Here is a 57,671-nt window from a genome sequence, read left to right as displayed (position 1 = left end):
GGCTCACTATACACAGCTTTAACAAGCAGTCACACGTGACCATCAACGTACGCGAGGCAAACTCCATGATCGTAGTAACTGGCGGTGCTGGCTTTATCGGCAGCAATCTGGTCAAGCAGCTGAACGCTCAAGGACGGACCGATATCGTGGTCATCGATGACCTGACCGACGGCACCAAGTTCGTCAACCTGGTCGATCTGACCATTGCCGATTACATGGATAAGGATGAGTTCCAGGCGCGGATCGTCTCCGGTGACGAGTTTGAAGAGTGGGACGACGGTATTGAGGTGATCTTCCACGAAGGTGCCTGCTCCGCGACCACAGAGTGGAACGGCAAGTTCATCATGGAGGTCAACTACGAGTACTCCAAGGATCTGTTCCACTACTGCATCGAGCGGGAAATCCCGTTCATCTACGCCTCATCCGCTGCGACCTACGGTGGCCGCAACGACAACTTCATCGAAGATCCCAAGTTCGAGCAGCCACTCAACGTCTATGGCTACTCCAAGCAGCTGTTCGACCAGTACGTGCGCCGCTGGATGCCGGAGATCAACTCCCAGGTCGTGGGTCTGAAGTACTTCAACGTCTACGGTCCGCGCGAGCAGCACAAGGGCTCCATGGCTTCCGTCGCCTTCCACCTCAATACCCAGGTGAAGAAGGGCGAGAATCCCAAGCTGTTCGAAGGCTGTGACGGTTTCCCGAACGGTGGTCAGATGCGTGACTTCATCTATGTGGATGACGTCTGCAAGGTGAACCTCTGGTTCTGGCAGAACCCGCAGCACTCCGGCATCTTCAACTGCGGTACCGGTCGTGCCGAGCCGTTCCAGAACGTGGCCGAAGCCGTTATCCAGCATCATCAGAAAGGGGCTATCGAGTACATTCCCTTCCCGGATCACCTCAAGGGTCGCTATCAGAGCTTCACCCAGGCAGACATGACCAGGCTGCGCGGTGTCGGTTATGACGCCGAGTTCAAGACAGTAGCCGAGGGCGTGGCTGACTACATGGCCTGGCTCAACCGCTAACGGGTGAGCACAAGGCGGCAGTGTTGCGCGCAAAACCGGAAGCAGGCACTCGCCAGCTTCCGGTTTCTGGCGTCTGTTACGGCTTGCCGTTCCTCTCTTATCTACCGGGTAACCGCGCGATGAACATATTGATGGCACTCTCCCAGCTCGAAGTGACGGGAGCTGAGGTCTATGCCACCACGGTCGGTAACGAATTGACCCGGCGTGGTCACAACGTCTTTTACGTTTCAGACACGCTGACCAAGCCCACTCTGGGTGCGGTGTTCAAGCTGCGTTTCAACAAGCGCAGCATACTGCGCCGCTTCTGGCATGTGTTTTATCTCATCTACCTCATCAAGAAGCATCACATCCAGTTGGTGCATGCGCACTCCCGAGCCTCCGGCTGGAGCAGCTATGTGGCCTGCAAGCTGACCGGTACGCCGATGATCACCACGGTTCATGGCCGTCAGCCGGTGCACGCCTCCCGCAAGGCTTTCCATGCCCTCGGGTTCAGGGCCGTGGCCGTCTGCGAGGATATTGCCCACCAGATCATCGACAATCTGGGGGTGGATCCGGCCATAGTGCAGGTGCTGCGCAACGGCATCGAGACTGACAAGTTTCAGCCAGTGCCGGCCCCGCACAACGCCAGGCCGGTGATCGCCATCATTGGCCGGTTGAGCGGGCCCAAGGGCGAGCTCTGCTATCGCCTGCTGGACGAGGTGCTGGATCTGGATGCCTGTCAGGTTCGGGTGGTGAGCGGCAGCCAGCTGCCCGAGCGTTTCCACCGCTTCCAGAAGCAGGTCGATTTCGTCGGTTATGTGGATGATGTGCCTGCGCTGATGGCGCAATGCGATTTGGTGATCGGTGCAGGCCGGGTGGCGATGGAGGCGTTGCTGTGCGGGCGTCCCGCGTTTGCCATCGGCGAGGCCAAGGCCATCGGACTGGTGACCGAGCACAATCTGGATGAAGCGCTGGCCAGCAACTTCGGCGATATCGGCCCCCAGGACCTGGCGATCGATTTTGCCGCACTGAAGGCGCAGATTGCCCCGGCCCTGGCCAGTGGCACCGTCTCTGATGCTGTCCGTCAGCGCATTCAGGTCGAGTATGGCTTGGCGGGAGTCGTCTCCGGCCTAGAATCCATCTATCAGGATGCCGTGGTTGAGACCCTGCGCCGCGAGATGCCTGTCATCATGTACCACCGCTTCATCGAGCATGACAGCGAGAAGGGGGTGCACGGCACCTGGATGCCGATTGCCATGTTCGAGAAGCATCTTCGTTTAATGCAATTGCTGGGTTATGAAACTCTGACCTTCCGCGATCTGGCGGACAAGGGCTTCATTCACCGCCTGCAGTACGGCAAGAAGTACCTGATGATTACCGCCGATGACGGCTATCAGGACAACCTGACCCGCATGCTGCCACTGCTGGAAAAATACGGTTACAAAGCAGTGGTATACGTGGTCACGGGAGAAGGTTATAACCGCTGGGATGTGGAGCATGCGAGCAACCCGGACACCCGGGTTGACCTGATGAATGGCGAGCAGCTCAAGGCGCTGACAGCCTCCGGCCATGTGGAGATCGGCGGTCATACTCTGACCCATCCCAGGCTTAGCAAACTTGCACCCGATCAGCAAGCTCATGAAATGAGAGAAAATAAACGGCAACTTGAGGCCTTACTTGGTCACTCTTTGCTGTCGTTCGCCTACCCTTATGGGGATATGGATGAGAGCGCCAAGTTGCAGGCGCAGGCCGCAGGCTACCGTTTTGCCGTGGCGACCAACAGCGGGCCCAGAGCCATGCACCAGGACCCTTTCCGGATCCGCCGCATCGCCATTTTCCCTCGTACCGATGTTTTTGGCCTGTGGCGCAAAATCCGGGGTAACTATGTCTTCAGGAAATAATGATTGATGCCCATCAGAAGCCTTGATCTGCTCGATAGAACCACCACTGCTCTGTTTGCGCTGACCATCCTATTCTCTTTTTGTGGCTTGTTTCTGGCCCCTGCCGGCCAGAGCATTCAATCCAATCTACTGGCCGTGACCGGCATATTCGGTTTGTTGAATTACTTTGTCGGCAAACAACGGGATGTCGGGCTCAAAGACCGTCGCATTCTCTGGGGGCTGCTGGTCTATGCCGCCATGATCTTCATGAACCGGTTGATCCACGGTGATCAATACGGGGTCATGCGCGGGCTGTTTTATGTTGTCGTCTTTGCTCTGATGATACCGCGCAAGCCGATCCTGTTGATGCTGGGTTATCTGGCCATCGTTCTGGGCGGGATGGGATTGGGCATCCTCGGCATCTGGCAGCATCAGCACGGCATTGCCAGAGTGGAAGGCTTTACCAACGCGATTCTCTTTTCGCAGGCGGCGCTGACGTTGTCAATTCTCAACTGGTTTGTCTTTCAGCAGGGGCAGCTGCCTTACTGGTTGAAGGGCAGTGCTCTGGTTGGCCTGATTGCGGCCATGTTTGCGCTTTATCTCTCCCAGAGCCGGGGAGTCTGGCTCGCCTTCGGGGTCATTCTTGCCTATGTCATCTGTTACAAGGCCTATTTCAAGCCGTGGAAATACGTTGCGGTAGCCATATTGTGTACGGCCACAACGGGAGCCATTTATCATACCAATCAGCTGGTTCAGGTTCGGGTAGCGGAGGCGGTTTCGGATATCAACTCGGCAGAAAAGGGCTCGTACGATTCATCGTGGGGTCTGCGTGTTATTGCCTGGCAGAGTGCCTGGCTGGGTTTTTTGGATTCACCTGTGGCGGGAGTAGGCACGGATGGCTTCGACGCATTGAAACAAACCCAGGTCAATAATCATCAGATATCTCCCCTGATATTTAATCCGGCGCTGGTCCACTCGCATAATCAATATATGCAGAACCTGGTGGTTCGAGGCGGTATCGGATTTGTTGCACTGGTTATATTTCTTGGCCTGCCGCTCTATTTTGCCGCGAAAAATATAAACAGGACTTCTGCAGGGGTACTGGTTCCCCTCGCGTTTGCGATTAATTCGCTAAGCGATGTTCCGTTTGAACATCAAGGGGTGCTCTATTTGTATACGCTCAGCCTGGTTTTCATCTGGTTTGCCCACGAGTTTGAAAAGGATACCTGTACGTCATGATTCCGGTTTTTGTCATCAGTTTGGCTCGCAGCGTTGAGCGGCGGGCGATGGTTGTACAGCAGATGGCGCATCTGGGCATCAATTTCGAGTTCGTAGATGCGACCGATGGGAAAGCATTGAGCAGCGCGGAACTTGCCAAGGTTGACTTGGAGCTGGCCAAAGAAGTGTGTGGCCATGAGCTGAGTTTTGGCGAGATTGGCTGTGCCATGAGCCATATCCGGGTTTATGAGCTCATCGTCGCCGAGGGAATTGATCGCTGCGTGGTGTTGGAAGATGACATTTACCTGCACATGCACAGCAAGGCGATCATCGAGACGATAGTGCGCTCCTGCCATTCTGAGATCGTCTTCCTGCATCATGGCAAAGCCAAGCGCTGGCCAATTCTCTCCTCTTTGCCGGGTGGTTATCGGCTTGCCAGATATCTGACACCGAGTCGCACCTCCAGGAGAGGGATCCTGTCGACCGCAGGGTATGTTCTGACCTTGGCTGGGGCGAAGAAATTATTGCAGTGTGCTTATCCGCTGCGTATGCCTTCCGATTATCTGACCGGTCGCCTGCAGCTTAATGGCCTGGCTGCCTCCGGTGTTGAGCCCTGTTGCCTGGATGTGGATCTCTTTACCACCACGATTGATGATCGGGCTTACGGCCACTATCTGGAATAGGCGGGTTGTCCTGGCCGGGATTGGGATCAGTAAACACCCCTGCTGTTCTGGTCGGCGAAGTGGGGCCATACATGCTGGATAATCTATGAATTTCAAAAAGTTGCTTACCCATTCCATTGCCAAGTGGGTCATTGGCAGCCAGCCTGCTGCCCTCCCGAGCCCCGTCGGAACAGAAGTGGCAAGCGTGCTGCTGGTCGGTTATGACGCCATCGGCGATTTCATTCTGTCATTGCCGGCCATTGCGCAGCTCAGGCGCCTGTATCCAGCCGCCCGATTTGACCTCGTGTGCAGCCAGCGCAATGCGCTGCTGGCGGCATCTGTGCCCGGTATTGATCAATGCCATGTGCTCACCCTGAACGACACCCTGTTGCCAGCGGGCATGTGGTGCAAACTGCGCGAGCTCAGGCAACGGCACTATGACGTGGTCATCAACCTGTTCGATGAGCCTGACGATATCGCCATGGCCAAGCTGTTGTTGCTGGCCAATGGTCGATTGCAGTCATTGCCCCTGCGCTTCAAGAGCGAACAGCAGCAGAAGTTGCTGCCGCTGTTCAACGAAAAGGCCATCATAGTGCCGTCACGCCCGATCCGGGATCATTTCGTCTATCGCATGCTCAGCGTGGCGGGGGATCAAGCGGACGTGCCGGTCACCATACCATCGCCCTGCAATGAACGGCTGGATACCAGTGGCTATGGGCGTTATCTGCTGGTCAATCTGACCGGCAGTCAGGTGGGCAATTCGATGGCGAATGAGCAAATCAACGGCATTCTGGCTCAATTGCCTGTGTATGCTGGGGTTTCCTATCTGGTCTTCTCCAGGTGCCCTTTGGCATGCCAGCGGCAGGATATGACAGCCCTGTTTCCCGACACCATTCTCGATGCGGCAAAGATTATCAAGGATGCGCAGGGTGTCATCTCGACCGATACCTCCATCATCCATATCTCGTCTTCGTTCGGGGTGCCCACCCTGGTGTTGATGAACAACGAGTCCTGGCGCGATGCCTTTATTCCACTCTCTGGCCGCAATATCATCCTGAGATCGACCACGGACAACCTTTCCGCCCTTTCGCCTGTCGAGATCAGCCGTCAGGTCGATGCCTTGATGGCGCTCTAGTTGCGTCAGACTGTTATCATACCTTCCCAATTCAACGGCCATCCTGGTGGATTCATGTCATTAATCAACGACCTGCAACTCAAACGTGACATTCTTCGCCGCAAGATGGGACGGTTCCTGTTTGATCGAAAACGGCCCGAACCTACCAGGGAGAGCGAGGGAAAAGTCGTCCTGCTGCGCTGGGATGCCAAACTGGGCGATGCGATCGTCTCGTCCTGGGTGGCCCGCGAACTAAAGTGGGTCAACCCGGAGCGTGAGGTGTGGATCGTGACAACGGCAGCCATGGCTCCCCTGTTTCGCGATCATTTCGGCATGGATAGGGTCATCGAGGTGCCCAAGCGCCCCGGTTATTGTCAACTCAGGCGGCTGGCACAGTCACTGGGGGAGGTCGGTTGCCTGGTTCATTTTGGCAAGATGTTGAAGATGAAGGATATCTTTTTCATCAGCCAGGTCAGGGCAGATTGGGTCGCCGGCATGGACGATGCCCTGCAGGCCATCAATCTCAAGCTGGGAGCCGCGTCCAGCGGCATGCACTTCTCCGACAAGTTTGCCCTGCTGTTGAATCGACTCGGGGTGGCAGACCCGGATCGGCGCTACATCATCCCCGCTTTGGGTCAGGAAGCGTCGGTTGCGAGCTGGTGGCCAGATGATGTCGTGCTCTGCTTCAACCCTTATGGCAGTGGCAGTTCCCGCCGTCTGAAGCCTGAGCTGATCCGGCAGATGTTGGAGAGGATGCTGGACGCCTGCCCATTTGCCATCTGTCTGCTTTATCCACCGGGCATGGAGGCGGAAGTCGCGGGGATCCGGGCTGGACTCTCCCGACCCGAGCGCATGGTATTGTCACCCGATGCACCCTCGCTGGCGGGCCTGTTTGCCCAGTTGCGTCAGAGTCAGGGCCTCATCTCGGTGGACACGGCGACCATACATATCGCGGCCGGGCTGGAGCAACCCATTCTGGGTCTCTACAACCCGGATATAGGGGGTGGCAACGAGAATTTCATGGAGTGGCATCCCAACTCCCCGTCAGCGACCGTCCTGTTCTCGGAGAATCTCCGCGAACAGGACATCAACTCTCTCAACCTGACCGAGTTCGACCGGCTATTCAGGCAGTGGCTGCTTGCCAATCAGGCAGCGCTGTCAGTCGGGCAATCACCAGCTCGGGTGTGATGGCGCGCAACAGGGTGTCATCGATGAAGTCTTTCTCCGCATTTTGCGGCAGCTGGAAGGTCGGCCCCTTGGCATCGAAGATATCGATGGCCTGATAGCGGGGGTGGTTGACCGGATTGGCGATGATCTTGTCGCCGCCGGGGGCCACTATGGTCAGCAGGGGCAGGTCTATGGCCTGGGCCATGTGGCGGGGGCCGGTATCGTTGCCGACAAACAGCTGGCAATGGGCAAACAGCCCCACCAGTTCTCGTACCGAGCGGGTCTTGATCTGATCAAACACGCTGGCCTGCAAGGCGGCAGGCAGCAGCGGCTTGAGACCGCGGTTGTACTCCTCTTCTCCCGGCCCGCAGTAGATAAGGATCTGGGCGTTGTGCTGTTCGATGAGCCACTGGGCAACCTGGGCGAAGCAGTCGATGGGCCAGCGCTTGTAGTGCCCCAGCGAGTTGACGCCCATGGCGATCAAGGGCCGTGCGAGATCGACGCCGGCCGCCTGCAAGGTTTCCCGTCCCTGCTGTTTCTCCTCTTCGCTCAGCCAGAGATGGTAATTGCGATCTTCTTTGGCCAGTTTGAGCGGCTTGAGCAGCGAGAAGCGGTCGTCGATCAGGGTACTGTTGCCCTGGAATTCGGTGTCTTTGCGAAAGCGCACTATGCGGTTGTGGCCGAGCCGCCAGGGGAAGGAGTCAAATCCTATCCGCAACCTGGCGCCGGAGAAGAGGCAGGTCAGCAGGCCTATCATCTGGCCCTGGCTGTTGACCACCACGTCATAGTGTTCGCGGCGGATAGCCAGCAGCAGGTCTTTCATGTAGCGCCAGTCGTTGCGCCTGGCTTTCTCTATGATGAGGAGTCGATCGATATTGGGATTGCCCTGCGCCATACCCGCGCAATAATCCATGACCAGATAGTGAACTTCCCCGGTTGGATCGTTCTGCTTGAGGTTGTTGCACAGCGCGGTGGAGATCAGCACATCCCCTATCTGTTTGGTTTGTACTACAAGGTATTTCATAAGGCAGGCCTCAATAGAGGTCGTTGTTGAGCATCAGCGTGACAGCATACCGCACAAGCGAGTCAGATGCTGTCGGTCAGGAATGAAAATCCGATCTGGCTCAAGCCAAGGGTAGTGTGGTGCAGGCCTGGAGTAGAAGCCCGTCGTTGACGGGCTTCTTGCATCCATCACTCTATGTTCTGGATCTGCTCGCGCATCTGCTCGATGAGCACCTTCAGCTCGACGGCAGACTGGGTCACCTCGGCGTTGATGGACTTGGAGCCCAGCGTGTTCGACTCGCGGTTGAACTCCTGCATCATGAAGTCGAGACGGCGGCCACAGGCGCCACCCTTCTTCATGATCTTGACGGTTTCGCTGATGTGCATCTCCAGGCGATCCAGCTCCTCGGCCACATCGATCTTCTGGGCCAGCAGCACGATTTCCTGCTCGATACGGGCCGGATCCAGTTCCACCTTGGCTTCGGTCAGGCGATCGGTGAGCTTCTGGCGCTGCCACTCGATGATCTGCGGCAGGTGTATGCGCACCTTCTTCACTTCCACCTGGATGCCGTCCAGACGCTGCTGGATCAAGTTCTTGAGATTGGCCCCTTCGCTGGCGCGGGAGGCGATGAAGTCTTCCATGGTCTGGTCAAACCCGCCGAGCAGCTCGGTGGCAACCGCGTCCATGTCCTGCTCGGCGGCGGCCATGACACCCGGCCAGCGCAGCACGTCGACCGGGTTGAGCTGGCCTTGGCCCGCTTCTTTCATTACCCAGTTGGCGCTGTCGATGATGAGCCTGGCCAGCTCTTCATTGATGTGCAGCTGGCTGGCGGCAGCCTGAGCGGCTTCGAAACGCAGGTTGCACTCCACCTTGCCGCGTTGCAGCTTGGCACGGAAACGCTCACGCAGCACCGGCTCCAGGCTGCGCAGTTGCTCCGGCAGACGGATATAGGTTTCCAGATAGCGCTGGTTGACCGAACGAATTTCCCAAACGGCTGTGCCCCAGTCGCCCTTGAATTCCTTGCGGGCGTAGGCGGTCATGCTGTGAATCATTGATTGTTCCGGGCTTGATGAAGTGTGCGGCCAGTATACTCAGCCAGACTTGTCCCGTCAGCCATAGCCGTGGCTTTAGAACCCGTTCCGGCTTTTGTGGGACAGTGTTGAGCCGGGCCCGGTGCTGCCCCGGCTCATGAACGAGGGTGATGGACGCAGGTTTCTGCGTGCTTCCTCACCGCTGAGATGACGGCTCACGACCGATGATGAACGGCTTCTTAGCGGCTGATATTTGGGGCTGGATCACTTATACTCCTTCGCCAATTTGAGCCAGCCCAGAGGTCCGTTCCATGTCACGTCCAAGCGATCGCAGTGCCGCGCAACTTCGCCCGGTTACCATTACCCGCAATTTCACCAAACATGCAGAAGGCTCAGTGCTGGTGGAGTTCGGTAACACTCGCGTGCTCTGCACCGCCAGCGTCGACACCAGCGTTCCGCGCTTCCTGAAAGGGAAGGGTCAGGGTTGGGTCACCGCCGAATATGGCATGCTGCCGCGCTCCACCCATTCGCGCATGAACCGTGAAGCCGCCGCCGGCAAGCAGAGTGGCCGCACCCTGGAGATCTCCCGTCTGATCGCCCGCTCCCTGCGTGCTGCCGTCGATCTGACCGCGCTGGGCGAGCACTCCATCACGGTGGACTGCGACGTGCTGCAAGCCGATGGTGGCACCCGCACCGCCGCCATTACCGGTGCCTGTGTGGCCCTGGTGGACGCGCTGAACTGGATGGTAGGCAAGGGCATGCTCAAGCAGAGCCCGCTCAAGCAGATGATTGCCGCCGTCTCCGTCGGCATGTATCAGGGCGAAGCCATCTGTGATCTGGAGTACATCGAAGACTCCGCCGCCGAGACTGACATGAACGTGGTGATGACCGAAGATGGTCGCATCATCGAGGTGCAGGGCACCGCGGAGGCGGAACCCTTCACCCATGAGGAGCTGCTGGCGATGCTGGGGCTCGCCAAGGGCGGCATTGAAGAGATCATTGGGCTGCAGAAGCAGTCGCTTTCATAATTTTAAAAACGCGGCATTGACCGCGTTTTTTTATACCCCACACAAGTAAACGACAAGCCAAGCAAGGAGCCAGAATGAAAGCCTACCAGCGTCAATTTATCGAGTTCGCCCTGGAGAAACAGGTCCTCAAATTCGGTGAATTTACCCTGAAATCCGGTCGTAAAAGCCCCTACTTCTTCAACGCCGGTCTGTTCAACAGCGGTCGCGATCTGGCCCGCCTCGGCCGCTTCTATGCCGCCGCCCTGATGGATGCCGGCATCGAGTTCGATGTGCTGTTTGGCCCGGCCTACAAGGGGATCCCCATCGCCTCCGCCACCGCCGTGCAGCTGGTGGAGCAACACGACGTGGATGTGCCCTGGTGCTTCAACCGCAAGGAGGCCAAGGATCACGGTGAAGGCGGCAATCTGGTGGGCAGCCCGCTCAAGGGGCGCATCATGCTGGTGGATGACGTCATCACCGCCGGTACCGCCATCCGTGAATCCATGGATCTGATCCAGGCCAACGGCGCCTCCCTGGCCGGGGTGCTGATCGCGCTGGACCGTCAGGAGAAGGGCAAGGGCGAGCTCTCTGCCATTCAGGAGGTGGAGCGTGACTACGGCGCCCACATTATCGCCATCATCCAGATGAGCGACCTGATCCAGTATCTGGAAGAGAAGCAGGCGGAGCGGCCGGAACTGGCCGAGCAGCTGGTTGCCATGCAGGCTTATCGCGCCCAGTACGGTATCTGATCGCCGGCTGCTCTTATAAGGCGTGACGTCAATACGGCGGCGCCCGTCGCCTGTCCGGGGGATCCGGCAGGGGGCGGGCGCCGTTTTTTCATGTTTAAAAAAGTGCGTGTCGTGGCTTGAGCTTACCCTTACAGTAAAGGTTAGGGTTTAGCGGTCGGCAGCCAGTTTGGCCGATTGGTTCCGAGGAGGAACAGCATGAGCACCCAACTTCAACCCCCCATTCATCTGCAACTGCCGCTCAGCGGCATGAGCTGCGCCAACTGCGCCAGCCGCATCAGCACAGCCCTCAACCAGCTCGATGGCGTGACGGCCACCGTCAACTTCGCGCTGGAGCAGGCGGCCATCGAGCTAGGTGACCCGGCCCGCTTGCCCGAGGTACTCGACAGCATCACGGGGCAGGGTTACGGCTACGGCCAAGAGACCCTCTCCTTCCAGATCAGCGGCATGACCTGTGCCGGTTGCTCCGCACGTCTCAACAAGATGCTGGCGGCGCTGCCGGGCGTGCTCTCGGCCGAGGTCAATTTCTCCATCGAGCAGGCCCGTATCGAGCTGGTGCCCGGCATGCAGACCCCGGCCTCGTTGCGCGAGCAGATAGAGGCGCTCGGCTTTGGTGCCCAGCTGGCACAGGGCTCGGCCAGTGCGCGCCGCCAACAGTTGCAGGCGCGTGAAGAGCAGGAGGCCGCCACCGCGCACAAGGCGCTGATCCAGGTTGTTATTTCGGCCCTGCTGACCCTGCCGCTGCTGGTGGGCATGATCGCCATGGCGGGGCTGCTGCCCTGGCATATGCCCGCCTGGCTGGAGCTGGTGCTGGCCACCCCGGTGCAGTTCTGGATTGGGGCCCGTTTCTATCGCGGCGCCTGGCTCGCCCTCAAGAACCGCGCGGCCAATATGGATGTGCTGGTGGCGACCGGCACCAGTGCCGCCTACTTCTACAGCCTCTACCTGCTGCTGACGCTGGGGATGGCCGCCAGCGGCAAGCTCTATTTCGAGGCGAGCGCCATCATCATCACGCTCATTTCGTTGGGCAAACTGCTGGAGGCCCGCGCCCGCCGCAGCACCCAGTCCGCCATTCGCGAACTGATGGCGCTGCGGCCGGAAACCGCTACCGTCTGGCGTGGCGAGAGCTGGCAGAGCCTGGCCATCGACGAGGTGCTGCGCGGTGACAGGCTGCGGGTGCTGGTGGGCGAGCGGGTGCCGGTGGATGGCAAGATAGTGAGCGGCGAGAGTGAGCTGGATGAATCCATTCTCACCGGCGAGAGCCTGCCGGTGCCGCGGGGTATCGGGGAGAGCGTGCTGGGCGGCGCCATCAACCGCTCCGGCGTGCTGGAGATCGAAGCCACCACAGTGGGGGAGGATTCCAGCCTCAGCAAGATCATCGCCCTGGTGGAGAGCGCCCAGATGGGCAAGGCCCCGCTGCAACAGCTGGTGGACAAGGTGTCCGCCGTGTTCGTGCCTGTGGTGATGGCCATAGCCCTGTTCACCCTGCTGGTGTGGTACGCCATCGGCAACGACTTCGGTCAGGCGCTGCTGGCCGCCGTGGCCGTGCTGGTGATCGCCTGTCCCTGCGCGCTGGGGCTGGCGACGCCGGCAGCCATAGTGACAGGCACCGGGGTGGCTGCTCGCCACGGCATTCTGATCAAGGATGTGGATACCCTGCAGAAGGCCCACGCCATCAAGGCGCTCATCTTCGACAAGACAGGCACGCTCACTCAGGGGCGGCCCGTGCTGGCGAGCTGGAGCGGCAATGACGAGCAACTGCGCCTGGCAGCCGCCTTGCAGCAGGCGAGCGAGCATCCGCTGGCACTGGCCATGCGTGAGGCGGCTGGCGCAGACGTGGTGCTGCCCCAGCCGGAGGAGGTCGAGGTGCGGGTCGGTGCCGGGATCAAAGGCCTGGTGGCGGGTCATGAGGTAGCCATCGGCAACGCCTCTTTGCTGGCTCAGCTCGGGATTGAGCAGCCGCAGCAGGATGAACAGCCTGCCGACGGTGCGACCCGGGTCTGGGTCGCCATCGACGGCGTAGCCGTCGGCATAGCCGCCCTGGCCGATACCCTGAGGCCGGAGAGCCCGGAAGCCATCGCCACCCTGCGCCAGCGCGGCATCGCCAGCTGGCTGGTGAGCGGTGATGCGCCGGCACCCGTGGCCCATATCGCCGCCAAGCTGGGGCTGGACGGGGCGTTCGACTCTGTGCTGCCGGCCGGCAAGGTAGACAAGGTGGAGGCGCTGCGCGCACAAACCAGCGGGCTGGTGGCCATGGTGGGGGACGGGGTGAACGACGCTCCTGCGCTGGCGGCGGCGGACGTGGGCATCGCCATGGGCTCAGGCTCGGACGTGGCGATGGAGACGGCCTCCATCACCCTCATGCGATCGGATCCGCGGCTGGTGGCCGATGCCATCGACATCTCGGCGGCCACCTGGCGCACCATACAGCAGAACCTGTTCTGGGCCTTCGTGTTCAACATCATCGGCATTCCGCTGGCGGCACTGGGCTATCTCAGCCCCGAGCTGGCAGGCGCGGCCATGGCCCTGAGCAGCATCACCGTATTGAGCAATTCCCTGTTACTGAAACGCTGGCAGCCCAAGGCGGGCACCCATGCCGGCGCTCACCTGGATTCGTAAGGAGTCATCAATGAACATCAGCAAGGTTGCCAAGGCCACGGGGCTGACCGCTAAGACCATACGTTACTACGAGAGCATCGGCCTCATCTCGGCGCCGGTACGCAGCGATAACGGCTATCGCAGCTACACGGAAGGGGCGCTGCGGGAGCTGCGCTTCGTCAAGCGGGCGCGGGAGACAGGCTTCAATCTGGAGGAGTGCCAGGAGCTGCTGGCGCTCTACCGGGACGAGCACAGGACCAGTGCCCAGGTGAAGAAGCTGGCACAGGAGAAGATCGTCGATCTGCGGGCCCGCATCGCCGGCTTGCAGGCCATGCTGGCCTCCCTCGAGGGGCTGGTCTGCTGCTGCCACGGGGATGAAAGCCCCGAGTGTCCCATCCTGGACGAGCTGGAGCGCGGCTGACCAACCGCTTAATAACGGACGTTTTATTGTTGGCCCGGAAGGGGTAGTGGTAGACTGTGCGGCTCTTGTACAGGGAGTACGCAGTTGACTCAGAGTGTGACACGTCAGGTGAAGCAGGCCATCATGGCCCAGCTCTATACTCACGCCTCATTCAGCCTGCCTTGCCTGGGTCTGCTGGCGCTCGGCTGGAGCCTGTTGTTCCACGATTACCTGCCCGCCGGCGAGGCGCTCGGCTGGCTGGCACTGGTCAGCCTGCTGCTGCTGTGTCGCGGCTGGCACCTGCGCTGGCGTCAGCCCAGGCTGGCGCAGATCCCCTTGCCGGTGCTGGAGCGCGAGCTCTTTATCGGGGTCACCATCACCTCCATCATCTGGGCGCTCGGCGTGCTGCTCTACATGGACAAGCTGCCCGACACCTATCGCGCCGCCATGATGATGCTCTCCAGCCTGATCCTCACCGGCAGTGCCATCATGCTGTTTGGCAGCCGCCGCTCCCTCTACGGCGCCGTCTTGCCGCTCGGGCTCGCCATGCTCTTCGAGCTGGGGGCCGGCAACGAGCAGGAGCGGATCGTCTCCTGCATGCTGGCTGGCTATCTGTTTGTCTTTTTGCCGACCCTGCTGCGCCGTCTGCGGCGGGATCAGGTCGCCTCCCTCTATCACCGTTTCTCCAACGCCGATCTGGTGGCCGAGCTGAAGGCGGTCTCAGAGCACCTCAAGCTCACCTCCCGGCTGGATGGCCTGACCGGCATCGCCAATCGCGCCCATCTGGATTACAGCCTGGAGCGGGCCTGGCGCCGCTGTCATCGTGCCAGGGCGCCCCTGTCACTGGTGCTGGTAGATGTGGATTACTTCAAGCAATTCAACGATCTATATGGCCATCAGCTGGGGGATGAGTGCCTGCAGCGGGTGGCGGGCCTGCTGGCCGAGGTGCAGCGCCGCGAGGATGATCTCGCCGCTCGCTACGGCGGGGAGGAGTTTGCCCTGCTGCTGCCCTGTACCAGCATGCAGGGAGCGTTGCAGATAGCCGAAAACGTGCGGGTGGCGCTCAAGGAGCTGGGCATTCCCCACCAGAAATCCCTGGTTTCCGGCCGGGTCAGTTGCAGCTTCGGGGTGGCGACCCTGGTGCCGGATCAGAGCGGCTCCATCGCCGAGCTTATCCAAAAAGCGGATGCGGCCCTCTATCAGGCCAAGCATAATGGGCGGGATCGTATCGAAGTAGCCTTGATGGGTAAGGTTGCCTGAGTTTCACATGACAGATTTAAAGAGGTTGTCTATGCAATGTCATCGTATCGAAGAGCTGCTGGAGTTGTTGCAGCCTGCCTGGATCAAGGAACAGGACCTCAGCCTGGTGCAGTTCGTGGCCAAGCTGGCGGCGGAAGCCGGCTATGAGGGTGCCTTGTCCGACCTGACCGACGACATGCTGATCTACCACCTCAAGATGCGGGAGTCCGACAAGCAGGCGATGATCCCCGGCCTGGCCAAGGATCATGTACCCGACTTCAAGGAAGCCCTGCTCAAGGCGCGCGGCATCAAGTAAAGATTGCTCCAGCTGGAGCCTTTGGTGGTGTTCAAAGGAATCTCTTAGAAAGGCGTTTCGTCAACTGGCGACACGCCTTTTTTGTTGCTTGAAATTGCGACATCACTCGAACATTAGATACATTTTACCCACACAATTAGCAGGTTGTTTAAGATATAATCCGCCCCATAACAAATAAGGGAGCTGTGTCTTGCAATGGCCGATCATGAAAAAATCGATATCAAGGATGTCACCGGCGATGTAACGGGGACGTACAACCCCAATACCTTCAAAGCCGGCGATGACAGGTTCAATCCCGGCAACCGCATCTACGTGAGGGCGCAACCCGGTTACTGGCAGCGGGTGCGCAAGGCCATGGGCTGGTTCTTCGTGGTGCTCTTCGTCGCCTTGCCCTGGTTGCGTTATGACGGTCGTCAGGCCGTGTTGTTCGATATCGGCCATCAGCAGTTCCACATCTTCGGTGCCACCATCTGGCCGCAGGACCTGACCCTGCTGGCCTGGATCTTCATGATCGCCGCTTTCGCGCTCTTCTTCGTGACCACCTTCCTCGGCCGGGTCTGGTGTGGCTATCTCTGCCCGCAGACCGTGTGGACCTTCATGTTCATCTGGTTCGAAGAGAAGCTGGAAGGGGCGGCCAACAAACGGCGCAAGCTGGATGCGGCTCCCTGGAGTGGCGAGAAGCTGGCCCGCAAGGGCGCCAAGCATCTGGCCTGGATCCTGCTGTCGCTGGGCACCGGTCTCACCTTCGTCGCCTACTTCCAGGATGTCTTCCAGCTGGTGCCTGACTTCTTCAGCCTGCAGACGAGCGGCTGGGTCATCTTCTGGGTGCTGTTCTTCGCCGCCTGTACCTACGGCAACGCCGGCTGGATGCGCGCCATCATGTGTATCCACATGTGCCCCTATGCCCGCTTCCAGTCCGCCATGTTCGACAAGGATACCTTCATCGTCGGCTATGACACCAAGCGTGGCGAGACCCGGGGAGCCCGTGCCCGCAAGGCCGATCCCAAGGCGCTGGGGCTGGGTGACTGCATCGACTGCGACCTCTGCGTGCAGGTCTGCCCGACCGGCATCGACATCCGCGACGGCCTGCAGTACGAGTGCATCAACTGCGGCGCCTGCGTCGATGCCTGTGACCAGACCATGGATCGCATGGGCTATCCGAAGGGGCTGATCAGCTACACCACCGAGCACAAGCTGGCCCACAACAGCACCCATGTGGCGCGGCCCAAGCTGCTCGGCTACGGCCTGGTGATGGTCATCATGCTGGGGGTGTTCGTCTACAACGCCATGTCCATCATGCCGATGGGGCTCGATATACTGCGGGATCGCAACCAGCTGTTCCGCGAGAACAGCGAGGGGCTCATCGAGAACACCTACACCCTCAAGATCCTCAACAAGACCCTGCATGCCCAGACCTATCAGCTGGATGTGGAGGGGCTGCCGGAGCACCAGTGGTTCGGTCCGCGCGAAGTGACCCTGAAGGCGGGCGAGATCTACACCCTGCCGGTGAGCGTGGCCGTCGACCCCTTCAACCTGAAGAAGCCGACTCTGGACATCCAGTTCGTGCTCAAGCGGGATGGAACGGCACCGGATGACAGCAAGGGCACACTGCGCCAGGCCAGCAAGTTTATCAGCCGGCTGTGATGCCGGAGAGAGCTGTGGAGGGCCGGTCAGTTCAGGCCCCCAGTGACCGCAGTGATAGCAGGAAAGCGTGGCGCAACCGGTTGGGTTGAACGCCATTGAACCGAGTGGTGATAGACTGGGGCGCAACGGCGCCCCTTTCTTATGGTGGATGACATGCGTTTCAACTATTCCGACCTCAATCCCGATCTCATCATGGACGCGCTGGATCTCAGCGGCCTGCGTATCGACTCCGGCCTCATCGAGCTCAACAGCTACGAGAACCGGGTCTACCAGTTTCAGGACGAGGATCGTCGCCGCTACGTGGTGAAGTTTTATCGTCCCGGTCGCTGGAGCCGGGCCCAGATCCTCGAGGAGCATGAGTTCGCTACGCGTCTCTGGGATGCGGAGATCCCGGTCGCCGCGCCGCTCGCCTTCGCTGGAGAAACCCTGCTGGAGCACGAAGGCTACCCCTTTGCCATCTGGCAGAGCGTGGGGGGCCGCCAGTTCGAGGTGGACAACCTGGATCAGCTGGAGTGGGTGGGGCGCTATCTTGGCCGCATCCACCAGATAGGCGCCAGCCGCCCCTTCCATCACAGGGTCCGGCTGGATGTGGAGAGCATGCTGCACGAGCCGCGTCAGCTGCTGGCGTCCGGCGAATGGCTGCCGAGCGGGCTGGCCAAATCCTTCTTCGGCGTGCTCGACGAGCTGATCAAGCACGTCTGTGACGCCATGACCCTGGATGTGGCACAGATCTCCCTGCACGGCGACTGCCACCCGGGCAACATCCTCTGGCGCGACGGTCCCATGTTCGTCGATCTCGATGACTGCCGTACCGGCCCCGCCATCCAGGATATCTGGATGCTGTTCAACGGCGAGCGTCACGAGCAGCTGATCCAGCTCGATACCCTGCTGGCGGGCTATGAGGAGTTCATGGAGTTCGACTCGCGTGAGCTGGCGCTGATCGAGCCGCTGCGGGCCATGCGCATAGTCCACTACATGGCCTGGCTGGCCCGACGCTGGGAAGATCCGGCCTTTCCACGCCACTTCCCCTGGTTCAATACCGACCACTACTGGCGCCAGCAGATCGCCATACTGCACGACCAGCTGGAAGCGCTCAAGGCACCGCCTCTGACGCTGACGCCGGGGTGGTGACGCAGCAGATCCCCATATCTGCCGCACGACCAGCTGGAAGCGCTCAAGGCACCGCCTCTGACGCTGACGCCGGGGTGGTGACGCAGCAGATCCCCATATCTGCCTGCACGACCCGCTGGAGGCGCTCAAGGCACCGCCTCTGACGCTGACGTCGGGGTGGTGATGCGGCAGATCACCATATCTGCTGCACGACCCGCTGGAGGCACTCAAGGCACCGCCTCTGACGTTGACGCCGGGGTGGTGACGCAGCAGATCCCCATATCTGCCGCACGACCAGCTGGAGGCGCTCAAGGCACCGCCTCTGACGTTGACGCCGGGGTGGTGAGCAAAGGGAGATACGGTTGGCCGTTGGCATATACCCAGCGATTGTCAGCCGATGGCGCTCCCTGCCGTTGAGCCTGCCGGTGTGGTCCTTTGCCATTGACGCCGACATGGCGACACAATAGGCTTGGCACTGCTTCGGTTCGCCGGGCGTGCCTCACAGTGATCCCTTAACAGGAAACGTCATGAAAAAAGTACTATTTTTCCTCGCTGCCATGCTGATGATCCCCATGGTTCACGCCGCCCCCGAGTTCAAGGAAGGCGTTAACTACGACGTGGTCAAACAGACGGGTAGCGCCCAACCTGAAGTGCTGGAGTTCTTCTCCTACTACTGCCCCCATTGCGCCAAATTCGAGCCGATTGCCGCGGATCTGAAGAAGAATCTGCCGGAAGGCGTGCCGATGAAGAAAAACCCGGTGGCCTTCCTGGGCCGCGAGATGGGTCCGGAGATGCAGCGTGCCTACGCCGTTGCCAGCCTGCTGAATGTTGAAGGCAAGCTGACCCCGGCCATCTTCGACAAGATCCACACCCAGCGTCAGTACCCGCAGAGCCGTACCGACGTGAAGCAGATCTTCGTGGACAACGGCGTGCCGGCCGAAGAATTCGACGGTGCCGTCGACAGCTTCGCCGTCTCCGGCATGGTCTCCCAGTTTGACCGCAACACCGAGAGCTACAACATCCGCGGTGTGCCGGCCTTCCTGGTCAACGGCAAGTACATGGTGAAGATCGAATCCATTACTTCCCAGGAGCAGTTCAACCAGCTGGTGAAATTCCTGCTGGCCAAGAAAGACTGATGATTGCCTGACCTCATGAAAAAAGCCCGCCGGTGCGAACCGGCGGGCTTTTTGTTTTTTTGGGCCTGAGTCTGGTCAGCATGGCACCGACCAGGAACCCGGCCTCAGATCTGGCAGTCCCGCTGGGAGGGCACGGGGCGCGGCAACCGGGAGTGGCGGCTGATCCCCTCCGCCAGCCAGACCAGCAGCAGGATGGCCAGGATCAGGGTGGACGCCTGATCGTAACGGAACAGGCTGAGCGACACATAGAGCTGCTGCCCCAGCCCGCCTGCACCCACCACCCCGAGTATGGTGGCGGCCCTCAGGTTCATCTCGCCGCGATAGAGGCTGTAGGCCAGCCACTGGCGTGACACCAGTGGAAACAGACCGTACCAGAAACTGGCAACGGGGCCTGAGCCGCTCAACTGCAGGGCGAGGCGAGGGCTCTGATCCGCGTTCTCCAGCGTCTCCACGAACAGCCTGGCCAGCACGCCCGTGGTGTGCAGGGTGAGCGCCAGTATGCCCGCCACCGGCCCCAGCCCGACCGCGATCACCAGCAGGCTGGCGAAAATGAGCTCGGGCACGGATCGCAGCAGGTTGAACAACAGCCGCAGCGGCCAGCAGTGGCGCGCGAGGCAGGCCAGCGGCAGCGCCAGCAGGGCGCTCAACAGGGTACTCAGCAGCGCCATCTGCACCGTATCGAGCAGGCCGGTGCCGACCGTCAGCAGGAAGGGGGGTGACCAGTCCGGTTGCAGAAACTCGCCGATGAACTGACCCAGTCCGCCGAGGGAGAAGCTCAGCATGCGCCAGTCGAGCTGGTGGAACGCCATGGCGCTGGCCAACCCCAGGCAGGCCAGCAGTTGCAGGCCGGGGGAGCGGGTGTGGCGCAGCCAGGCGCTGAGGCCATCCGCCAGGGCCACCAGCAGGATGAAGGCCAGCAGCAGGGTCACCACCTCGCCGCCGGCAAACATGCGTAACGAGAGTTCGAGCTGCTGGCCGAGCCCGCCGGCACCGACGAAGCCCATGATGACGGAGGCGCGCAGGGCACACTCCCAGCGATAGACGGTGTAGGAGAGCAGCTCCTGACGCACCGCAGGCAGCACGCCGTAGCAGAGCGCCTGCAGACGGCCGCTGCCGCCGAGCAGCAGGGCGCGGGCCGGTTGCAGGGCGCCGCTCTCCATGATCTCGTTGTAGACCTTGGCCAGCATGCCGCCGTAGCTGACGGCGATGGCCAGGATGGCGGCCAGCGGTCCGAGCCCGGACAGGCGCACGAACAGCAGCGCCCAGATGAGCTCGGGCAGACTGCGCAGCAGGATGGCGATGAGTCGGCTGAAGGCGCGTAAGGCACCGCGCAGCGGGCTGGGGATGGGGCCCAGCTCGGCCAGCGACAGGGCGCGGGAGCCGAGCAGGGCGAACGGAATGCCGAGCAGCAGGGCGCCAGCCAGCCCCAGGGTCGCCACGGCCAGACTCTCCAGGGTGGCGGTCAGGGTCAGGGCGAGAAAGTCCTGATCCACCCGGGGTGGCCAGCTGGTGGCGAGAAAATTGCCCATCTGCCGCCAGCTCTGGCCATCGAGCAGGCCGAGCCAGCCGTCGGCCTGCTGCCACAGGCTGTAGCCGACCAGGGCCAGCAGCCAGGGCAGGGGATGGCGCCAGCGGCTCATCAGCCGATGCACGGCAGGGCCTCCATGTCACCGGCGTAGAGGGCGGCCAGCATGGCCGGGGTGACGGCGGCGGCGGGGCAGTCGAACTGCAGTCGGCCCTCGCGCAGGCCTATGATGCGGGGGAAGCGATCGAGTGCCAGGTCGACCGCGTGCAGGCTGGCGATCAGGGTGCTGCCACGGGCGCGGGCTTGTGCCAGCAGGGCATCCAGGCTGCTTTGAGCGAGCACGGGATCGAGGGCGGAGACGGGTTCATCGGCCAGCATCAGATCCGGCTGCTGATAGAGCACCCGGGCTATGCCGACCCGCTGCAACTGGCCGCCGGAGAGTTCGCCACAGCGCTGCTGCCACTTGTCGGCGAGGCCGAGGCGGGCCAGTTCGGCCCGTGCACCTTGCGGATCGCAGGGACGCAGCAGCGAGAGCAGGGCGCGAGCGAGGGACCACTGGCCGAGCCTGCCGGCCAGCACGGCGGTCACCACAGGCTGGGAGGCGGGCAGCGGAGGCTGTTGCCAGACCATGCCGATCCGGCTGCGCAGCCGCTGGCGGGCCCGGGTGGAGAGGGCCCAGGGATCTTCCCCCCAGAGGGAGAGTGCCAGATCCCCGCGCAGCTCTGTGCCGATCAGCCGCAGCAGGCTGGTCTTGCCCGCGCCGCTCGGTCCTATGATGGCGACACACTCCCCCGCCTCGATCCGCAGGCGAAGCGGATGCAGGATGCGACTCTCGCCGAGCCGCAGCCCTGCCCCGTCCAGTGCAACGGCGATCACTTCAGCAGACCGGCCTGGGTCGCGGCCGCTTCTATGCCCTGGTAGTTCTCGGGCTTGGTTTCGATGAAACGGCTGGCCCGTTGCAGCTTGAGGATCTCGGCCTGGGCCGGGACGGCAGGATCCAGGCTGAGGAAGGCCTGCTTGATCTTCTCCTGCAGCGCCGGGTCCAGGTCGCCGCGCACCGTCCAGTTGTAGTCAAAGTAGGTCGGCGTGGTCCAGATCACCTTGACCTTGGCGGTATCGACCTTGCCCTCTTCCACCAGCTTGTCCCACACGGAGGCGTTGAGCGTACCGGCCGGCACCTTGCCGGAGGCGACCCAGGCGACGGTGGCGTCGTGAGCGCCGGAGAAGGCGACATGGGCGAAGTCACGCTCCGGGTTGATGCCCTGCTCGGCCAGGAAGTGGCGCGGCATCAGGTGGCCAGAGGTGGAGGAGGGGGAGCCGAAGGCGAAGTCCTTGCCTCTGGTGTCGGCCAGGGTCTTGATGCCGCTGTCGGCGTTGGCGATGAACTTGGAGGTGAACTGGGCATCTTCCTGGCGCTGGACCAGCGGTACCACCTTGTCGGCCCGGCGATGGGCCTGCACATAGGTGAAGCCCCCGAGCCAGGCCATGTCGAGCTTGCCGGCGGCCAGCGCCTCGACCACGGCGGCGTAATCGTTGACCGGCACGAACACCACCTCGCGCCCTGTCTTCTCGGCCAGGTATTCGCCCAGCGGGGCAAACTTGCGCTGCAACTCGGTGGGGGCTTCGTCCGGGATGGCGGAGACCCGCAACGGCTCGGCGGCGGTAGCGCTCAGGCTGGCCAGCAGGGTGGTGAGGGCAAATATCCATTTAGAGGTCATGGGCAGTTCCTTGTGGTCTGTCGTTCGGGCAAGAGAAAGGCCCGACACGAGTCGGACCTTTTCAGTGGGGTCATGGTAGGGGGCCACTGGCGCTCTGCGCAAGATGGGCCCCGCAAAAAGGCGCGTTACACCCCGACGTGGAAGGCCTGCTTGAGGTTGCGGATGAAGTCCGCATCCCGGCACAGGGTCTTGCCCGGGCTGTCGGAGATCTTGGCGACCGGGCCGCCGTTGCACTCCATCAGCTTGAAGACGATGTTCATCGGGCTGACGCCGGGCAGATCGCAGGTGAGCTTGGTGCCTATGCCGAAGCTGGTGTTGATGCGGCCCCGGAAGTGGCGGAACAGCTGCACCGCCTTGTCGAGGTTGAGCCCATCGGAGAAGACCAGCGTCTTGTCGGTGGGGTTGATGCCGAGCTGCTGGTAGTGGCTGATGGCCTTCTCGCCCCACACCACGGGATCGCCTGAGTCGTGGCGCAGCCCCTGATAACGGCTGGCCAGCTCGAAATCGAAGTCGCGCAGGAAGGCGTCCATGGTGATGCAGTCGGTCAGGGCTATGCCGAGGTGGTTGGTGAACTCGTCCAGCCAGCTGGTGAGGGCGGCGCGCTGGCTGTGCTCCAGCGGGAAGCCGAGCTGCTGGTGGGCCTGGAACCACTCGTGGGCCTGGGTGCCCACAGCCGACAACTGGTACTTCTGGGCCAGCAGGTAGTTGCTGGTGCCGCGAAACGCCGGCAGGCGCTCCTTGAGACGGCCCACCACGGCATCCTGCACCGTGTGGGAGAAGCGGCGGCGGGTGCCAAAATCGATGAGGTTGAACTCGCTCATCTCGTCGCTGCTCAGCTCATGCTCCAGCCTGTCGATCTTCTGATCGAGCCGATCCAGCGCCTGGCTGACGCCAAACTGGGGGTAGCGGAAGCGGTTGCGCATCTCGCTGATGATGGCTAGCACAGGGATTTCCCACAGGATCACATCCTGCCAGGGCCCTTCGACCCGCACATTGATGCGGCCATCCTGCTCGAACACCTTCAGCAGGGAGGCATCGAGCGGCTTGCGGCGCAGGTGATCCAGGTAGTCGGCGGTGAAGAAGGGGCGCTCGGCCAGAAAATTGAGCTCGGGTCTGGTCAGCCGCAGGGAACCGGCGAGGCGCAGCTGCTCCTCGATCTGGCCCATCATGGGCAGCAGATCCTCTTCGTTGCGGCTGTGGAACTCGGCCACCACCTCGGCATCCGGATAGCGATGGAACACCGCCTGCTGCATGTGCAGCTTGTAGGCGTCGGTGTCGAGCAGGCTGGTGAGGATCGGTGGCATATCAGGCTCCCCGCAGGCTGGGGAGCGCGATGACGTTCCCCTGCCGCATAGGTAAGGTGCAGGCGCCGGTGTCGGCTTGGCGGGTGAGGATAGGCGGCATATCAGGCGTCCAGCAGGCGTTGTACATCGATCAGGGTCTGGGCCAGTTCGGCACCCGCCTCGATCATCTGGGTGCAGGCGCAGGCAACCGTCTCGGGAGCTATGCCACGGCAGGCATCGAGATGGACGATCACCCGGAAACCGGCGTGGCGCAGTTGGAGCACGCTGGTCTTGACGCAGTAGTCGGTGGCCAGACCGCCGACCAGCACGGTAGTGACGCCACGGGCATGCAGAAACTCGATGAGCCCGGTGCTGCGCCGTTCGGCCAGATCGTGGAAGCAGGTACCGTAGGGATGCAGATCCGGCTCGACCCCCTTCCAGACGAAGAAGTCGTAATCTATGGGGGCGGGCAGGCCGTCGAGCAGCTCGAAGCCCTTGGTGCCCGGCACGCAGTGCACAGGCCAGGTGAGATCGGCGTTGGGCAAGTCCAGCGGCAGCAGCATGCCGGCGGGATCGCTGACGGCCCAGGCGGCGTTGGCGGGATGCGAGTCCTTGCTGCCGACCCGCAGGCTGGCGAGGGTGGCCTGAGCGTTGAGCGCAGCCACAATATCATCCCCGCCCACGACGGGCAGTTCGTTCGGGCAGAGGGGGGTAAATCCCTTCTGCGCATCAATATCCAGGCTGGCGACGGTTCCCATTGAGTGGCTCCTGCACATACTATTCGTGTGATATTATCTACCAAACATTAATCGAAGGCGAGCAGGGCGATCGGCATGTTGAGAATGAGTCTGGATATGGTGGTGCTGCGGTTGAACGAGGAGCGGCTCGAGCTGCTGCTTGAAACCCGCGATCGCCCCCCCTTTGCCCACTGCTGGCAACTGCCGGCGCTGCGCATCGACGAGACTCGGGATCGGGACTTGGACGCGGCTCGCCACCGTTTGCTGGGGGAGTGGGGGCTGGGCCACTGCTACAGCGAGCAGGTCTGCACCCTCGGCAATCTGGAGCGGGATCCCCGCGGCTGGTCCACGACGCTGGTCTATCTCTGTCTGGTCGAACCGGATGTCGAGGCCATTCACGGCTGCTGGCATCCGCTCTCGTCCCTGCCCGGCCTCAGCCTCGCCTTCGATCACACCCAGCTGATCGCCCGAGGGCTGGAGCGGCTGCGGATCAAGAGTCGTTACAGCACCTTGCCGCTGCAACTGCTGGGGCCCGAGTTCACTCTCTCCGAGGTGCAGCGCGCCTTCGAGATCATCCTGCAAACCCCCATGAACACGGCAGCGTTTCGCAAGCGGATCCATCGCGCCGACATTCTGGTGGATACGGGTCGCAAGCGCACCGGCAAGCAGCGCCCCGCCATCCTCTACCGGATGGAGAGCCCCTGCTGCGTCATGTTCGATCAGGTGATGCATGGAGCGGAAGCATGAGCAAAACGCCGCCCCGGGTGCTGGTGAGTGCCTGCCTGCTGGGTCAGCCAGTGCGTTACGATGGCCAGAGCAAGGGGATCGTCAGCGACTGGCTGACGGCGCTGGGGGTTGAAGGGCGGACGCTGGCCTTCTGCCCCGAAGTGGCGGGCGGCCTGCCGACCCCGCGTCCCCCTGCCGAACGACAGGGCGAGCGGGTGCTGACCGCGAGCGGGCTGGATGTGACGACCGAGTTTGATCGCGGCGCCGAGCTGGCGCTGGCACTCTGTCAGGCGCAGGGCATTCGCTTCGCCCTGCTCAAGGAGGGGAGTCCTTCTTGCGGCAGCGGCCGCATCTACAATGGTCGCTTCGAAGGCGCGTCAGTGACGGGCGAGGGCAAGACCACGGCCCTGCTGCGTCGCCACGGGATCAATGTCTTCTCGGAGGATCAGTTGGCCGAGCTGGCCTCTGCACTCTCTTTGGATCCCTCTTTGGCGGCATTTGGCAGCGGTTCCTGATCCCGCTGCCAGCCGTCCAGCACCTCGTCCTTCTCCTGCCAGCGCTGGTTCAGCCAGCCCTGAAAACCCCGCTTGAACTGTTTGTCATTGAAGTAGTCACCGACCAGCGCCTCATCCACCGGCAGCTCCTCTATGCGCACCCGAATGCGCTTCATCCGCCCCATCAGGAAGTCCTTGAACGGGGTCTCTGCGTTGTCCGGATAGCTGATGGTGACGTTGATCAGGCTGTCGAACTGCTCCCCCATGGCCGCCAGGGTGAAGGCCAGCCCGGCAGCCTTGGGTGGCATCAGGTGGCGGTAGCGGGAGCGGGCCGCATCCCGCTTGGGCTCGGTGAAGCGGGTTCCCTCCACGAAGTTGATGACTGTGGTGGGGATGTGGCGAAACTTCTCGCAGGCGTTGCGGGTGGTCTCTATATCCTTGCCGCGCAGATGCGGATTTCTTAACAGAAACTCTCTCGAATAACGGCGCATAAAGGGCATGTCCAGTCCCCAGCAGGCGAGCCCCAGCAGCGGTATGTAGATCAGCTCGTGCTTCATGAAGAACTTGGGCACCGGCAGCCGATCCCGAAACAGGTGACCCAGCACTACTATGTCGGTCCAGCTCATGTGGTTGCTGACGATGAGATACCAGCCATCCTTGCGCAGTCGGGTGTCATCCTCAATCTGCCAGTCAATGCGGGTGGTGAGGCGGATCACCAGGGCGTTGCAGGCCAACCAGAGGCGCATGAAACGGTTGTTGAGCCGGCTGCAGACGCGGCCAAAGGCCGGAATGGGCAGCAGCAGCTTGGCCAGCGACACCAGCAGGATCAGGCTGGCGCACAGGGCGGTGAACAAAATGGTCAGGCTGGTACTGATGAGCAGCACCAGGGGGCCGGGGAGCAGGGTTGGCATGGGCGTCGTTTACTGCGTCTTGTCCGCCAGCAGCTGGTTCAGGGTCTGGTCCTTCTCACGCCAGATCCCGTTCAGCCACTGTTGAAACTCTTGTTGGAACTCGGGGTCATTGAAGTAATCCCCCACCAGATTGCGTTCGATCGGCAGAAAGCGGACCCGAACCTTGATCTCCTTGACCCGACCGCACATGAAGTCCCAGTAACTGGGGATACCGCCCGGATAGGCGATGGTCACATCCACCAGCTTGTGCAGCTGATCGCCCATGGCCGCCAGGGTGAAGGCGATGCCGCCAGCCCTCGGGTGCAGCAGGTGGCGATAGGGCGCGGCCTGTTTGTCGTGCTTGCGGGCGGTGAAGCGGGTGCCCTCCACGAAGTTCATCACGCTTACCGGAATGTGGCGAAACTTGGCACAGGCCTGGCGCGTTGTTTCTATGTCTTTTCCCTTCAGATGTGGCCTTTTTTCCAGAAATTTACGGGAATAGCGCCGCATGAAGGGGAAGTCCAGCGCCCACCATGCCAGACCGAGAAAAGGTACCCAAATCAGTTCTTTCTTGAGGAAAAACTTCAGGAAGGGGATTTTCTGATTAAAAATCCGCTGCAGCACCAGTATGTCGACCCAGGATTGATGGTTGGCAATGACCATATACCACTCATTCCGGTTCCCTTTGTCCACTCCGACCACCTCGAAAGGCGTCCTGATGATGGTTTTCTGGATCAGATTGTTGAAACCTATCCAGCAACTGGCACAGCCGTCCAGCAGGGCATTGCAGAGGGTGCGCCAGCCCTTGAGTGGCAGCAGCAGCTTGATCAGACCAAGCAGCAGTATGGGGACAAACCAGAACAGGGTGTTGAGGAAATAGAGCAGGGTCGAGAGGCTGCCGCGCAGCCGCTCTATCAGCTTGTTGTGCATGAGTCGGGTCCGTCTTCTTGTCTGTGGGTGGCAACCAAGTGGTCAGATCTGTGGCCATAATATCAGCCGATGGCTCGCTAGACCATGCACAGGGCCATCGGCAGCCCGGGACTCATGCTTTCTGCATGGCGCCAGTCAGCCGCTGCGCAGTCGCGACAGCAGCCGGTCCATGGCGCGATAACCGAGGGCCTCGATCAGGTGCTCCTTCTCGATGGCGGGCCGTCCCGCCAGATCCGCTATGGTGCGCGATACCCGCAGTATGCGGTGCCAGGCCCGGATGCTGAGCCCAAGCCTCTGGATGGCATTCTCCAAAAACTCGGCATCTTGCGGTGATAATCGGCAAATGTCCTCTATCTCGCGACTATCCAGCAGATTGTTGAGCTTGCCATTGCGGCTCAGCATCCGCTCTCGCGCTGCCAGTACCCGATCGCGGATCTGCTGGCTCGACTCCCCCCGTTCCGCCTTGCCGGTGAGGCTGCCCTTGGGCAGCAGCGGCACCTCCACCGTCAGATCGAAGCGATCGAGAAAGGGGCCCGAGAGCTTGCCGAGATAGCGCAGTATCTGATCCGGGCTGGAGCGGGTCTGGCCGTCGCCATAATGGCCGCAGGGGCTGGGGTTCATGGCCCCCACCAGCTGGAAGCGGGCGGGGAAATCCACCTGACGGGCGGCCCGGCTGATGGTGATGTGGCCCGTCTCCAGCGGCTCGCGCAGGGAGTCGAGCACCTTGCGCTCGAACTCCGGCAGCTCGTCGAGAAACAGCACGCCGTTGTGGGCCAGTGTAATATCCTTCAATAAATGCGAAAATCTACCTAGTTTCCAATGGAAAATGAAAATGGCTAAACAACAACACCTTACGCCAGTCCGAGACATCGGGATTTCATCACGCAGTGTGACTGGTGTTGTACCTCAGTTGGGAAAGTATGAGTCCACCTTAGAGCGTGACCTCATGGAGATCCTTCGTTTCGATACGAGAGTCCACACTTTCACGCCTCAGCCACTTACCATTGAATACTTAGATGCAGAAAACAACGTGCGGCGGTACACACCTGATGGACTGATACAGTTCCAATCGGCCCAAGACTTTCACATCTTGCCGATTCTCTACGAAGTTAAGCATCGAGCTGATTTCAGAAAAGATTGGAAATCCCTGTTGCCGAAGTTCCGAGCGGCAAAAGCATATTGCCGTAGCCGGTTATGGCGCTTTGAAGTTTTTACTGAGCGCGAGATACGAACTCCCTACCTCACAAACGTGAAGTTTCTATGGCCATATCGCGAAAGAGTCCCATCACTTCAGATGAAGACTCTCGTGTTGCAGACCCTTCTTGATCTTGATGAGTCCGATCCAAATGTCCTGCTGTGTGCACTTTGTAATGATAAGACCAACAGAGGGCACATGATCCCTGTGATTTGGCACCTGGTCTCAACTGGAGCCATTGGATGTAATCTGAATACCCCTTTAACGATGCACTCCCTTATATGGGTAGAAGAGGATTTTTAAGATGAAGACCATTCGTCCTGGCCAGCTTGTTTATTGGCGGAATTCTCCAGCAATTGTCATTGAGCTGAAGGGGTTGTCAGATGCAATCATTCGAACTGTGGATGATGCAAAAACTGAAATCGCTCAGGTCTCTTCATTGACACTTTCACCGGTCTCTAGCGAAGCTTCAACCGCACACCATCTGTTGTCAGAAGACAAGGAGTGGGACAAAGCAGTGGAACGATATGAGTTGATCAGGCCTCTTCTTGATCAGCCCAATCGTGAGATGCAAGATGTCGAACTTGTTGCTGCATCGGCTAATAAAAGTGCTGCGACGGTGTATCGTTGGATAAAGCGCTTTGAAGAAACAGGATTAGTATCATCCTTATTAAGAACGCCGAGATCAGACAAAGGCGAGTCAAGGCTAAGTGATGAAGTCTCCGAGATAATAAATCAAAAAATTCAAAGCTGTTATTTGAAAAAAGAGCGTCGTTCAATATTGCAGTTGTATCGTGAAATTAAACATGAATGTATCTCTGTGGACATCGAACCACCGCATAAAAATACTGTGTATGCACGAGTAAGAAATATAGAGCAACGAGAGCTTCTCAGAAAAAGATATAGCCAAAAACTCGCTAGAGAAAAACTTGAACCACTCAGAGGAAGTTTTCCTGGGGCTGATTACCCTAATGCTGTTGTACAGATAGATCATACTAAGGTCGATGTCATCGTCGTTGATGAAGAACATCGTTTGCCAATAGGACGTCCCTACCTGACATTGGCGATAGATGTCACAACTAAAATGGTTACTGGCTTTGTTATGACGCTAGATCCTCCGAGTGCGCTCTCTGCTGGATTATGTATTGCTCATGCAGTAATGCGTAAAGAGCATTGGCTTGCAAAGAGAGATATCCCTGTTGAGTGGCCGATATATGGGAAAATGCAAAAAATACATTTGGATAATGCAAAAGAATTCCATGGGAACATGCTGAAAAGAGCGTGTGAACAGCATGGGATAATTTGCGAGTTCAGACCTAGAGGTCTCCCTAATTATGGCCCTCATGTCGAGAGAGCGTTTCGCACTTTTATGGGAGAGTGTCATGGTTTGCAGGGAACGACTTTCTCTAATGTTAAAAAGAAATTGGATTATGATTCCGAAGGAAAAGCATGCATGACTCTTGCAGAGCTAGACCTTTGGTTTACACTTTTTATTGTATATTGTTACCATCATCGGGAACATAAAGGTATTAACAATATACCCCCTATAAAACTGTATCATAAGTATGTGCATGGTACTGCGACTCAACCCGGTGTTGGGCTTCCTGCTGCTATTGAAGATGAGAATACTTTCAGACTCGACTTCACTCCTTATGTTGAGCGAACAATTCAACGTCATGGCGTCGTGATTGACAATATAAATTACTATGCACCTGTTTTACGCCGTTGGATAGGTAATACTGAGTTTGGTCACTCCAAGAATTCACGTAAATTCATTTTTGCGAGAGATCCGAGGGACATCAGCGTTATTTATTTTCTTGAGCCAGATAGTGGGACTTATTGTCCTATCCCATATTTTAATAGCACTAGGCCTGCTATCAGCCTTTGGGAGTTGAGGGCAGTTCAAAAACAATTTAAAGAAGATCCAAGAAATCAGGTCAATGAAGACATGATTTTCCTTGGAATTAAAAAGATGCGAGAAGTCGAAGATGCTGCAATAGAGAAAACTCGGCTAGCGAGTAATCAGCGCTCCGCAGAAAAAAGAAAGCGTCGTATGGCTGAACGTAGAAATGGATGGGTTGAAATACACGCTATAAGCACGGAGCATGTCGCTCAGCTACATCACTCGTTACCGATTGATGACGATGATATTCAACCATTTTTTGATATCCAAGTGGGGTAACTATTATGCAAGAAAACTACTCACATCTACACCCCAATACAATAGATTGTATCGAACTGGATGCAAACGCTCGAATTAATTGGTTAAAGAATCCACGTTGGATTGGTTATCCAAAAGCTCATGATGTTTTGAGTAAATTAGAAGATCTAGTTCACCACCCTCAAGAGCCTCGAATGCCTAATATGCTACTGATCGGTAGTAGTAATAATGGTAAAACAAAGTTGATACAGCACTTTGCTCGACGGCATCTCGCAAGAGAAAACAAAGGTGGGGAGCACATCATTGCACCTGTGATGTACGTCCAAGCACCTCCAACCCCCAGTGAGTCAGGCTTCTATGCAGAAATACTGAATGCTCTCTTTGAGAAAGTGCCAACGTCATCATCAGAAGCCAAAAGAGTCAGAGTTGTACAAGTCCTAAAAGGCATTCAGTTGAAGGTGCTTATTATTGATGAGCTTCATAATATTCTTGCTGGCACCTCTGTAAAGCAGCAACAGTTTTTGAATATGATCAAGTACCTTAGTAATGAGCTTCAAATTTCAATTGTTGGCTGTGGGACTGGAGATTTACTTCGTGCTGTGAGTATAGACCCTCAGATACAGAATCGATTTATACCTGAGGTGTTGCCAAAGTGGAGTATGAACAAAGAGTTTCGTCAGTTACTTATGTCTTTTGAGCAAGTTCTGCCTCTACGAAAAAAGTCTGGTCTTTATGAGCCAGTCTTAGCTAGTAAAATACTTGCAATGTGTGAGGGGACTATTGGCGAACTTTCTGTTTTATTAAATATGGCAACTGTATATGCTATAAAACAAAATCATGAGCAGATAACATTGGATGTCTTGAATGCCTGTGGTTATATTTCACCAAGTGATCGTACAATGATGGCAGCAAGAGTTTAATGAGGATGTAATGATCATACCATTGCATCCTCAGCCTATAACAGGTGAAATCCTATCCTCATGGATGGTTAGGCTGGCGTTTGCAAATAGATATCCATTACATACCTTTTACAACAAGGTACTTGGTTATCATGGTACGATTTGGAATCAGGATGTTGATAGGCATCCTGATGATTCCCTTATACACCTCTTATCAGAATATACGGGGCAGCCAATAACAGAATTGAGGTCCATGACCTTGGAGTCTTATACGGGATCGCTCTTCGAACATATCCCACATGTGGGGAACTCGCCGTGGTTAACACCACTAGGGTTATTTCATCGAACTAGAAAGCGGCCAGGAATGCAGTTTTGCCCTGAGTGTTTGAAGGGAAGTAGGATACCATCCTATCGACGGTGTTGGCGATTATCAATATATACAATATGCGACCTACATCATTGTGTGTTAGTGGATAGCTGCCCATTGTGTCATGAACCAATTGCATATCATCGCCATGGGATAGGACGGCATAAGGTTGTTCCTGAAGTTGAGTCACTTTTTTATTGCCACCTCTGCGGATTTGATCTTCGAAATACAAAACAAGCCTCTTTAAACTGGTTTGATAATAATTCTTTACAGGAGTTACTGCTTACTACTCGGTACTTTGAACAGGGCTATTGGAGCTGTGGCGAGCTAACGCCTCCGTGTAGTATATTATTCTTTCAGGGTATCAAAACCTTATTGACAGCAATACGTGGACGTTATGGCAGTAGGTTAAGAGAGATACTATATGATACATGTGGGGTTGAGGTAGTCGCTGCGGATGGTTCTGTTCATACCGAGTGGGAAGAGCTAAGCACTACAGATAGATCCAATTTGTTATTGGTAACTTTCTGGGTGTTAGGGAACTGGCCAGATAGATTTATTCAGCTGTGTAAAGATGCTAAATTTACTCGTTCGCGATTGGCTGAACGAGTGAATGAGTTACCTTACTGGCTTGCTCGTGTTGCAGAGGGTAGCTTAGATAATAGGATTTACATTCCTAATGATGATGAAGTTATTTCTGCTGGCTACTATCTTCAAACTCGTAATATTAAAGTATCTGCCACTAGCCTGAGAAATATTCTGGGCTTATGCCCATCGACAGCCTTAAAAGTATGGTCTTTACGGAAAGACGCATAGGACTATTACCTATAGCGATCTATACTAAGTTGTCTGGGTAACATGTATGCGCAGGAGTTAATTATGGCGAATACTGCATATCATCCCGCTACATTGCGACCTTCCGTGAAAGGCATGTTTGAGTCGTTAGGGCTGTCTCGCAACTTGGTTGAGGCTCATATGTGTATCATTTCAGGGATGTCTCCTGAAGTAGTGACTCGGCTTGCTGGCCTGCTAGGTTTAACTCCCCGAACTACCTGCCAGCTTGTTGGCATTCGTCCTGGCACTTTGGCCTATCGGATCAGGTCTACAGCTCACCTATCTCTTGAGCAGGGAGCCAGAGTCTACTGGGTGGTGCAAGTATTAGATGCAGCCATTCAGCTGTTCGACGGTGATGTTGATGGGGCCTTGACTTGGATGGAACAGCCAGCCAGAGGGCTTCGAGGTGAGAGACCTATCGATTTACTAACTACAGCCATGGGGGCTGAGGCTGTGACCTCCTTAGTAAATCAGATCCAACATGGAGTGGTCATTTGAGGTAGCAGTTAAACTGATGCATACGAAGCAATCTTCATGACTGTTCATTGTGATGTGGCGCTAGCCCATACTCAAAAGAATGGACAAGGTATATCTGTATAAATCCGCCGGTGTCCTCGGTCCATGTGCTCAATGAAACGGTTCTACCCTCCCTCATATAATTAATATCAAGGGAGGGTTAGTGAGTAAATATTATGCCACCTTTTTATGAAACCTTATATGGTCAGTTTATTTAGGCCATGTAGATTTACGGAGGAAGCGATTTCGAACCGTATCATCATTCATTCTCAACAAATGAAATTTCTTGCTGACAAATTCATATTGCGAACTAATTTCTGTTGTATTTGCTTTAAAATTGGTGACGCGATATTCTTTACGATGATTAGATATTGATTCGACTAGAACATCACCAGTCTTTGTAGTAAATAATGGGATGTTTGCCTTGTGTAATGTTTTTCTAACTTCATCATTGACATGGCCGTATTTGTTGTCATAGTCAGCAGAGCAGATCGAAATGGTAGGGCGGACAGTCTCAAAGAATTTTTTTGAGTTAATGTCATTGTTAGCACCATGGTGGGCGAGGATAAGAATGTCGACCTCACTCTTAAATTTACGGCTTCCTCTTAACATTGAGCCAATATTTGGGTGCTCAATGTCACCTAAGCTAGCCACATTGAACATCCCACCTCTATATAGCTTTACAATTGAATTATCATTGGAATTAGCATAATCCTCTCTTGGGTGGTAAATAATATCTTTATACCCAATTGCAGTAGAGCCTTTCAAACTGTTCACATAAGGAGGATCAATGCGTTGAGCAGTCATCCTCCTAGATGCTTTTATTCTTTTTGCTTTGTATTCATTAATTGCACCTAGACAGTTTCTGTAATTTTCTGAATCATGAACGTATCCAGGGTATTCAATTTTACTAGGATGAAGCGTTTCCAATATTTCTTGCAATTCCTTGAAGCTACAGTGGTCCATATCCCAGCTAGTAATATGGAGGGTGTCAATTCTTGTTTTCCCACATTCCTTAAGCTCATCGGCCAATGAGCTACGACTATTTTCTGTGAGCCTTCCTTCTATGAGTGTAAAATGGTCATCAGCAAAATATGAAAATGATGACCCCGCATTGCCAAGTTGGTAAGCACGAAATCGAGTTCGGATACTTTGTAATTCTATCTTTTCTGTATTCATTATTTGTACTCTTTTTCAAGCACGTCAGTGCTAGCTTTTGTTGTTTGAGACATCATTTCTATATTCCACTTAGCAGTCTCATAGCCATGCCGCTCAAGTAAGTTAAAGGTGGACAAGCTCAGTTGCCCTAGAGTGGTGCTGTATGTAGCTGCTCGTGTTACATCTTGACTAGATAGCCAGTCTTGCAGTAATAGTTTCTTAGCAATGATTTCTCGCCCTTTCTCGAATCGTGCAATGGACGACTGCGCATCAGTTCCGATACCGACATATGCCCCAGCAGTTGGCTTTTTTTGTAAGAAATTTATGAATGATCGAACCCTTAAAGCACGACTCTGATCCAATGCTATGTCAGCAATTCGCTTAAACCGGAAGGGATTCAGTGGATGTGGAATTGCTTGGCGTGCAAGGGGAGCACCGCCATCAGATACCAGTAGATAGGTTACATCTTCACTAAGAGATTTATCACTCTTCAGCGACTGCTGTCCTACATCAAACATCGGTTCAATACCAAGGTTGTCGTATAGGCCACCATCATAAAGATGGATTTTATTAAAAGGAGGGTGATAGGGCTCTGCTGTCTTGCAATTCCAGTATTTTCTCTTTGTCCAATTAAACTCTTGAGCATTTAGGGATAATGGCCCAATACCGCCAGGGAATGCAGCTGAAATTGCCATCGCTCTGGAGAGCGAAATATCATCTACACTGGCATATCCAAGTTCGTAGTCTCCCATTGTTCCGTTCTTGAAACGATAGCGGCGGCCTGTTTCACCTGTCGTACAATTTATAGACCAAGCAGGCGTTGAGCCTAAAGCATTAAGTTGCGAGTTGACTCCCCATAGACTGTGTATCGCTTGTGCGAGAACATTTGCACGGGAAAGAATGAAGCGCCAATTCAATGGGTTAAAAAGTAATCTATACAAAGCTGATCTTTGTAAAGATTTGGTTGTAAGTGTCTGCCGAACATGTGGGAATACTTCTCGCAGATACATTTCTGACCCTGGCCAACAACACGAACTATGCTGGAATACTATTCCAATAAATAGGCTGCCACCTGATACAGAAGATATATGGACAACTTGCTCGAGAAGTTTCTGTTCAGCTAGATACCGCAAAACACCAGCATGAAATGCTGCGGCTCGCACACCACCTCCCGAAAGCGCCAGTCCGATCGCCTTTGTATTCCTGACACTAACATCATTATTCATGTAATGCTTTTCCCTTAGCGAATTTCAAACACCTCTCTCCGATACGAGTTATCAGTGCTTCTTGTGTTATTGTGAAATATCTTAAAGTTCCTAGGAGCTCGCTCGCTGTGGGTATTAGAGGGTCGTGTTTCATCTATCCTCATAAGCTAGCCAGCGGCTTGCGGAAAACGACTTGTGCGATTGACATTCCCACGACCCTGCCGAGCACGCACTCTGCTCTATTGCACTTCATCACAAGTCGTCAGGGGTCTATCTCATACTCAGCAACAATGTCACGATGGGAAGAGTACGCATTGAACGACAGGCTGGCCTTGCGCTTGGCATTCTTGGCCCTTATCAAGTAGTGGTTGTGCAAAGCTGCCACCGACAAAGCCGACGACTGCAAGAATTACTACCACTACTCCGACTCTCTCCCTAGGGCCTTCATTGCGCTGAACCCAAGCAACAAAGCGATATAGCTGTCGAACTACGAGATACAGGGCAGGCATCAGAATAGCCGCAGCAAAAGACAGAATACCGATTGCAAAGTGTGACATGACATTTCTCCAAATGACCGACAGTTAAAATGTATCGAACCCGGCTTGAGTAAGTTCAAATGAAGTGCGATCGCCATTGGCTACAATCCATCTCTGCGCCATGGCGTAAACCATACCTGTGTTGAAGTCATTGTGTTGGAACCTACGGGCAGGCCAAAGGATATTAAAATTATTGATTCGAAGGGTGCTACCAGGGCCTAAGTCAAAATGATCAATGAAGATGGACACTATTTCGCGGGCGGACTGTTCGGGGGTTGGCTCCGTTGCCATGGAAGACTCCTTAGTTGAGAGGTGCAACTGTGATCCGGTAGCCGCTGGTATGAACTTGATAACAGAGCTGTTTGTATAACTTCGCCCCACTGCCATACCCACACGGAACAAATCACCTTTACATCATGATGATATTGCTAGCCTATCTCTAGTGTCTAGGTGTATTCGATCGAGTTCTTCTTTTGGCTCTATTTTTGCCACTGAATACAATCACGGTTAACGAAGTGGCAGTGGCAAGCTCAATCAAGTATTGCCTTCGCCACCAAGACAGGAGCGTGATGGAAGCGCCTCGTATCGCATCGAGTAGCTCGCCAAGAGGTAGGATGGTGGTTAGCTCAGGGGGTGTCTCTGTCGAATGCCGAGGCCCGGCAGTCTATCGAGAGAGCGAAGGGCAGTAAGTATCAGCTTCTCTTACTCTGTATGGTAAATGTCATAGGTCATCCAGCGAGACGCTGACCAGATCGAGTGAAGCCATGCGTTCATCGACTATTTGGTTAAGCGCGGCATCTTCAGCCAACTCTACATAGTAGGCAAAGAGGTCGGGTGGTACGCAGTAGAAGGCTAGTTTGTTGCATTTGAGAATGGCAACGGAAGAACCATTCCCCTCCTTGAGGGTGCGTACTGGATTGCGTTTCAGCTTAGTGATGCTGGCCGTAAGAGGCTGGTCGTTCATCGTCAAGGGTTACTCCTTTTAGCATACGGCTAATTGTAGCTTGGACCCGATGCATGTCGATGACGCGATGGTCAACAGAATGATGGGATACCGTCGACTGAAGCCGAGGTACAGTCAAACGATATGTTCGGATTGAGTAGACTATGACAGTCTACCCTCATGAAGCTGTTGTGTTCCCATGGCTGGGGGCGTTAGGGCAGGATCGACATCGGCGGAAAAGACCTGAGCCTGAACGTCGCCATTGAGTTTAGGGATAAGTGCCTGTATGTGAAACCATGTCAAATACGATAATAGACAGACCGAAAAATACCGGAAAAACAAGGAGTAACTATCATGTTAAATCCTGTGGTGGTTCAGCTTAGAGAAGCACTGGCCTTAGTACCCTATCTCGCCCAGATCAATAATCAGGACGATTATGAGCGAGCTCTTGAGCTAATGGACAAGTTGGTCGATGACTATGAAACCAATAAGCAATTGGTTGAGTTGCTTGCAATCAGCATCGAGCGCTGGGAAGTCGGGGCCAACGAGTTCACCAACTTCAACAAGTCTGTGGCAGATGTAGAGCCGGGCATCGCAGTGCTGAAGACCTTGATGAGCCAGTACCAACTGGGGGCGTCAGACCTGCCTGAGCTTGGATCCAAATCCAATGTTTGCAAGCTGCTCAATGCCGCCGAGGGTAAAAAACTGACCCGCAAACATATCGAGGCGCTAAGTAAGCGCTTTGGAGTATCACCGGCACTTTTCTTTTGACTGCCAGTAGAGTTAATCGGGCTATTGTCAAATCTGGTGTATGGCGGAGGTTAGGTAGCATTCCTGTCTGACTCATCCAGCACCTGTACCCCGTCCTTGAATTTCACGCCTTTCACTGTTTGATTCATACGAACCTCTCCTTCTTGTGCCTTCTTATCTTCCATCTGCTTACATCTCACTCGCACTACCGGTATCAAGGTCGTTCTGATTGTTCTTTAAACAATGTCAGATTATGTTATTATATTCTGACATTGAACGAGAACCCTGGCTGACCTGTGATGAAAACTCTTCCCCAAACAATTCTGGATCACAGTCGGCAACTGCCCGAAGGCGGCATACTGACTCCGAAGGAATTCCTGTATCTCGGGAGTCGGGCAGCAGTGGATCAGGCTTTTTCTCGCATGGCAAAAGCTGGGCTGCTCATACGCGTGGCGCGTGGATTGTATGTGACACCGGTTGCAACCAAGTCTGGGATGCGAGCACCTGCCATAGAGAAAACTGTCGACTCCTTGGCCCAGAAGACTCAGGAAATGATCACTGATAGTGGGGCACGGGCAGCGCGGATACTTGGGCTGACGACACTGGAGCCGGTGAAAGAGGTGTACCTTACCAGCGGCCGAGGACGCATACTCACGTTAAGCGGGGAAGAGGTTGAAATACGGCATGTACCAAAGTGGATGATGTTGCTTGGTGCGACACGCTCAGGGGCTGTTATTCGGGCACTCGCTTGGCTAGGTGAGGCTAATGTAAGCAAAGCGGTGGAAAAACTGCGTGGGGTTCTTTCCCTGAGCAACTGGCAAGATCTGCGTTCCGTTTGGCATATCCTCCCGTCTTGGATAGTCCAAGCGATCAGCTGTGAGGCTGTCTGAAAAGTTAGGCAACTATGCAGATTTGGGATTGTCTGTTTCAAGGTGCTGCCAAAGTGAGCTAGGCTACGCCCCGAAGCAAGATACCCCTTGTGAAGCGAGAATTAGGCTTCAGATATATGTACTTAGATTAAGTGCAAAGTGTGTTCTTAATTATGAAAACCCAAATGCGAGGCCGGTTATTGCAAGCTGTTTAGGAAAGAACGCTTTGCGAAGTGACTCGATATCCTATAGCAAACAATGACTTACATGGTGGGCAAAGAAAATGGCGAATGGTAAAATTCTCCGGCAGTTATTCCGAGCAGGTACGATGGGCGATGCTGATGCATTTCGTCGTGCGTCGCAGGCGGTAATCGAAGAAGAGCGCCAAAAGCAACACCATCTCCTCGCGAATGACTTAGAGCAGATCCTCTACGGTGGCGATGTAAATTCGCGAGCGGCCAGCAATACTCCACGTATCCATTACGACATTCCGACGGATAAAGAACGCGGCCTGCCATTGTTGGATATTTGGACACCCAAACGAGCCCTCGACGAAGTGATCCTTCCCCCTAGTAGTGCGGTTTCCTTGGAGGAGATCTTGGAGGAAAACCGGAGAGTTGATGTCCTACGTAGTTACGGAATGAAACCTGCAACTAAGGTCATCTTCTTCGGCCCTCCGGGTTGCGGGAAGACATTGGCTGCTGAGGTTGTTGCGTTCGAACTTGATCGGCCTCTGGCCATCGTGCGGTTGGACGCCTTAGTTTCCTCGTTTCTCGGTGAGACTGCCGCGAACCTTCGAAAGGTTTTTGACTTCATTTCCCAGCATTCGCTGGTTGCGCTGTTCGATGAATTCGATGCAATCGGTAAAGAGCGTGGTGATGGTAGCGACCATGGAGAGCTACGCCGAGTCGTGAATGCGGTTCTTCAGATGATGGATTCGTATGAGGGAAACAGCCTGATTCTTGCTGCTACAAATCATGAAAAAATCCTAGATTCTGCCATTTGGAGGCGATTCGATGAGGCTATCGAGTTCCCGCTTCCTGATGTTAAACAGCTGGTCGATATTCTAACTTTGAAATTACGTGGTATTCGACGCCAGTTTGAGATTGACGATAAAGAGATAATAGAAGAATTTAAGGGAAAGAGCGGCGCGGATATTGAACGAGTCATCCGGCGCGCAGCGAAGCGAATGATCCTGAGAGGACAAGAGTTCCTAACTATCAAGGAGCTGAAAAGCGCACTTTTACGTGAAAACCTCAGGAAGTTCTAATAATCAGACTTCAAGGAAGACGCAGTGGCCACCTACAAACATCTGAGCATTGCCAGGGAAATCTTGGACAACCAACGCCGGACAAAAAGTCCTCCCAAGTTTGTAACCCGCACAGATTTACGTGGCCACGGCCAGAAGCTCAATGCTTATTTCGCGACAGCAGTCGGTCAAGCCCGTAAGCAAATTGGTTCTACTGTTGATGCTCCTTTCGTCCTCAAGCTCAAATACGAGGGGGCACTCACTTTCGACAAACTTACAGTACACGGGTTGGAGTTCATCAGCCAAGAGAATAAGCAGCTCTGCGTAGTGTTTGCTACGGAAGCTGGCTTGGCGCAGTTTGCTGACCATCTTCAAAAACTTGGCCTTCTCGGTTCTCACTTAACTTACAAACAGATCTTACAGGCAATCGAGGGCATTGAAGCATGGTCTGCTGAAGATCGGATGAGCTGGGCAGTTACCCATATCGGCTTGCCTCAGGAAAAGGAATTTAAGCTCGATGTGGAGCTATGGCCTGTTGAGGTTGCAAACCATCCAAACCGAATAAAGTTAATCACGGCCTTCGAACGTTGGCTCGATGGTGCTGGTATAAAGCGGCTCGATAAGATCAACCTAGACAGTCTGCTCATGTATCGAGTGACGGTTAACCCAGACCAAGCACAGCTTCTACTGAATCACCGTGATGTTCGTATCGTTGATCTCATTCCAGCCACAGGTATCAGTGTTCAACAACTGAGCAGAGATATCAACACACTACCCCTGAATGTACCTGCTCCTGCGCTTGGAGCGTCGCGCATCTGTATTTTGGATAGTGGTATTAACTCAAACCACCCGCTTATACGGCCTGCAATGGCAGAAAGCGCATCCTTTGTGGATGATGAAGGGGAGGCTGATCAGGCTGGTCATGGGACAGCAGTGGCCGGGGTTGCGCTGTACGGTGATGTCGAAGCATGCAATCAAAGCAATTTCTGGCAACCTCAGTTCTGGATCTACAACGGCAAAGTGATGAAGAAGTGCCCTCAGACAGGTAATGCGGTTTACAACGAGCACACCCTTGATGCTTCACTGACCCGAGCAGTAGAGCACTTCGTTGAACTTGGCTGCCGGATCTTCAACCTCTCATTGGGGAACAGCAACGCGCCTTACGATGGGATGCATGTGCGTGGCCTCGCCTACATTCTGGATGTCTTATCCAGAAGGCATAACATTCTGTTCGTGGTATCGACTGGGAATTTCTGTGGGTCCGAAAGCCCTGCGATTCCTGCCAATAGTTGGCGGGATGAATACCCAGAGTACCTGCTGGCAGAACAGAGTTCGATCATTGACCCTGCCCCTGCAATGACTGCGCTGACTGTAGGGAGTATTGCTCGACATAATGCCACGATCGACGCCCAGCGGTTCCCGGAAATTAGTCAGCTCTCGCCCGCATCCGAAAACCAGCCATCACCTTTCACACGGCATGGCCCCTCGGTTAAAGGAGCGTTCAAGCCCGATCTCGTCGCGATAGGTGGCAACTTGGCATGTCCGATGAGGGTTCAAGATGGACAGTGGCGACAGGTTGATAAAGGGCTAGGTGTGCTTACTTTCAACCATGAGTTCGTAGGCAATACGATATTCAAGGAAGTCAGTGGGACTAGCTTAGCGGCTCCTTATATCACGAATCTGGCTGGACGCCTGCTCAATGAGTATCCTGAATCGTCTGCTAACCTGCTTAGGGCCATGCTGGTGAACCGTGCTGAGCTGCCCGGTGAGGTGGTTACGACATTCTCGAAGAAGATCCAGGACGACTATAAGAAAAACAAAAAGACGTACAACCGCGAAGTGGCGAGAGATGTAGCTGGCTACGGTGTAGTGAATGAGGGAGATCTATTCCGTTCATCCGATCACTCTGTTGTATTGATCTCGGAACAGACAATCGAAAAGGACTCGTGCCAGTTCTTCGAGTTACCTCTGCCCGCTGACTTCTTGCGGAAGTCCAAGGGGACACGTGAACTCACCGTTACCCTCGCATATTCGCCGGCAGTGCGTACAACGAGGGCTGAATATTTAGCCACCCAGATTAGCTACCGCTTGGTGAAAGGGGCGTCCTTGGATGAAGTTCAACGGCACTTTAATCAAGCTAACAAAGCTGACACTGAAACCAAAAATGATGATGCTCAGTCAAACCGCAATATTTCTGCTCAGCAACGAAGCCGTGGCACGGTCCAATCCTCGCGCTGGACGTTCAAAAAGCGCAACCCTGATGAAAAATGGTTCGTAGTGGTAATTCGGCAGGACCGAGAGTGGAATCATCCTGACGTTCTGGACGCGGAACCATACGCGCTCGTAGTGACTGTTGCTGACCGCGAGAATGAGAATGCGCAGCTCTACATACAGATCCAGGCTCTGATTGCACAGCAAACAGTGGTTCGGCAGCAGGCTGCACGCTTGCAGACTCGTAACTAACACTGTGTGCCTTTAGCTCTATCTCGGCTTGCATAAACAGAAACCGCCACTACTGGCGGTTTTTTGCTTGTAGGTAGAATAAGAACTTACTTTCATTCAAGACAGAATCACTTCTAGAAGAAGAGCGATAGTTAGCAGTCTCGTAAGCCTAGAGGTGGAGATAACAGTGCCTGTCACAGCCGCTCGAGTAGACCTTAGTTTCTATCCTAGAATTCAGCAACCGAGTGTCTTGCAAATCTGGGGCGATTCATTGCTGGGTAATGATAACGATGTCATTACTTTCTTTTTATTTGTCGGCATAAATAACCATGCATGTCAACGCCCTAACTAAGCAAGGAATACGTGATGAAAATTGATCTGTAGCATTATTAGCATTAAATGTAATGTAATAATTATCGGCGCTATACGCCATAATAATTAAATCTATCAATTTTCTAAAACATAAAGGGAATTAATTATGAAAGAACTTAATACACTTGAAGTTGATATGGTGGCTGGGGGATGGCAAGCTCAGGGATCATCAGGCAATGATGCAAGAAACTCCCCAGCACAAGGGAGTGGTAATCATGGCCGTGGAAACAGTGGCGGTGGTAACGGTGGCAATAGTAATAAGGGCACTGGCCCTTGGATATCCGGAGATAGTTGCTTGTCCACGGTCATTCGTGATACCGGATTGGGATTAATGGGGGGGGCTGCTGGCTCTGCTGGTAATCCAGGGGCCACGCTTGCTGCCGGGGTTTTGGGCGCAATGGCCGGATATAGCGAATGCAATAATCATGGAGTTAGTTCCTCATCGGGAAGCAGTGGTAGAAATAATAGGAACAATGGCAACCATTAATCTATCTTAGTAATAAGAGCAAGGATTGCTTTCCCATCGATTAGGAAATAAAATGCTAAATAGGTTAAATTTACGGTATTGTATTAGGTTGCTTGTAAAACCGTCCATTGTGATGGTATTTCTATATATTTGTAGTATACCTGATGATTTATACTTCAACCCACCGATATGGTTTTATATCTCAATGTTCATCTTAGTTCTGATTTCAAATATACATGATGATTTTAAGAAATAATATGAATCATTAAAGCTGACAGGTGCGATAATACACTTTATCGCACCTTTTCCTTCTTAAGTAAATTTAAAAATAGCCATGTAAATATGTTTAGAGAAGAAGCTGTTATCGCTTACAAGAATAAGCTTGAGGGTAGGCCGATAATACTTATGCCACTTTCTATTAAAGTAGCATCATATGCATCATTATTTATAGTGCTAATTACTTTGTTTCTCCTTATATGCTGTGATTATACTAGACGAATCCAGGTTAATGGCATTGCCATCCCTAAAGGTGATGTGATCAGAATACATAGTATAAGTGATGGTACTATAGATGATATCCGTGTTAATGAAGGGCAACATGTCAAAAAAGGGGATGTAATCCTAACTTTAATAAATGAAAAAAAATATGGAGATATAAACGTCAGAAAAGAAGCTATAAAATTAATGGAAAGTAAGTATACGTATACTCAAAGACAGGTCATGCTTCATGACAAAAAATATATGGAAAACTATAGTAAATTATCCAAAGAGGTATCTTATTTACGTTCAGAGATAAGTATCACAGATGAAGCATCTCGTCTTTATAAGTTACAGTTCGATATAGCATCAGAAAATTTAAAAAAACACGAACGTTTATTTAAAATGAAGGTTATTTCACATAACCAATATGAGTCTCTTCGTTCCACATGGATTGATGCACAGATAAAGCTAAATGATATACACCTTCAAAAGGCGAAGCTATTATCAGCATTGACTGAAGCTGAAGGAGATCTTTCCTCATTTCCAATTGAAATGGAAAATGAAAGGCTTTCTCTAGAAAAAGATAGTGCACAGCTAAAAATGAATATTATTGACGCGAACTCAGAACGTTCATTTCAGGTTTTATCACCTATCGATGGAATACTGGGATCTCTAAATTCATTCGAAGGAAAGAATATAAGCCGCACACAATTGCTTGCAGTTGTAATACCTGATAGCTCTGTAATGGAGGGGGCTCTTTATATACCAAGTAAAGCAATTGGATTTATAACAAAAGGGAACAAAGTTAAAGTAAGAATGGATGCATTTCCATATCAAAAGTTTGGACATATAGATGCCGTTGTAAATTCTGTGCCAACCACCGCTCTATTACCTAATGAAATACCTGAAGCCTTTAATAACAAAGAAATGCTATACAGCGTCAAAATAAAATTTCACAACGATTATATCACTGCATATGGGGAGAAAAAACCAATCAGGTCGTCTATGACTTTTACTGCTGATGTAATGTTAGATAAACGAAAATTGTTTGAGTGGATACTTGAGCCACTTTATACAATAACAGGGAAACTATAATATATATGGATATAAAATTCTTCTCTAAAAATAAATTGCCAATATTTTTCCAGTCAGAGCTGTCAGAGTGTGGTCTCGCATGTATAGCTATGATTGCAAGTTATCATGGCCATAAAATAAATACAGCATCAATTAGGAAACAGTTTAACTCATTCTCTATGGGAGCAAAGCTCCGCGATCTAATGGATTTGGCTTCCCAACTATATCTATTACCTAGAGCATTACGCGTGGATCTCGATGAACTAGGCCAGCTGAAGACGCCATGCATATTGCATTGGAATATGAACCATTATGTTGTGCTAGCTGATGTTAAAAACAACTATATCATAGTGCATGATCCTGCAATAGGAAGAGTCAAGGTACCCTTTAGTAAGGTCAGTGAATCATTTACAGGGGTCGCTTTAGAGCTGACTAAAAAAGTTTCTTTTGAGGAAATATCAGTAGAAAAGAAAATTTCGTTTAGAGATATCCTCGAAAAACTCCCAGATATTAAATCTCCGCTAATACAAATAATATTTCTTTCATTTTTTTTAGAGGCTATATCAATAATCCCTCCATTATATATGCAGTTCATTATTGATGGTGTGCTACTAAACTCAGATCGAGAACTACTTCTTACTATAATAATATCATCATTAGCTATACTCGCGATTAATATTGTTATTCAATCTATCCGCTCATGGGCAGCATTGATTCTTAGTGTAAAAATGAATCTATCGTGGATGAGAAATATATTTCACCATTTATTATCCTTGCCTATTTATTTTTTTGAAAAAAGGCAAATAGGCGATATATCATCTAGATTTAGTAGCTCGATATCGATACAACAAACACTAACGAATTACTTTATAGAATCATTACTAGATGGGATTATGGCACTAGGTACTCTAGTGTTAATGTTATTGTATAGTTATAAGCTAGCTATAATATCAATTTGCTCTTTAGTGGGGTACACTTTTTTTAGATTGGCTTGGTATTCCTATTTAAAGGAAATAACAGAGGAGCAGCTTATTGTTTCAGCGCAAGAAAATAGCTATTTTATCGAGACCTTAAGAGGCATTCAGTCGATAAAATCTTATAAGAAAACTCTAGAGAGAGAGTCTGCGTGGTTTAATATTCTAATAAACCAGACAAATATAGATGTTAGATTGGCTCGATTTTCAATTGCATACAAGTTTATTAATACGATGTTTTTTGGCATTGCACAGTCAATGACATTATGGGTTGGAGCATCGCTAGTTATTGATAGCTTATTGTCAATTGGTATGTACATGGCTTTTATGTCTTATAGTTCTCAATTCACAGGACGTATGAGTTCTTTAATTGACAACATTATATCACTTAAGATGATATCATTACACATTGATAGACTATCTGATATTGTATCAACAGAGCCAGAGAGAACTGGTATCTGTAAAGCCTTACCTTGTGACAAATCCAATATTTATATTGAATTCGTTAATGTATATTTTAGGTATTCTGATGACTCTGAATGGGTATTGAATAATGTTAGCTTCAAGATAAATAGCGGTGAAGTTGTTGCCATTACTGGACCAAGTGGATGTGGTAAATCTACAGTTATAAAACTGCTAATGGGATTTTATTACCCGCAAGCTGGTGAGGTTCAAATACAAGGCGTATCAACAAAAGACATAGATAAAGATACCCTGAGAGATTTATTCTCATGTGTCATGCAGGATGATTTTATTTTTAGCGGCTCAATTATGGATAATATTGCATTCATGGACGATACCCCAAATACTGTTCAGGTTGTGAAGGTAGCAAAGCAAGCTTGTATTGATACCAAGATAACATCGCTACCAATGGGTTATAATACTATTGTTGGTGACATCGGTTGTCCCCTTTCTGGCGGGCAAAAACAAAGAATAATTTTAGCAAGGGCATTATACAAAAATGCAAGTGTTTTTCTTTTTGATGAAGCGACAAGCAACTTAGATAAAGAAACTGAAAAGAATATAAGTGATGTTCTTTGTAACTCTGGCTTCACTACGATTCTAGTGGCTCATAGAGATGAAACAATAAGATCAGCAGATAGGGTCATTGACTTATCGGCATAAGACAGTAGGGGTAGTTCAGGTCTCTAACGGAAAGGCGATCTGGACTATTTTGTTGCGTGGGGAAAAATAATTAGATACTCTGCTGTTACCACCTGATAGTCTAGATTATCCACTGTTTGTCTGTTCACAGGGCTTCACAGTAAGCTATCAGGTGGTTTATAGTTTTGTGGTTTTTACACCGTACTTAAATAAGATTGATCGTTGTATGCATTCCTCAATGCTCGTCCCAAGGGACGCTGGCGATGAATTTTTTCCTTAATATATTCAGACCATAAAACAGTATCTATTTTTCGTTCTACTTCTACTTCTACTTTAGTTGCCTGCTCTTTCTTTTTCCCATCCTGCGTAGTATCAGTATCACTGGCTTTATAAACTTTTGGATGAGGTATTCGATACAACGCTAGTTTAGAAAAAATATTTTTAGCAACAAATCTGTTTTCACTCCTTTTCCAAACAGTTTTAGAACTTAGCCAACTATTTTGTATCGAAGTCAAAGACAAAATCTCATTGATCGTTTTATCCTCGACTCTTGAGAGTGACTTATCATGAAGAAGTATTGTGCATTGACCTTGCTCAGTTGGTTTCAACTCCATTTCAAGCAAGTAGAAATAAATGCTGCCATTTCCTACAGAAACCTCGGTAACTATAACCTGGCGCGCTCTTGTCTTATCGTCAGATAATTCAATCTTATGCCAAGAACGGCATCTTCCAGCTTCACTTGGGAACAGTGCAACGCGCTCACCATCTTTTACGAACCCACTATTTAGACTTCTTGTTGAAATAGACCAATTTAACGTTTCTGTTTTTTTTCTCAGAGATTTAAGCATATCAATGAACAATGACAAGTCTCTGGAAACATCGGATGATTTTATATTGCACAAATCTGTCCCGATTTTTCCTTCAGCATCTTTTGATGAAGACCCATCTTCCATAGTATGCCCCGTGACAGGGATGCTTGAAGGTGTCTGCTTACCATTTCCAAGTGATGATTCGTTTGACGTTACATGCATAATATTAACTGCATCTAGCTCAGGGAATTGAACTTCATGAAGTTGTATTACTTGCCGCTTTAGGCGTGGATCAGCAGGGTAGTCGCCTAGCATAAAGTCGTTGGTATTTTCATCACTTTTCAATGGAATGAATTGAGGTATGTGTGTGAGATCTGTTTTGTCACTTTTTTTAGGGGTTGCATAATTAACCCCATTAATTAATATCTTTGAAAACCCAATAGGATGCGAGCATGAATGTATCTTCATTGCAAAAAATGCCCATACTTCCGGTGTTGTGTTGGGTTTGCTAATTTTTATCTTTTTGCCTGAGACTTTCAATGTGGTCAGGTCATCAAATGGGAATAGCATCTTTATTAATAATGGGGCTCTTTGAGGTACGCTTAAAATATTATTGTTGCTATTGGTTGATGAGATATGCTGATGTACACCAAGCAATTCACGCTTAATGCTGTGAGAAGCAATTATTCTAGCTAAAACAAAAGCCTCATATTTCGAAATATCCTTTTTAGCGTGTAATGTGACACAGTCATCTAACATAAAGCTTTTATCTAAGTCAATATATTTACTTAATTGGCCTTGTAGCACATGAGAAAGAAGTGGGCTTGTTATTCCTGCATAAAAACGTAGCAGTTCCGATGTAGGAACAATTAATCTTTGGATTTTATGATTATTTATTACTGGGGCGTGTACGTAGGAGGTTGGGGCTAGGGCTGTACGATTATCACCGAGCGCGAAGCCGTCTTCAGGAAGGATAGTATCAATCCATCCGGTTTCCTCGGGGTTAACGCGGTAGTTCAAGGGCGTTGCTTTCTGTTTTACCAGATCGACAGTGAGTTCTTCTTCAGCACTTTTAATTGAGACTCGTTTGCCGTCTTTCCAGACTGAGCCAACAATAAAGAAACATATAGATGCTGAGTGAATAGGAAATTTTAAGGTTTTTCCGTTTAAAGAACTCTTTGTGTATGGATCAGTTAGTCCTGCATCCCTTAGACCCGAAAAGTGTACAACTGCTCGGGTCCCCAAGTGATGGTTGCTAGTGAGAGTACCAATTCCATCAACACGCCAGATCCCACCGTGCCTAGCCAATCTACTGTAGATAACACCCATTGTCAGCCCACACCTGTTAACGACCAGTGGTGGGATATTCTCATTTAAATCTGTTCATTCGCAAATATTTATAGAGCTTACAGCCAGCGAGATCTCGCCGGGCCGCGGGTGGCTGCCACCGCCTACCAGCGCTACCGCCGAGGCGCTGTGATGGGGCGTGCGGTATGGCCTGTGATGCCAGTGACCGGCGCGCGGGGTCAGGCCGCCGATGGAGTGGATGGCGGCGGTCTGCTGCGCCTCCTGCTCGCTCAGCGGTGGCAGAATGCCGGGCAGGCGGCTCGCCAGCATGCTCTTGCCGGTGCCGGGCGGGCCTATGAACAGCAGGTTGTGGCTGCCGGCGGCGGCAATCTCCAGCGCCCGCTTGGCCTGGGACTGGCCGATCACATCCTGCAGATCCGGCACATCGGGCAGGGCATCCGTGGTCTGGGGATCCGGCAGCGGCAGCTCGTACTGACCCGCCAGCCAGGCGGTGACGGCCAGCAGCTGATGGGCGGTGCGCACCTCGGCATCCTGAATAAGGGAGGCCTCCGGGCCGTTCTCTCGCGGCACCAGCAGGGTGCGCCCCGCGTCGCGGCAGGCAAGCACGGCAGGCAGTACCCCGAGCACGGGTCGGATCTCTCCGGTCAGGGCCAACTCCCCTAAAAATTCATGATCGAGCAGGTATTTTGCGGGTATCTGCTTGGAAGCGGCGAGAATGCCGATGGCGATGGCAAGATCGAAGCGGCCACCCTCCTTGGGCAGATCGGCGGGGGCCAGATTGACCGTAATGTGTTTGGACGGGAACTCGAAGTTGCCGTTGAGCAGGGCGCTGCGTACCCGATCCCGTGACTCCTTCACCGAGGTTTCCGGCAGGCCCACCATGTTGAAAGCGGGCAGGCCGTTGGAGAGGTGAACTTCCACCGTGACTTGTGGTGCCGCAATCCCCAGGCTGGCACGGCTATAAACCACAGCTAATGACATAAATCCCGTCCTTGGTTTGATGTATGTGCTAGTTAACCGTTTTTTATTAGTTTTTTATGCCAGCTATCACGGCGCGGCTCAGTCAAAATCAGAGTCTTGTCAGGTAAAAAAGGCTTGCCCAATAAAAATCACCGTGCTAGTTCTAATAGCCATTCGCGGTGCAAACCGCCCCAATTTCACAGGATTTCCGGTTGTAACTATGAACATGGCCTCCCGTTTCGTCAGCATTATTGTGGTCCTAGTGGTGATTATTATCTCACCGCTCGGGGCTCGTTTAGCTGCACGGAACAAGGGATAGACCCACCACCGGACAGAACGAAACAAGCGACCCCCGAGCCTCACAGCTCGGGGGTTTTTTTTCGACTACAGGACAGGATTTTCCACATGAACGGCGCGCAGTTTTTGGTACAGGCTCTCAAGAAACAGGGTGTGACCCAGGTGTTTGGTTACCCGGGCGGAGCCATCATGCCGGTCTACGACGCCCTGTATGACGGGGGTCTTGCCCATCAGCTCTGCCGCCACGAACAGGGGGCCGCCATGGCGGCGGTGGGCTACGCCCGTGCCTCCGGCCAGGTGGGGGTCTGCATCGCCACCTCGGGTCCGGGGGCCACCAATCTGGTGACCGGGCTGGCGGAGGCGCTGCTCGATTCCGTGCCCCTGGTGGCCATCAGTGGTCAGGTGCCCTGTTCCGCCATCGGCACCGATGCGTTTCAGGAGGTCGACGTGCTCGGCATGTCCCTCTCCTGCACCAAGCACTCCTTCATGGTGACGGATGCCGCCGATCTGGGGCGGGTACTGGCGGAAGCCTTCGCCATCGCCACCGAAGGGCGCCCGGGTCCGGTACTCATCGACTTTCCCAAGGATGTGCAGCTGGCCGCCGTGCCTACCCAGAGCCCGTTGTTTGCGGTGGAGGAGCTGGAGGCGCTCAACCCGTCAGAGTTGACGGCTGCCCGCACCCTGCTGGCCGGTGCCGAGCGTCCCGTGCTCTACGTCGGTGGCGGTGTGGGCATGGCCAATGCCGAGCAGCAACTGCGCGAGTTTGCCGCCGCCACCGGCATGCCGGCCGTCACCACCCTCAAGGGGATAGGGGCGCTGGATCCCGACAGCCCCGTCTATCTGGGCATGCTCGGCATGCACGGCACCAAGGCCGCCAACTACGCGGTGCAGCAGAGCGATCTGCTGCTGGTGGTGGGTGCCCGTTTCGATGACAGGGTGACCGGCAAGCTGGAGGAGTTTGCCCCCGAGGCCAAGGTGATCCATCTGGACGTGGACGCCGCCGAGTTCGGCAAGCGCCGTGCCGCCGAGGTGGGCATCACCACTGATCTCAAGCGGGTGTTGCCCGCCCTGGCCATGGCGCTGGCCATAGATCCCTGGCGTGAGCACTGCGCGAACATGGCCCGCGACTATGCGTTTCGCTACGACCATCCCGGCCAGCCCATCTATGCCCCGGCCCTGCTCAAGCAGCTGTCGGCCCGTCTGCCAGACACCAGCGTGGTGGCCTGCGACGTCGGCCAGCACCAGATGTGGGTGGCACAGCACATGCGCTTTACCAGCCCGCGCAACCACCTCTCCAGCGCCGGCCTTGGCACCATGGGGTTCGGCCTGCCCGCCGCTATCGGCGCCAAGATGTCGCGCCCCGATGACGAGGTGGTGCTGGTGAGCGGTGACGGCTCCTTCATGATGAACGTGCAGGAGCTCGGCACCATACGTCGGGCCCAGCTCAAGGTGAAGATGGTGCTGATCGACAACCAGCGTCTCGGCATGGTGCGCCAGTGGCAGGAGCTGTTCTTCGATGGCCGCTACAGCGAAACCATACTCTCCGACAACCCGGATTTTGTCGCCCTGGCCGCCGCGTTCGGCATTCCGGGCGAGACCATCACATGCAAGGAGCAGATAGCCGGTGCCCTCGAGCGCCTGTTGGCAAGCGAGAGCGCCTATCTGCTGCATGTCGCCATTTCAGAGGAAGAAAACGTCTGGCCCCTGGTTCCGCCGGGAGTCGCCAACCACAAGATGATGGAGCAACGCCCATGAACCCGCACACCTTTGCACAGCCAGCAGCTGCACAGCACACCCTGCATATTCACGCCCAGCCCAGACCCGAAGTGATGGAGCGGGTGCTGCGGGTGGTTCGTCACCGCGGCTTCGCGCTCTGCGCTCTCACTATGGAAACGAGAGCGGAGCAGGATTGCCAACAGCTGCGGATCACGGTTACTGTCGAGTCGGAGCGTCCCATCCAGCAGTTATGGAGCCAGCTGGTCAAGCTGGTGGACGTCTCCCGGGTCGATGCACTGGAACAGCAACCCCGGATCAGAGCTTAAGGAGCAACTGCAATGTCACAGCCTTCCCAATCCCCCACTCAGCCCAAGTACATCTGGTTCAACGGCGCCCTGGTGCCCTGGCAAGATGCCCAGGTGCACGTCATGAGCCACGCCCTGCATTACGGCTCCTCCGTGTTCGAGGGTGTGCGCGCCTACGATACCCCCAAGGGCACCTGCATCTTCCGGCTGCAGGAGCATACCCGCCGCCTGTTCGACTCCGCCAAGATCTACTGGATGGACGTCCCCTACAGCGAGGCCGAGGTGAATGAAGCCTGCCGTACAGTGGTGCGCGAGAACGGCCTGAAGAGCGGCTATCTGCGCCCGCTGGCCTTTGTCGGCAACGTGGGGCTGGGGCTGCATCCGCCGCTGGATGCCAAGGCAGATCTCATGGTGGCGGCCCTGCCGTGGGGCGCCTATCTGGGGGAGGAGGGGCTGAAAAACGGGGTGGATGTGTGCGTCACCTCCTGGAACCGGCTCGCCCCCAACACCATCCCCACCGGTGCCAAGGCCGGCGGCAACTATCTGTCGTCCCAGTTGATCAGCCGGGAAGCCAAGCGCAACGGCTATGCCGAAGGGCTGGCACTGGATGTGAACGGCTACCTGAGCGAGGGGGCGGGGGAGAACCTGTTCCTGGTGAAAAACGGCGTGCTCTTCACCCCGCCCGCCACCGCCGCCATCCTGCCCGGCATCACCCGCGACACCATAATGACGCTGGCCCGCGATCTCGGCTATGAGGTGCGTGAGCAGGCGCTGCCGCGCGAGGCGCTGTACGTCGCAGACGAGATCTTCATGACGGGCACCGCCGCCGAGGTGACACCTGTGCGTTCGGTGGATCGGATGAAGGTAGGTGCCGGCTGTCGTGGCCCCGTGACCGAGCAGTTGCAGAACGCCTTCTTCGGCCTGTTCAACGGCCAGACCGAGGACAAGTGGGGCTGGCTGACGCCGGTCAACGACTGATGAGAGAGGGGAGGCGTGACGCCTCCCCGAGTCGCTTCCGGTCAGGGCATCAGCCTAGTGCCCTGACCAGGATCGATTCCCGATCCGCGAGTCACACATTCAAGAAATCATGCGCCCCATGGGCATTCAGGGAGTAGAGACAATGCCGAAGTTGAGATCCGCCACCACCACCCACGGACGTAACATGGCCGGGGCCCGCGCCCTCTGGCGTGCCACCGGCATGACAGATCAGGATTTTGGCAAGCCCATCATAGCCGTGGTCAACTCCTTCACCCAGTTCGTGCCCGGCCACGTTCACCTCAAGGACCTGGGCCAGCTGGTGGCCCGCGAGATCGAAGCCGCGGGTGGCGTCGCCAAGGAGTTCAACACAATCGCCGTGGATGACGGCATCGCCATGGGCCACGGCGGCATGCTTTATTCGCTGCCGTCCCGGGAGCTGATCGCCGACTCGGTGGAGTACATGGTCAACGCCCACTGCGCCGATGCCATGGTCTGCATCTCCAACTGCGACAAGATCACCCCGGGGATGCTGATGGCCGCCCTGCGTATCAACATACCCGTGATCTTCGTCTCCGGCGGCCCCATGGAGGCGGGCAAGACCAAGCTGTCCGATCAGATCATCAAGCTGGATCTGGTGGATGCCATGATCCAGGGAGCCGATCCCAAGGTCTCCGATGCCCAGAGCGACCAGATAGAGCGCAGCGCCTGCCCCACCTGCGGCTCCTGCTCCGGCATGTTCACCGCCAACTCCATGAACTGCCTGACCGAGGCGCTGGGCCTCTCCCAGCCGGGCAACGGCTCCATGCTGGCGACCCACGCCGATCGCGAGCAGCTGTTCAAGCTGGCGGGCCAGCGCATAGTGACCCTGGCCAAGCGCTGGTATGAGCAGGACGATGTGTCGGCATTGCCGCGCAATATCGCCACCAAGGCGGCATTCGAGAACGCCATGGCGCTGGACATCGCCATGGGTGGCTCCACCAATACCGTGCTGCACCTGCTGGCGGCGGCGCAGGAGGCCGGGGTGGACTTCACCATGGCCGACATCGACCGCATGTCGCGCAAGGTGCCCCAGCTGTGCAAGGTGGCGCCCTCTACCCAGAAGTACCACATGGAAGACGTGCACCGCGCCGGTGGCGTGGTCGCCATCCTGGGCCAGCTGGAGAAGGCGGGTCTGGTGCACGGCGATACCCGCACCGTACTGGGCGGCTCCCTGGCCGAACTGCTCAACGAATATGACGTCAGCCGCCAGCCGAGCCAGGAGGTGGTGGACTTCTACCGCGCCGGTCCGGCCGGGATCCGCACCACCAAGGCGTTCAGCCAGGATTGCCGCTGGCCCGAGCTGGATGTGGACAGAGCCGAGGGCTGCATCCGCTCGCTGGACAATGCCTACAGCCTGGAGGGCGGCCTGGCCGTGCTCTCCGGCAATCTGGCCCTTGATGGCGCCATCGTCAAAACGGCCGGCGTGGATGACGAGAACCTCTGTTTCCGTGGCCCGGCCCGGGTGTTCGAGAGCCAGGACACGGCGGTTGCCGGCATCCTGGACGGCACAGTCAAGGCCGGTGAAGTGGTGGTGATCCGCTACGAAGGGCCCAAGGGCGGCCCCGGCATGCAGGAGATGCTCTATCCCACCACCTATCTCAAGTCCATGGGATTGGGCAAACAGTGCGCCCTGATCACCGACGGCCGCTTCTCCGGCGGTACCTCGGGTCTCTCCATCGGCCACGTCTCACCGGAGGCGGCCTCCGGCGGCACCATAGGCCTGGTGGAGGATGGCGACATCATCAACATCAATATTCCGGCTCGCAGCATGGTGCTGGAGGTGGCCGACAGCGTGCTGGCCGCCCGCCGCGTTGCCGCCTCGGCCCGTGGCTGGAAGCCGCTGGACCGTCAGCGTCAGGTCTCCTTTGCCCTGCGCGCCTACGCCATGCTCGCCACCAGCGCCGACAAGGGCGCGGTACGAGATCGCAGCAAGCTGGAGGAGTGATGATGACACTTAAGGCAAATTACCCGTATTCCGTCTGCGCCGTGCCGAGCATGGTGCGCGTTCATCCCGGCAAGACGGAGGAGTAACCATGGTCTCTGCGGCAGATTATCTACGCAAGGTGTTGCTCTCCCCCGTCTATGAGGCGGCGCGGGTCACCCCCCTGCAAACCCTGAAGAAACTCTCCGAGCGGCTCGGCAACCAGGTCTCCCTCAAGCGGGAAGACTTGCAGCCGGTGCACTCCTTTAAGCTGCGCGGTGCCTACCACAAGATCGCCACCCTGACCCAGGAGCAGAAGGATCACGGCGTCATAGCCGCCTCTGCCGGCAACCACGCCCAAGGGGTCGCCCTGTCGGCGGCCAAGCTCGGCATCAAGGCCATCATAGTGATGCCCAAGACCACACCGGACATCAAGATAGATGCGGTGCGCCGGCTGGGCGGCAACGTCATGCTGTTTGGCAACAGCTTCGACGAGGCCTATGCCGAGAGCCGCCGCCTCTCCGAACTGGAGGGCTACACCCTGATACCGCCGTTTGACGACGTCGAGGTGATCGCGGGCCAGGGCACTATCGGCAAGGAGCTGCTGGAGCAGGATACCCACCTCACCCACGTCTTCGTGCCTGTGGGGGGCGGCGGCCTGGCCGCCGGGGTAGCCGTCTACATCAAGCAGTTGCTGCCGGATGTGAAGGTGATCGGGGTGGAGGCGGAAGGCTCCGCCTGCCTCAAGGCCGCCATGGAGGCCGGCGAGCCGGTCAATCTGGAGCGGGTCTCGCTGTTTGCCGACGGTGTGGCGGTCAAGCGCATCGGCACAGAGACGTTTCGTCTGTGCAACCAGTATCTGGACGAGGTGGTAACCGTCTCCAACGACCAGATCTGCGCCGCGCTGAAAGACATCTTCGACGACTGCCGCGCCATCGCCGAACCCTCTGGCGCCCTGTCGCTGGCGGGGCTCAAGGCCTACAGCGAGCGCGAACAGGTCAAGGGCGGACGGATGGCGGCCATTCTGTCCGGCGCCAACGTCAACTTCCACAGCCTGCGCTACGTGTCGGAGCGCTGCGAGATAGGCGAGAAGCGCGAGGGCATGCTGGCGGTGACCATACCCGAGCGCAAGGGGGCCTTCCTCGACTTCTGTCGTCAGCTCGGACCGCGCATGGTGACCGAGTTCAACTACCGCTACGCCGATGCGGCCCAGGCGTCGCTGTTCGTCTCGGTGCGCCTGACCGGCGGCGACGAGGAGCTGACCCAGATCCAGCACCAGCTGGAGGGAAATGGCTACCCTGTGGTCAACATGACAGAGAGCGAGCTGGCCAAGAACCACGTGCGCTACATGATTGGCGGCCGCCCGGCCCGGCCCCTGGGTGAACGTCTCTACAGCTTCAAGTTTCCGGAGCAACCGGGCGCTTTGATGCGCTTTCTGGAGACCCTGGGCTGTCGCTGGAACATCAGCCTGTTCCACTACCGCAACCACGGCGCCGACTACGGCCGCGTGCTCTGCGCCTTCGAGCTGCCGGACGAGGACGTGGCCGCCTTCCACGACTACCTGCGCGAGATTGGCTACGGCTGGAAAGAGGTCAGTGACGACCCCGCCTACCGGCTGTTTCTGGCCAGCTGATGACCCGCAGAACACAAGCAGGGAGGCCGCAAGCCTCCCTCTTTTTTTGTGGTCGTGGCGGTTCGCGATCAGGGGCAACCCGCTGGGCCGGTTGCTGCCCGGACCTTTATTGTGATCCTGCATCTGCGCCGTTTTTCCAGTCGGGAATGTCGTCAGCTTCACACTCTTGAGTCCCAAGTCATTTGAGGCCGGCGAGAGATGGGATAACCTGATGAACGGGGCCGGGTTCGCCCCATCAGGGAAGATAAGCGCATAGCGCGCCCATAACGACTCATTGCAGAGGCTTTCACCATGAACAAATCGATACTTGCCGTGCTGGTCAGCGGCCTGCTTACGACGGGGGCCGTGCAGGCTGCCGCCCAGGACAACACCTGGTATGCCGGCGGCAAGGCCGGTTGGTCCAACTACTTCGATGTCGACCAGAAGCAGGTGGTCTCGGATACCCTGGGCGCGCTGCAAAACACCAGCACCAGCAAGGATGCACTCGGGCTGGGTGCGTTCGCCGGTTATCAGCTCAACCCCAACCTGGGTTTCGA

General features: G+C 55.1%; 49 protein-coding genes and 2 pseudogenes (1 of these 51 running past the window's edge). 35 read left to right on the top strand and 16 right to left on the bottom strand.

Annotated elements, in window-relative coordinates; all coding sequences use genetic code 11:
• The first annotated feature begins 65 nt into the window (after nt 1–65).
• From rfaD to AACQ95_RS19400, 6 genes are all read left to right on the top strand, one after another.
• Entirely contained in the window at nt 66–1,022 is a 957-nt protein-coding gene (rfaD, locus tag AACQ95_RS19425; protein WP_043142960.1) for an ADP-glyceromanno-heptose 6-epimerase, read from the top strand.
• Nucleotides 1,023–1,141: 119 nt separating this feature from the next.
• Nucleotides 1,142–2,902: a polysaccharide deacetylase family protein gene (locus tag AACQ95_RS19420; RefSeq protein ID WP_241279464.1), complete on the top strand. Its 1,761-nt coding sequence runs from the start codon at nt 1,142–1,144 to the stop codon at nt 2,900–2,902.
• A gap of 3 nt (nt 2,903–2,905) precedes the next feature.
• On the top strand, nt 2,906–4,120 hold the full coding sequence (locus AACQ95_RS19415; protein WP_241279462.1) for an O-antigen ligase family protein: 1,215 nt from the start codon (nt 2,906–2,908) through the stop codon (nt 4,118–4,120).
• On the top strand, nt 4,117–4,782 hold the full coding sequence (locus tag AACQ95_RS19410; protein WP_241279461.1) for a glycosyltransferase family 25 protein: 666 nt from the start codon (nt 4,117–4,119) through the stop codon (nt 4,780–4,782). Before AACQ95_RS19415 ends, AACQ95_RS19410 begins: the two co-directional genes overlap by 4 nt.
• Nucleotides 4,783–4,867: 85 nt before the next feature.
• Nucleotides 4,868–5,896 (top strand): glycosyltransferase family 9 protein, encoded by a 1,029-nt coding sequence (locus tag AACQ95_RS19405; RefSeq protein WP_241279459.1) that lies wholly within the window; start codon nt 4,868–4,870, stop codon nt 5,894–5,896.
• A gap of 54 nt (nt 5,897–5,950) precedes the next feature.
• A complete protein-coding gene (locus AACQ95_RS19400; RefSeq protein ID WP_241279457.1) occupies nt 5,951–7,063 on the top strand; it encodes a glycosyltransferase family 9 protein in 1,113 nt (370 codons plus the stop codon).
• Here the strand turns inward: AACQ95_RS19400 and AACQ95_RS19395 are convergent.
• Nucleotides 6,999–8,066: a glycosyltransferase family 9 protein gene (locus AACQ95_RS19395; protein WP_241279455.1), complete on the bottom strand. Its 1,068-nt coding sequence runs from the start codon at nt 8,064–8,066 to the stop codon at nt 6,999–7,001. The two genes, AACQ95_RS19400 and AACQ95_RS19395, sit on opposite strands and share 65 nt — an antisense overlap.
• A 167-nt stretch (nt 8,067–8,233) precedes the next feature.
• Nucleotides 8,234–9,097 carry a YicC/YloC family endoribonuclease gene (locus AACQ95_RS19390; RefSeq protein WP_103472337.1) on the bottom strand — a complete coding sequence of 288 codons (864 nt, stop codon included), beginning with the start codon at nt 9,095–9,097 and terminating at the stop codon, nt 8,234–8,236.
• A gap of 290 nt (nt 9,098–9,387) precedes the next feature.
• On the opposite strand from AACQ95_RS19390, the gene rph reads away from it, so the two are divergent.
• The 9 genes from rph to AACQ95_RS19345 all read left to right on the top strand — a co-directional run bounded on the left by rph (nt 9,388) and on the right by AACQ95_RS19345 (nt 19,272).
• Entirely contained in the window at nt 9,388–10,104 is a 717-nt protein-coding gene (gene rph, locus AACQ95_RS19385) for a ribonuclease PH (RefSeq protein WP_043142571.1), read from the top strand.
• 74 nt (nt 10,105–10,178) lie between these two features.
• A complete protein-coding gene (gene pyrE / locus AACQ95_RS19380) occupies nt 10,179–10,832 on the top strand; it encodes an orotate phosphoribosyltransferase (RefSeq protein WP_241279453.1) in 654 nt (217 codons plus the stop codon).
• Between the two features lie 195 nt (nt 10,833–11,027).
• The gene (locus tag AACQ95_RS19375) at nt 11,028–13,448 is read left to right on the top strand and encodes a heavy metal translocating P-type ATPase (RefSeq protein WP_241279451.1); all 2,421 of its coding nucleotides are present in this window, start codon (nt 11,028–11,030) and stop codon (nt 13,446–13,448) included.
• Between the two features lie 10 nt (nt 13,449–13,458).
• Nucleotides 13,459–13,848 (top strand): Cu(I)-responsive transcriptional regulator, encoded by a 390-nt coding sequence (gene cueR / locus AACQ95_RS19370; protein ID WP_042035872.1) that lies wholly within the window; start codon nt 13,459–13,461, stop codon nt 13,846–13,848.
• Nucleotides 13,849–13,932: 84 nt separating this feature from the next.
• Entirely contained in the window at nt 13,933–15,087 is a 1,155-nt protein-coding gene (locus AACQ95_RS19365; RefSeq protein WP_043142562.1) for a GGDEF domain-containing protein, read from the top strand.
• A 31-nt stretch (nt 15,088–15,118) separates the two neighbouring features.
• Nucleotides 15,119–15,382, top strand: coding sequence for a YihD family protein (locus AACQ95_RS19360; RefSeq protein WP_042870400.1), 264 nt, complete (start codon nt 15,119–15,121; stop codon nt 15,380–15,382).
• A 195-nt stretch (nt 15,383–15,577) separates the two neighbouring features.
• Nucleotides 15,578–17,026 (top strand): cytochrome c oxidase accessory protein CcoG, encoded by a 1,449-nt coding sequence (gene ccoG, locus AACQ95_RS19355; RefSeq protein ID WP_103472334.1) that lies wholly within the window; start codon nt 15,578–15,580, stop codon nt 17,024–17,026.
• Nucleotides 17,027–17,167: 141 nt separating this feature from the next.
• Nucleotides 17,168–18,157, top strand: a complete 990-nt coding sequence (locus tag AACQ95_RS19350) for a serine/threonine protein kinase (protein ID WP_241279449.1) — start codon at nt 17,168–17,170, stop codon at nt 18,155–18,157.
• Between the two features lie 506 nt (nt 18,158–18,663).
• Nucleotides 18,664–19,272, top strand: a complete 609-nt coding sequence (locus tag AACQ95_RS19345) for a thiol:disulfide interchange protein DsbA/DsbL (protein ID WP_042870394.1) — start codon at nt 18,664–18,666, stop codon at nt 19,270–19,272.
• A 104-nt stretch (nt 19,273–19,376) separates the two neighbouring features.
• On the opposite strand, the gene phnE is transcribed toward AACQ95_RS19345, so the two are convergent.
• From phnE to AACQ95_RS19320, 5 genes are all read right to left on the bottom strand, one after another.
• Nucleotides 19,377–20,912, bottom strand: coding sequence for a phosphonate ABC transporter, permease protein PhnE (gene phnE, locus AACQ95_RS19340; RefSeq protein ID WP_241279484.1), 1,536 nt, complete (start codon nt 20,910–20,912; stop codon nt 19,377–19,379).
• The gene (locus AACQ95_RS19335) at nt 20,912–21,673 is read right to left on the bottom strand and encodes a phosphonate ABC transporter ATP-binding protein (RefSeq protein ID WP_241279446.1); all 762 of its coding nucleotides are present in this window, start codon (nt 21,671–21,673) and stop codon (nt 20,912–20,914) included. The genes phnE and AACQ95_RS19335 overlap by 1 nt, the downstream gene beginning before the upstream one ends.
• On the bottom strand, nt 21,670–22,515 hold the full coding sequence (locus AACQ95_RS19330) for a putative selenate ABC transporter substrate-binding protein (protein WP_241279444.1): 846 nt from the start codon (nt 22,513–22,515) through the stop codon (nt 21,670–21,672). Before AACQ95_RS19330 ends, AACQ95_RS19335 begins: the two co-directional genes overlap by 4 nt.
• A gap of 125 nt (nt 22,516–22,640) precedes the next feature.
• Nucleotides 22,641–23,819 carry a nicotinate phosphoribosyltransferase gene (pncB, locus tag AACQ95_RS19325; RefSeq protein WP_241279442.1) on the bottom strand — a complete coding sequence of 393 codons (1,179 nt, stop codon included), beginning with the start codon at nt 23,817–23,819 and terminating at the stop codon, nt 22,641–22,643.
• 101 nt (nt 23,820–23,920) lie between these two features.
• On the bottom strand, nt 23,921–24,556 hold the full coding sequence (locus AACQ95_RS19320) for a nicotinamidase (RefSeq protein ID WP_241279440.1): 636 nt from the start codon (nt 24,554–24,556) through the stop codon (nt 23,921–23,923).
• Between the two features lie 75 nt (nt 24,557–24,631).
• Here AACQ95_RS19320 and AACQ95_RS19315 point away from each other — a divergent pair, with 75 nt between their 5' ends.
• On the top strand, nt 24,632–25,282 hold the full coding sequence (locus AACQ95_RS19315) for an NUDIX hydrolase (protein WP_241279438.1): 651 nt from the start codon (nt 24,632–24,634) through the stop codon (nt 25,280–25,282).
• The gene (locus AACQ95_RS19310) at nt 25,279–25,776 is read left to right on the top strand and encodes a DUF523 domain-containing protein (RefSeq protein WP_241279436.1); all 498 of its coding nucleotides are present in this window, start codon (nt 25,279–25,281) and stop codon (nt 25,774–25,776) included. Before AACQ95_RS19315 ends, AACQ95_RS19310 begins: the two co-directional genes overlap by 4 nt.
• On the opposite strand, the gene AACQ95_RS19305 is transcribed toward AACQ95_RS19310, so the two are convergent.
• The 3 genes and pseudogenes from AACQ95_RS19305 to AACQ95_RS19295 form a co-directional block, all read right to left on the bottom strand.
• Nucleotides 25,707–26,666 carry an acyltransferase gene (locus AACQ95_RS19305; RefSeq protein ID WP_241279434.1) on the bottom strand — a complete coding sequence of 320 codons (960 nt, stop codon included), beginning with the start codon at nt 26,664–26,666 and terminating at the stop codon, nt 25,707–25,709. The genes AACQ95_RS19310 and AACQ95_RS19305 overlap by 70 nt on opposite strands.
• Before the next feature lie 9 nt (nt 26,667–26,675).
• Complete coding sequence (locus tag AACQ95_RS19300) at nt 26,676–27,575, bottom strand: acyltransferase (RefSeq protein WP_098981446.1); 900 nt, start codon at nt 27,573–27,575, stop codon at nt 26,676–26,678.
• 135 nt (nt 27,576–27,710) lie between these two features.
• Nucleotides 27,711–28,361, bottom strand: a pseudogene (locus tag AACQ95_RS19295) (ATP-binding protein); the annotation flags it as partial.
• A 46-nt stretch (nt 28,362–28,407) separates the two neighbouring features.
• On the opposite strand from AACQ95_RS19295, the gene AACQ95_RS19290 reads away from it, so the two are divergent.
• Genes AACQ95_RS19290 through AACQ95_RS22635 form a run of 5 tightly spaced genes read left to right on the top strand, consistent with a single transcriptional unit; the run spans nt 28,408 to nt 33,529 of the window.
• Nucleotides 28,408–29,073, top strand: coding sequence for a heteromeric transposase endonuclease subunit TnsA (locus AACQ95_RS19290; protein WP_241279433.1), 666 nt, complete (start codon nt 28,408–28,410; stop codon nt 29,071–29,073).
• A 1-nt stretch (nt 29,074) separates the two neighbouring features.
• Entirely contained in the window at nt 29,075–30,952 is a 1,878-nt protein-coding gene (locus AACQ95_RS19285; RefSeq protein WP_241279431.1) for a Mu transposase C-terminal domain-containing protein, read from the top strand.
• A gap of 5 nt (nt 30,953–30,957) precedes the next feature.
• Nucleotides 30,958–31,851: a TniB family NTP-binding protein gene (locus AACQ95_RS19280; protein ID WP_241279430.1), complete on the top strand. Its 894-nt coding sequence runs from the start codon at nt 30,958–30,960 to the stop codon at nt 31,849–31,851.
• A 10-nt stretch (nt 31,852–31,861) separates the two neighbouring features.
• On the top strand, nt 31,862–33,013 hold the full coding sequence (locus AACQ95_RS22640; RefSeq protein ID WP_445290543.1) for a TniQ family protein: 1,152 nt from the start codon (nt 31,862–31,864) through the stop codon (nt 33,011–33,013).
• A 42-nt stretch (nt 33,014–33,055) separates the two neighbouring features.
• Entirely contained in the window at nt 33,056–33,529 is a 474-nt protein-coding gene (locus AACQ95_RS22635) for an antitoxin Xre/MbcA/ParS toxin-binding domain-containing protein (RefSeq protein ID WP_445290542.1), read from the top strand.
• Between the two features lie 228 nt (nt 33,530–33,757).
• Here the strand turns inward: AACQ95_RS22635 and AACQ95_RS19275 are convergent, their stop codons facing one another.
• From AACQ95_RS19275 to AACQ95_RS19260, 4 genes are all read right to left on the bottom strand, one after another.
• Nucleotides 33,758–34,726 (bottom strand): ComEC/Rec2 family competence protein, encoded by a 969-nt coding sequence (locus AACQ95_RS19275; protein WP_241279428.1) that lies wholly within the window; start codon nt 34,724–34,726, stop codon nt 33,758–33,760.
• A complete protein-coding gene (locus AACQ95_RS19270) occupies nt 34,726–35,931 on the bottom strand; it encodes a patatin-like phospholipase family protein (RefSeq protein ID WP_241279426.1) in 1,206 nt (401 codons plus the stop codon). Before AACQ95_RS19270 ends, AACQ95_RS19275 begins: the two co-directional genes overlap by 1 nt.
• Nucleotides 35,932–36,491: 560 nt before the next feature.
• A complete protein-coding gene (locus tag AACQ95_RS19265; protein WP_241279424.1) occupies nt 36,492–36,737 on the bottom strand; it encodes a hypothetical protein in 246 nt (81 codons plus the stop codon).
• A 430-nt stretch (nt 36,738–37,167) separates the two neighbouring features.
• Nucleotides 37,168–37,410 carry a plasmid stabilization protein gene (locus AACQ95_RS19260; protein ID WP_241279482.1) on the bottom strand — a complete coding sequence of 81 codons (243 nt, stop codon included), beginning with the start codon at nt 37,408–37,410 and terminating at the stop codon, nt 37,168–37,170.
• A gap of 333 nt (nt 37,411–37,743) precedes the next feature.
• Between AACQ95_RS19260 and AACQ95_RS19255 the strand changes: the two genes are divergently transcribed.
• From AACQ95_RS19255 to AACQ95_RS19230, 7 genes are all read left to right on the top strand, one after another.
• Complete coding sequence (locus tag AACQ95_RS19255) at nt 37,744–38,160, top strand: helix-turn-helix domain-containing protein (RefSeq protein WP_241279422.1); 417 nt, start codon at nt 37,744–37,746, stop codon at nt 38,158–38,160.
• 278 nt (nt 38,161–38,438) lie between these two features.
• Nucleotides 38,439–39,029, top strand: a complete 591-nt coding sequence (locus AACQ95_RS22630) for a DUF6088 family protein (RefSeq protein ID WP_445290541.1) — start codon at nt 38,439–38,441, stop codon at nt 39,027–39,029.
• A 262-nt stretch (nt 39,030–39,291) separates the two neighbouring features.
• Nucleotides 39,292–40,278, top strand: a complete 987-nt coding sequence (locus AACQ95_RS19250; RefSeq protein ID WP_241279420.1) for an AAA family ATPase — start codon at nt 39,292–39,294, stop codon at nt 40,276–40,278.
• 24 nt (nt 40,279–40,302) lie between these two features.
• Complete coding sequence (locus AACQ95_RS19245; RefSeq protein WP_241279418.1) at nt 40,303–42,720, top strand: S8 family peptidase; 2,418 nt, start codon at nt 40,303–40,305, stop codon at nt 42,718–42,720.
• Nucleotides 42,721–43,177: 457 nt separating this feature from the next.
• Nucleotides 43,178–43,558, top strand: a complete 381-nt coding sequence (locus AACQ95_RS19240) for a hypothetical protein (protein WP_241279416.1) — start codon at nt 43,178–43,180, stop codon at nt 43,556–43,558.
• A 321-nt stretch (nt 43,559–43,879) separates the two neighbouring features.
• Nucleotides 43,880–45,112: an HlyD family secretion protein gene (locus tag AACQ95_RS19235; RefSeq protein WP_241279413.1), complete on the top strand. Its 1,233-nt coding sequence runs from the start codon at nt 43,880–43,882 to the stop codon at nt 45,110–45,112.
• Nucleotides 45,113–45,117: 5 nt separating this feature from the next.
• Nucleotides 45,118–47,190 (top strand): peptidase domain-containing ABC transporter, encoded by a 2,073-nt coding sequence (locus AACQ95_RS19230; RefSeq protein WP_241279411.1) that lies wholly within the window; start codon nt 45,118–45,120, stop codon nt 47,188–47,190.
• Between the two features lie 173 nt (nt 47,191–47,363).
• Here AACQ95_RS19230 and AACQ95_RS19225 read toward each other — a convergent pair whose 3' ends face one another.
• Together AACQ95_RS19225 and AACQ95_RS19220 are read right to left on the bottom strand one after the other, a co-directional pair.
• Nucleotides 47,364–49,307 (bottom strand): hypothetical protein, encoded by a 1,944-nt coding sequence (locus AACQ95_RS19225; RefSeq protein WP_241279409.1) that lies wholly within the window; start codon nt 49,305–49,307, stop codon nt 47,364–47,366.
• Between the two features lie 69 nt (nt 49,308–49,376).
• Nucleotides 49,377–50,267 (bottom strand): annotated as a pseudogene (locus AACQ95_RS19220) (YifB family Mg chelatase-like AAA ATPase); the annotation flags it as partial.
• A gap of 384 nt (nt 50,268–50,651) precedes the next feature.
• On the opposite strand from AACQ95_RS19220, the gene ilvG reads away from it, so the two are divergent.
• From ilvG to ompA, 6 genes are all read left to right on the top strand, one after another.
• Entirely contained in the window at nt 50,652–52,298 is a 1,647-nt protein-coding gene (ilvG, locus tag AACQ95_RS19215) for an acetolactate synthase 2 catalytic subunit (protein ID WP_241279407.1), read from the top strand.
• Nucleotides 52,295–52,585, top strand: coding sequence for an acetolactate synthase 2 small subunit (gene ilvM, locus AACQ95_RS19210; protein ID WP_043142928.1), 291 nt, complete (start codon nt 52,295–52,297; stop codon nt 52,583–52,585). Before ilvG ends, ilvM begins: the two co-directional genes overlap by 4 nt.
• Before the next feature lie 12 nt (nt 52,586–52,597).
• Nucleotides 52,598–53,542: a branched-chain amino acid transaminase gene (locus AACQ95_RS19205; RefSeq protein WP_103472324.1), complete on the top strand. Its 945-nt coding sequence runs from the start codon at nt 52,598–52,600 to the stop codon at nt 53,540–53,542.
• A 142-nt stretch (nt 53,543–53,684) separates the two neighbouring features.
• A complete protein-coding gene (gene ilvD / locus AACQ95_RS19200) occupies nt 53,685–55,526 on the top strand; it encodes a dihydroxy-acid dehydratase (RefSeq protein WP_241279405.1) in 1,842 nt (613 codons plus the stop codon).
• 88 nt (nt 55,527–55,614) lie between these two features.
• Nucleotides 55,615–57,135: a threonine ammonia-lyase, biosynthetic gene (gene ilvA / locus AACQ95_RS19195; RefSeq protein ID WP_241279402.1), complete on the top strand. Its 1,521-nt coding sequence runs from the start codon at nt 55,615–55,617 to the stop codon at nt 57,133–57,135.
• A gap of 291 nt (nt 57,136–57,426) precedes the next feature.
• A protein-coding gene (gene ompA, locus AACQ95_RS19190) for a porin OmpA (RefSeq protein WP_241279401.1) crosses the window boundary here: on the top strand, nt 57,427–57,671 show its 5' end (the start). Its footprint extends 862 nt past the window's final position; the window shows 245 of its 1,107 coding nt (coding positions 1–245); the start codon lies at nt 57,427–57,429; the stop codon falls past the right edge of the window.

Source organism: Aeromonas sp. MR19 (assembly GCF_963899305.1).
Lineage (GTDB): Bacteria > Pseudomonadota > Gammaproteobacteria > Enterobacterales > Aeromonadaceae > Aeromonas > Aeromonas bestiarum.
The sequence above is the reverse complement of the archived record's forward strand: the minus strand, read 5'-3'. Positions and strand labels throughout refer to the sequence as shown.

Excerpts from the sequence above, each read along its gene's own strand:
- AACQ95_RS19280 (WP_241279430.1), top strand. The coding sequence starts at position 30,958 with ATGCAAGAAAACTACTCACATCTACACCCCAATACAATAGATTGTATC.
- AACQ95_RS19350 (WP_241279449.1), top strand. The coding sequence starts at position 17,168 with ATGGTGGATGACATGCGTTTCAACTATTCCGACCTCAATCCCGATCTC.
- pncB (WP_241279442.1), bottom strand. The coding sequence starts at position 23,819 with ATGCCACCGATCCTCACCAGCCTGCTCGACACCGACGCCTACAAGCTG.
- AACQ95_RS19270 (WP_241279426.1), bottom strand. The coding sequence starts at position 35,931 with ATGAATAATGATGTTAGTGTCAGGAATACAAAGGCGATCGGACTGGCG.
- rfaD (WP_043142960.1), top strand. The coding sequence starts at position 66 with ATGATCGTAGTAACTGGCGGTGCTGGCTTTATCGGCAGCAATCTGGTC.
- AACQ95_RS22640 (WP_445290543.1), top strand. The coding sequence starts at position 31,862 with ATGATCATACCATTGCATCCTCAGCCTATAACAGGTGAAATCCTATCC.
- AACQ95_RS19305 (WP_241279434.1), bottom strand. The coding sequence starts at position 26,666 with ATGCCAACCCTGCTCCCCGGCCCCCTGGTGCTGCTCATCAGTACCAGC.
- ilvG (WP_241279407.1), top strand. The coding sequence starts at position 50,652 with ATGAACGGCGCGCAGTTTTTGGTACAGGCTCTCAAGAAACAGGGTGTG.
- AACQ95_RS19290 (WP_241279433.1), top strand. The coding sequence starts at position 28,408 with ATGGCTAAACAACAACACCTTACGCCAGTCCGAGACATCGGGATTTCA.
- AACQ95_RS19395 (WP_241279455.1), bottom strand. The coding sequence starts at position 8,066 with ATGAAATACCTTGTAGTACAAACCAAACAGATAGGGGATGTGCTGATC.
- ccoG (WP_103472334.1), top strand. The coding sequence starts at position 15,578 with ATGGCCGATCATGAAAAAATCGATATCAAGGATGTCACCGGCGATGTA.
- AACQ95_RS19405 (WP_241279459.1), top strand. The coding sequence starts at position 4,868 with ATGAATTTCAAAAAGTTGCTTACCCATTCCATTGCCAAGTGGGTCATT.
- AACQ95_RS19205 (WP_103472324.1), top strand. The coding sequence starts at position 52,598 with ATGTCACAGCCTTCCCAATCCCCCACTCAGCCCAAGTACATCTGGTTC.
- AACQ95_RS22635 (WP_445290542.1), top strand. The coding sequence starts at position 33,056 with ATGTATGCGCAGGAGTTAATTATGGCGAATACTGCATATCATCCCGCT.
- AACQ95_RS19320 (WP_241279440.1), bottom strand. The coding sequence starts at position 24,556 with ATGGGAACCGTCGCCAGCCTGGATATTGATGCGCAGAAGGGATTTACC.
- AACQ95_RS19390 (WP_103472337.1), bottom strand. The coding sequence starts at position 9,097 with ATGATTCACAGCATGACCGCCTACGCCCGCAAGGAATTCAAGGGCGAC.
- cueR (WP_042035872.1), top strand. The coding sequence starts at position 13,459 with ATGAACATCAGCAAGGTTGCCAAGGCCACGGGGCTGACCGCTAAGACC.
- AACQ95_RS19375 (WP_241279451.1), top strand. The coding sequence starts at position 11,028 with ATGAGCACCCAACTTCAACCCCCCATTCATCTGCAACTGCCGCTCAGC.
- AACQ95_RS19285 (WP_241279431.1), top strand. The coding sequence starts at position 29,075 with ATGAAGACCATTCGTCCTGGCCAGCTTGTTTATTGGCGGAATTCTCCA.
- AACQ95_RS19420 (WP_241279464.1), top strand. The coding sequence starts at position 1,142 with ATGAACATATTGATGGCACTCTCCCAGCTCGAAGTGACGGGAGCTGAG.
- AACQ95_RS19330 (WP_241279444.1), bottom strand. The coding sequence starts at position 22,515 with ATGACCTCTAAATGGATATTTGCCCTCACCACCCTGCTGGCCAGCCTG.
- AACQ95_RS19260 (WP_241279482.1), bottom strand. The coding sequence starts at position 37,410 with ATGAACGACCAGCCTCTTACGGCCAGCATCACTAAGCTGAAACGCAAT.
- AACQ95_RS19255 (WP_241279422.1), top strand. The coding sequence starts at position 37,744 with ATGTTAAATCCTGTGGTGGTTCAGCTTAGAGAAGCACTGGCCTTAGTA.
- AACQ95_RS19300 (WP_098981446.1), bottom strand. The coding sequence starts at position 27,575 with ATGCACAACAAGCTGATAGAGCGGCTGCGCGGCAGCCTCTCGACCCTG.
- AACQ95_RS22630 (WP_445290541.1), top strand. The coding sequence starts at position 38,439 with ATGAAAACTCTTCCCCAAACAATTCTGGATCACAGTCGGCAACTGCCC.
- AACQ95_RS19310 (WP_241279436.1), top strand. The coding sequence starts at position 25,279 with ATGAGCAAAACGCCGCCCCGGGTGCTGGTGAGTGCCTGCCTGCTGGGT.
- AACQ95_RS19265 (WP_241279424.1), bottom strand. The coding sequence starts at position 36,737 with ATGGCAACGGAGCCAACCCCCGAACAGTCCGCCCGCGAAATAGTGTCC.
- AACQ95_RS19250 (WP_241279420.1), top strand. The coding sequence starts at position 39,292 with ATGGCGAATGGTAAAATTCTCCGGCAGTTATTCCGAGCAGGTACGATG.
- ilvD (WP_241279405.1), top strand. The coding sequence starts at position 53,685 with ATGCCGAAGTTGAGATCCGCCACCACCACCCACGGACGTAACATGGCC.
- phnE (WP_241279484.1), bottom strand. The coding sequence starts at position 20,912 with ATGAGCCGCTGGCGCCATCCCCTGCCCTGGCTGCTGGCCCTGGTCGGC.
- ilvM (WP_043142928.1), top strand. The coding sequence starts at position 52,295 with ATGAACCCGCACACCTTTGCACAGCCAGCAGCTGCACAGCACACCCTG.
- rph (WP_043142571.1), top strand. The coding sequence starts at position 9,388 with ATGTCACGTCCAAGCGATCGCAGTGCCGCGCAACTTCGCCCGGTTACC.
- AACQ95_RS19275 (WP_241279428.1), bottom strand. The coding sequence starts at position 34,726 with ATGAATACAGAAAAGATAGAATTACAAAGTATCCGAACTCGATTTCGT.
- AACQ95_RS19345 (WP_042870394.1), top strand. The coding sequence starts at position 18,664 with ATGAAAAAAGTACTATTTTTCCTCGCTGCCATGCTGATGATCCCCATG.
- AACQ95_RS19410 (WP_241279461.1), top strand. The coding sequence starts at position 4,117 with ATGATTCCGGTTTTTGTCATCAGTTTGGCTCGCAGCGTTGAGCGGCGG.
- ilvA (WP_241279402.1), top strand. The coding sequence starts at position 55,615 with ATGGTCTCTGCGGCAGATTATCTACGCAAGGTGTTGCTCTCCCCCGTC.
- AACQ95_RS19400 (WP_241279457.1), top strand. The coding sequence starts at position 5,951 with ATGTCATTAATCAACGACCTGCAACTCAAACGTGACATTCTTCGCCGC.
- AACQ95_RS19360 (WP_042870400.1), top strand. The coding sequence starts at position 15,119 with ATGCAATGTCATCGTATCGAAGAGCTGCTGGAGTTGTTGCAGCCTGCC.
- AACQ95_RS19230 (WP_241279411.1), top strand. The coding sequence starts at position 45,118 with ATGGATATAAAATTCTTCTCTAAAAATAAATTGCCAATATTTTTCCAG.
- pyrE (WP_241279453.1), top strand. The coding sequence starts at position 10,179 with ATGAAAGCCTACCAGCGTCAATTTATCGAGTTCGCCCTGGAGAAACAG.
- AACQ95_RS19240 (WP_241279416.1), top strand. The coding sequence starts at position 43,178 with ATGAAAGAACTTAATACACTTGAAGTTGATATGGTGGCTGGGGGATGG.
- AACQ95_RS19315 (WP_241279438.1), top strand. The coding sequence starts at position 24,632 with ATGTTGAGAATGAGTCTGGATATGGTGGTGCTGCGGTTGAACGAGGAG.
- AACQ95_RS19225 (WP_241279409.1), bottom strand. The coding sequence starts at position 49,307 with ATGGGTGTTATCTACAGTAGATTGGCTAGGCACGGTGGGATCTGGCGT.
- AACQ95_RS19235 (WP_241279413.1), top strand. The coding sequence starts at position 43,880 with ATGTTTAGAGAAGAAGCTGTTATCGCTTACAAGAATAAGCTTGAGGGT.